At 36.2% G+C, this 57,671-nt stretch carries 52 protein-coding genes and 1 tRNA gene (1 of these 53 running past the window's edge); 19 read left to right on the top strand and 34 right to left on the bottom strand.

Going from position 1 to position 57,671, the window contains the following annotated elements; all coding sequences use genetic code 11:
- Positions 1-23: 23 nt before the first annotated feature.
- Positions 24-1,040, bottom strand: coding sequence for a zinc-binding alcohol dehydrogenase family protein (locus H1R81_RS04060; RefSeq protein ID WP_181839387.1), 1,017 nt, complete (start codon positions 1,038-1,040; stop codon positions 24-26).
- A gap of 41 nt (positions 1,041-1,081) precedes the next feature.
- Positions 1,082-2,449 carry an FGGY-family carbohydrate kinase gene (locus H1R81_RS04055; RefSeq protein WP_181839386.1) on the bottom strand — a complete coding sequence of 456 codons (1,368 nt, stop codon included), beginning with the start codon at positions 2,447-2,449 and terminating at the stop codon, positions 1,082-1,084.
- A gap of 332 nt (positions 2,450-2,781) precedes the next feature.
- On the opposite strand from H1R81_RS04055, the gene H1R81_RS04050 reads away from it, so the two are divergent.
- The gene (locus tag H1R81_RS04050; RefSeq protein ID WP_181839385.1) at positions 2,782-3,147 is read left to right on the top strand and encodes a hypothetical protein; all 366 of its coding nucleotides are present in this window, start codon (positions 2,782-2,784) and stop codon (positions 3,145-3,147) included.
- Positions 3,148-3,234: 87 nt separating this feature from the next.
- On the opposite strand, the gene H1R81_RS04045 is transcribed toward H1R81_RS04050, so the two are convergent.
- The gene (locus tag H1R81_RS04045; RefSeq protein WP_181839384.1) at positions 3,235-4,404 is read right to left on the bottom strand and encodes a hypothetical protein; all 1,170 of its coding nucleotides are present in this window, start codon (positions 4,402-4,404) and stop codon (positions 3,235-3,237) included.
- A gap of 528 nt (positions 4,405-4,932) precedes the next feature.
- Positions 4,933-7,758 carry an outer membrane beta-barrel protein gene (locus tag H1R81_RS04040; RefSeq protein ID WP_181839383.1) on the bottom strand — a complete coding sequence of 942 codons (2,826 nt, stop codon included), beginning with the start codon at positions 7,756-7,758 and terminating at the stop codon, positions 4,933-4,935.
- 466 nt (positions 7,759-8,224) lie between these two features.
- Between H1R81_RS04040 and H1R81_RS04035 the strand changes: the two genes are divergently transcribed.
- Positions 8,225-8,788, top strand: coding sequence for a dienelactone hydrolase family protein (locus H1R81_RS04035; RefSeq protein WP_229251044.1), 564 nt, complete (start codon positions 8,225-8,227; stop codon positions 8,786-8,788).
- A 16-nt stretch (positions 8,789-8,804) separates the two neighbouring features.
- On the opposite strand, the gene H1R81_RS04030 is transcribed toward H1R81_RS04035, so the two are convergent.
- The 6 genes from H1R81_RS04030 to H1R81_RS04005 form a co-directional block, all read right to left on the bottom strand.
- Positions 8,805-9,677: an XAC2610-related protein gene (locus H1R81_RS04030; protein WP_181839381.1), complete on the bottom strand. Its 873-nt coding sequence runs from the start codon at positions 9,675-9,677 to the stop codon at positions 8,805-8,807.
- 137 nt (positions 9,678-9,814) lie between these two features.
- On the bottom strand, positions 9,815-10,774 hold the full coding sequence (locus tag H1R81_RS04025; RefSeq protein ID WP_181839380.1) for a rhomboid family intramembrane serine protease: 960 nt from the start codon (positions 10,772-10,774) through the stop codon (positions 9,815-9,817).
- A gap of 130 nt (positions 10,775-10,904) precedes the next feature.
- Positions 10,905-11,510 carry a CbrC family protein gene (locus tag H1R81_RS04020; protein ID WP_181839379.1) on the bottom strand — a complete coding sequence of 202 codons (606 nt, stop codon included), beginning with the start codon at positions 11,508-11,510 and terminating at the stop codon, positions 10,905-10,907.
- Positions 11,511-11,532: 22 nt separating this feature from the next.
- Positions 11,533-11,859: a multidrug efflux SMR transporter gene (locus H1R81_RS04015; RefSeq protein WP_181839990.1), complete on the bottom strand. Its 327-nt coding sequence runs from the start codon at positions 11,857-11,859 to the stop codon at positions 11,533-11,535.
- Positions 11,860-11,959: 100 nt separating this feature from the next.
- Complete coding sequence (locus H1R81_RS04010) at positions 11,960-12,523, bottom strand: Crp/Fnr family transcriptional regulator (RefSeq protein ID WP_181839378.1); 564 nt, start codon at positions 12,521-12,523, stop codon at positions 11,960-11,962.
- A 78-nt stretch (positions 12,524-12,601) separates the two neighbouring features.
- Complete coding sequence (locus H1R81_RS04005) at positions 12,602-14,311, bottom strand: DNA polymerase/3'-5' exonuclease PolX (RefSeq protein WP_181839377.1); 1,710 nt, start codon at positions 14,309-14,311, stop codon at positions 12,602-12,604.
- Between the two features lie 61 nt (positions 14,312-14,372).
- Here H1R81_RS04005 and H1R81_RS04000 point away from each other — a divergent pair, with 61 nt between their 5' ends.
- Positions 14,373-14,765: a DUF2141 domain-containing protein gene (locus H1R81_RS04000; RefSeq protein ID WP_181839376.1), complete on the top strand. Its 393-nt coding sequence runs from the start codon at positions 14,373-14,375 to the stop codon at positions 14,763-14,765.
- Between the two features lie 41 nt (positions 14,766-14,806).
- Here H1R81_RS04000 and H1R81_RS03995 read toward each other — a convergent pair whose 3' ends face one another.
- From H1R81_RS03995 to H1R81_RS03970, 6 genes are all read right to left on the bottom strand, one after another.
- A complete protein-coding gene (locus H1R81_RS03995) occupies positions 14,807-15,601 on the bottom strand; it encodes a thymidylate synthase (protein ID WP_181839375.1) in 795 nt (264 codons plus the stop codon).
- A 150-nt stretch (positions 15,602-15,751) separates the two neighbouring features.
- Positions 15,752-18,013 (bottom strand): acyl-CoA dehydrogenase, encoded by a 2,262-nt coding sequence (locus tag H1R81_RS03990; protein WP_181839374.1) that lies wholly within the window; start codon positions 18,011-18,013, stop codon positions 15,752-15,754.
- Positions 18,014-18,140: 127 nt separating this feature from the next.
- Positions 18,141-18,620, bottom strand: coding sequence for a YdeI/OmpD-associated family protein (locus H1R81_RS03985; protein ID WP_229251043.1), 480 nt, complete (start codon positions 18,618-18,620; stop codon positions 18,141-18,143).
- A complete protein-coding gene (locus H1R81_RS03980; RefSeq protein ID WP_181839373.1) occupies positions 18,617-18,973 on the bottom strand; it encodes a TfoX/Sxy family protein in 357 nt (118 codons plus the stop codon). The genes H1R81_RS03985 and H1R81_RS03980 overlap by 4 nt, the downstream gene beginning before the upstream one ends.
- 274 nt (positions 18,974-19,247) lie before the next feature.
- The gene (locus H1R81_RS03975; RefSeq protein WP_181839372.1) at positions 19,248-19,466 is read right to left on the bottom strand and encodes a hypothetical protein; all 219 of its coding nucleotides are present in this window, start codon (positions 19,464-19,466) and stop codon (positions 19,248-19,250) included.
- Between the two features lie 133 nt (positions 19,467-19,599).
- On the bottom strand, positions 19,600-20,022 hold the full coding sequence (locus H1R81_RS03970; protein WP_181839371.1) for an OsmC family protein: 423 nt from the start codon (positions 20,020-20,022) through the stop codon (positions 19,600-19,602).
- Positions 20,023-20,293: 271 nt separating this feature from the next.
- Between H1R81_RS03970 and H1R81_RS03965 the strand changes: the two genes are divergently transcribed.
- The 5 genes from H1R81_RS03965 (at position 20,294) to H1R81_RS03945 (ending at position 27,660) form a co-directional block, all read left to right on the top strand.
- Complete coding sequence (locus H1R81_RS03965; RefSeq protein ID WP_181839370.1) at positions 20,294-21,196, top strand: NmrA family NAD(P)-binding protein; 903 nt, start codon at positions 20,294-20,296, stop codon at positions 21,194-21,196.
- Positions 21,197-21,209: 13 nt separating this feature from the next.
- Positions 21,210-22,130, top strand: a complete 921-nt coding sequence (locus tag H1R81_RS03960) for an AraC family transcriptional regulator (RefSeq protein WP_181839988.1) — start codon at positions 21,210-21,212, stop codon at positions 22,128-22,130.
- 263 nt (positions 22,131-22,393) lie between these two features.
- Positions 22,394-23,815: an Asp-tRNA(Asn)/Glu-tRNA(Gln) amidotransferase subunit GatA gene (gene gatA / locus H1R81_RS03955; protein ID WP_181839369.1), complete on the top strand. Its 1,422-nt coding sequence runs from the start codon at positions 22,394-22,396 to the stop codon at positions 23,813-23,815.
- A gap of 164 nt (positions 23,816-23,979) precedes the next feature.
- The gene (locus tag H1R81_RS03950; RefSeq protein ID WP_181839368.1) at positions 23,980-25,527 is read left to right on the top strand and encodes a lytic transglycosylase domain-containing protein; all 1,548 of its coding nucleotides are present in this window, start codon (positions 23,980-23,982) and stop codon (positions 25,525-25,527) included.
- 552 nt (positions 25,528-26,079) lie between these two features.
- Positions 26,080-27,660: a hypothetical protein gene (locus tag H1R81_RS03945; RefSeq protein WP_181839367.1), complete on the top strand. Its 1,581-nt coding sequence runs from the start codon at positions 26,080-26,082 to the stop codon at positions 27,658-27,660.
- Positions 27,661-27,799: 139 nt separating this feature from the next.
- Here H1R81_RS03945 and H1R81_RS03940 read toward each other — a convergent pair whose 3' ends face one another.
- The 3 genes from H1R81_RS03940 to H1R81_RS03930 all read right to left on the bottom strand — a co-directional run bounded on the left by H1R81_RS03940 (position 27,800) and on the right by H1R81_RS03930 (position 32,714).
- Complete coding sequence (locus tag H1R81_RS03940; protein WP_181839366.1) at positions 27,800-28,078, bottom strand: hypothetical protein; 279 nt, start codon at positions 28,076-28,078, stop codon at positions 27,800-27,802.
- A gap of 281 nt (positions 28,079-28,359) precedes the next feature.
- Positions 28,360-30,987, bottom strand: coding sequence for a DNA mismatch repair protein MutS (gene mutS / locus H1R81_RS03935; RefSeq protein WP_181839365.1), 2,628 nt, complete (start codon positions 30,985-30,987; stop codon positions 28,360-28,362).
- Positions 30,988-31,184: 197 nt separating this feature from the next.
- Positions 31,185-32,714: a response regulator gene (locus H1R81_RS03930; RefSeq protein ID WP_229251042.1), complete on the bottom strand. Its 1,530-nt coding sequence runs from the start codon at positions 32,712-32,714 to the stop codon at positions 31,185-31,187.
- A gap of 706 nt (positions 32,715-33,420) precedes the next feature.
- Between H1R81_RS03930 and H1R81_RS03925 the strand changes: the two genes are divergently transcribed.
- Together H1R81_RS03925 and H1R81_RS03920 are read left to right on the top strand one after the other, a co-directional pair.
- The gene (locus H1R81_RS03925) at positions 33,421-34,059 is read left to right on the top strand and encodes a tetratricopeptide repeat protein (RefSeq protein ID WP_181839364.1); all 639 of its coding nucleotides are present in this window, start codon (positions 33,421-33,423) and stop codon (positions 34,057-34,059) included.
- 30 nt (positions 34,060-34,089) lie between these two features.
- Positions 34,090-34,485, top strand: a complete 396-nt coding sequence (locus H1R81_RS03920) for a hypothetical protein (RefSeq protein ID WP_181839363.1) — start codon at positions 34,090-34,092, stop codon at positions 34,483-34,485.
- Positions 34,486-34,512: 27 nt separating this feature from the next.
- Here H1R81_RS03920 and H1R81_RS03915 read toward each other — a convergent pair whose 3' ends face one another.
- Both H1R81_RS03915 and H1R81_RS03910 read right to left on the bottom strand, forming a co-directional pair.
- Entirely contained in the window at positions 34,513-35,631 is a 1,119-nt protein-coding gene (locus H1R81_RS03915) for a serine hydrolase (protein WP_181839362.1), read from the bottom strand.
- Positions 35,632-35,823: 192 nt separating this feature from the next.
- On the bottom strand, positions 35,824-36,633 hold the full coding sequence (locus H1R81_RS03910; protein ID WP_181839361.1) for a LytTR family DNA-binding domain-containing protein: 810 nt from the start codon (positions 36,631-36,633) through the stop codon (positions 35,824-35,826).
- A gap of 87 nt (positions 36,634-36,720) precedes the next feature.
- Between H1R81_RS03910 and mce the strand changes: the two genes are divergently transcribed.
- The gene (mce, locus tag H1R81_RS03905) at positions 36,721-37,128 is read left to right on the top strand and encodes a methylmalonyl-CoA epimerase (RefSeq protein ID WP_181839360.1); all 408 of its coding nucleotides are present in this window, start codon (positions 36,721-36,723) and stop codon (positions 37,126-37,128) included.
- 55 nt (positions 37,129-37,183) lie between these two features.
- Here mce and pheT read toward each other — a convergent pair whose 3' ends face one another.
- Positions 37,184-39,616, bottom strand: coding sequence for a phenylalanine--tRNA ligase subunit beta (gene pheT, locus H1R81_RS03900; RefSeq protein WP_181839359.1), 2,433 nt, complete (start codon positions 39,614-39,616; stop codon positions 37,184-37,186).
- A gap of 587 nt (positions 39,617-40,203) precedes the next feature.
- Between pheT and H1R81_RS03895 the strand changes: the two genes are divergently transcribed.
- On the top strand, positions 40,204-41,376 hold the full coding sequence (locus H1R81_RS03895; RefSeq protein WP_181839358.1) for a WG repeat-containing protein: 1,173 nt from the start codon (positions 40,204-40,206) through the stop codon (positions 41,374-41,376).
- 190 nt (positions 41,377-41,566) lie between these two features.
- Here the strand turns inward: H1R81_RS03895 and H1R81_RS03890 are convergent, their stop codons facing one another.
- Entirely contained in the window at positions 41,567-41,761 is a 195-nt protein-coding gene (locus H1R81_RS03890) for a hypothetical protein (RefSeq protein ID WP_181839357.1), read from the bottom strand.
- 507 nt (positions 41,762-42,268) lie between these two features.
- Between H1R81_RS03890 and H1R81_RS03885 the strand changes: the two genes are divergently transcribed.
- The 3 genes from H1R81_RS03885 (at position 42,269) to H1R81_RS03875 (ending at position 44,157) form a co-directional block, all read left to right on the top strand.
- A complete protein-coding gene (locus H1R81_RS03885; RefSeq protein WP_181839356.1) occupies positions 42,269-43,192 on the top strand; it encodes a sugar phosphate isomerase/epimerase in 924 nt (307 codons plus the stop codon).
- A gap of 95 nt (positions 43,193-43,287) precedes the next feature.
- Positions 43,288-43,914, top strand: coding sequence for a hypothetical protein (locus H1R81_RS03880; protein ID WP_181839355.1), 627 nt, complete (start codon positions 43,288-43,290; stop codon positions 43,912-43,914).
- A 66-nt stretch (positions 43,915-43,980) separates the two neighbouring features.
- Positions 43,981-44,157 carry a hypothetical protein gene (locus tag H1R81_RS03875; protein WP_181839354.1) on the top strand — a complete coding sequence of 59 codons (177 nt, stop codon included), beginning with the start codon at positions 43,981-43,983 and terminating at the stop codon, positions 44,155-44,157.
- Between the two features lie 225 nt (positions 44,158-44,382).
- On the opposite strand, the gene H1R81_RS03870 is transcribed toward H1R81_RS03875, so the two are convergent.
- The 5 genes from H1R81_RS03870 to pdxH form a co-directional block, all read right to left on the bottom strand.
- On the bottom strand, positions 44,383-44,901 hold the full coding sequence (locus H1R81_RS03870) for a hypothetical protein (protein ID WP_181839353.1): 519 nt from the start codon (positions 44,899-44,901) through the stop codon (positions 44,383-44,385).
- A gap of 36 nt (positions 44,902-44,937) precedes the next feature.
- The gene (locus H1R81_RS03865; RefSeq protein WP_181839352.1) at positions 44,938-45,441 is read right to left on the bottom strand and encodes a hypothetical protein; all 504 of its coding nucleotides are present in this window, start codon (positions 45,439-45,441) and stop codon (positions 44,938-44,940) included.
- Between the two features lie 184 nt (positions 45,442-45,625).
- The gene (locus H1R81_RS03860) at positions 45,626-46,246 is read right to left on the bottom strand and encodes a trans-aconitate 2-methyltransferase (protein WP_181839351.1); all 621 of its coding nucleotides are present in this window, start codon (positions 46,244-46,246) and stop codon (positions 45,626-45,628) included.
- 23 nt (positions 46,247-46,269) lie between these two features.
- Positions 46,270-47,871 (bottom strand): GMC family oxidoreductase, encoded by a 1,602-nt coding sequence (locus tag H1R81_RS03855; RefSeq protein WP_181839350.1) that lies wholly within the window; start codon positions 47,869-47,871, stop codon positions 46,270-46,272.
- A 116-nt stretch (positions 47,872-47,987) separates the two neighbouring features.
- Positions 47,988-48,629 carry a pyridoxamine 5'-phosphate oxidase gene (gene pdxH / locus H1R81_RS03850; RefSeq protein ID WP_181839349.1) on the bottom strand — a complete coding sequence of 214 codons (642 nt, stop codon included), beginning with the start codon at positions 48,627-48,629 and terminating at the stop codon, positions 47,988-47,990.
- Positions 48,630-48,862: 233 nt separating this feature from the next.
- Between pdxH and H1R81_RS03845 the strand changes: the two genes are divergently transcribed.
- The 4 genes from H1R81_RS03845 (at position 48,863) to H1R81_RS03830 (ending at position 53,473) form a co-directional block, all read left to right on the top strand.
- On the top strand, positions 48,863-51,181 hold the full coding sequence (locus H1R81_RS03845) for a DUF349 domain-containing protein (protein ID WP_181839348.1): 2,319 nt from the start codon (positions 48,863-48,865) through the stop codon (positions 51,179-51,181).
- 156 nt (positions 51,182-51,337) lie between these two features.
- Positions 51,338-51,413: transfer RNA gene (locus tag H1R81_RS03840), tRNA-Thr, on the top strand.
- A gap of 212 nt (positions 51,414-51,625) precedes the next feature.
- Positions 51,626-52,885: a phage integrase SAM-like domain-containing protein gene (locus tag H1R81_RS03835; RefSeq protein WP_181839347.1), complete on the top strand. Its 1,260-nt coding sequence runs from the start codon at positions 51,626-51,628 to the stop codon at positions 52,883-52,885.
- A 63-nt stretch (positions 52,886-52,948) separates the two neighbouring features.
- Entirely contained in the window at positions 52,949-53,473 is a 525-nt protein-coding gene (locus H1R81_RS03830; protein WP_181839346.1) for a hypothetical protein, read from the top strand.
- Between the two features lie 229 nt (positions 53,474-53,702).
- Here H1R81_RS03830 and H1R81_RS03825 read toward each other — a convergent pair whose 3' ends face one another.
- From H1R81_RS03825 to H1R81_RS03800, 6 genes are all read right to left on the bottom strand, one after another.
- Positions 53,703-54,710 carry a hypothetical protein gene (locus H1R81_RS03825; RefSeq protein ID WP_181839345.1) on the bottom strand — a complete coding sequence of 336 codons (1,008 nt, stop codon included), beginning with the start codon at positions 54,708-54,710 and terminating at the stop codon, positions 53,703-53,705.
- Between the two features lie 826 nt (positions 54,711-55,536).
- Positions 55,537-55,896 (bottom strand): hypothetical protein, encoded by a 360-nt coding sequence (locus H1R81_RS03820; RefSeq protein WP_181839344.1) that lies wholly within the window; start codon positions 55,894-55,896, stop codon positions 55,537-55,539.
- 232 nt (positions 55,897-56,128) lie between these two features.
- Complete coding sequence (locus H1R81_RS03815; protein WP_181839343.1) at positions 56,129-56,443, bottom strand: hypothetical protein; 315 nt, start codon at positions 56,441-56,443, stop codon at positions 56,129-56,131.
- A gap of 109 nt (positions 56,444-56,552) precedes the next feature.
- The gene (locus H1R81_RS03810; RefSeq protein WP_181839342.1) at positions 56,553-56,888 is read right to left on the bottom strand and encodes a hypothetical protein; all 336 of its coding nucleotides are present in this window, start codon (positions 56,886-56,888) and stop codon (positions 56,553-56,555) included.
- Between the two features lie 4 nt (positions 56,889-56,892).
- Positions 56,893-57,408, bottom strand: coding sequence for a hypothetical protein (locus tag H1R81_RS03805; RefSeq protein WP_181839341.1), 516 nt, complete (start codon positions 57,406-57,408; stop codon positions 56,893-56,895).
- Positions 57,401-57,671: the final stretch of a hypothetical protein gene (locus H1R81_RS03800; RefSeq protein WP_181839340.1), read on the bottom strand. 533 nt of this gene lie beyond the right edge of the window; 271 of the gene's 804 nt are visible here — the last part of the coding sequence; its start codon lies beyond the right edge, outside the window; the stop codon is at positions 57,401-57,403. The genes H1R81_RS03805 and H1R81_RS03800 overlap by 8 nt, the downstream gene beginning before the upstream one ends.

The following is a 57,671-nucleotide window of genomic DNA, read 5'->3' as shown; positions in this document are numbered from 1 at the left end:
ACTTTTTATTTTAAAAAATTGTTCTAAACAACTATTATAGCCTTAACCAACTCGTTTCCTGATTTAAGAAGGGTCTCAAAATTATCTGCAGCATCGCTAAATGCTATACGGTGGGTTATCCAAGAATTAGTGTTTATTTCCCCTGCTTCCATTAAGCCAATTATATAATTAAAATCTTCAGGCAAAGCATTACGGCTGGCAAGTATTGTGAGTTCCCGACGATGAAAAAGAGGGTCAAAAAATGTCATATCTCCCTGAAAAAGCCCTACAAAAATAATTTTACCACCAAAGGCTACCAATTCAAACGCTGACATCATTGAGCTTGGGTTACCAGTAGCATCAAAAATAGCTGTTGGCATATCCCCATCGAAATGTGCTTTAATAGCTTCTGAACTTTTAACCGAAACTACCACTGTAGCATCCGCCTGCATCACATTCTTCGCAAAAGCTAACCGTGATTCGTTCACATCGAGCATTACTACTTTTGCCCCTTTATTTTTAGCAAACTGCAAACACGCCAGTCCAATCGGACCTGCCCCTACTACTAATACCTTGTCAGCGTCTGTTATACCCGACCTGTTTACCGCATGGCAACCAATCCCAAGTGTCTCAACTAATGCCAGTTGCTCAAAGCTCAATTGGGCCGAAGGATATAGTTTATTGGCTGGAAGTTTCATAAATTCAGTCATTCCTCCGTCGGTATGAACACCCAGCACTTTTAAATTTTCGCAACAATTGGTTCTACCATTCCTACAAGGCTGGCATTTATCACAATTAAGGTAGGGTTCAACAGCACATTTGTCTCCTGGCAGTATATTAGTTACTTTATTTCCTATAGCTAATACTTCTACTCCCAATTCATGCCCCAAAATACGAGGATAAGAAAAAAATGGTTGCCGCCCACGATAAGCATGGTAATCTGTACCGCAAATCCCAATACGATGAACCTTCACAAGAGCTTCATGTGGCTCTAACAAAGCTGGTTCGTCTATTATTTGATAAATCAGTTTTCCTGTTTCTTGCAGAGATAAAGCTTTCATTAATATGGCTAAAATTAGTAAAAGAAAATAGAAGCAACCTGCTAATAATACCTTTTTAAGCTGATAATCTGATCAGGAACAGGTTGTGTATTCCAATGCTCATGAATCACCAATGCTGCTCCTAATGCAGATGCCTGCGCAATCTCAGAAGCAAAAACCTGCTTGTTAAAAAAAGCATCTGCCATCAGGTTCATATAAATCTCGTTCTTTGAGAATCCGCCGTCTACGAATATTTTTTTTACGTCAGTGCGACCAATGGCCAATTTTAAAGAAGCTATCTGCTGCGCAACCAGATCAAGCATAAACTGGTGGTAGGCTTCTTCATAAGATTTAAACAAATTAATATTACGCTCTACAAACGGACAATCCAACAATACATCAGCGGTATCTGGGGTAGCCTGTTTGAATTTATTACGTAAAAACACAATTAGGTCTCTATCAAACTTTACCTGCTTGAAATAGTCAACTTTAACATTGAAATAGTCTGCTAAATGTTTGGTTTGTCTCTCATGTTCATTTCCGGCAAATATCCTTGAAGCCTTTACTGGCTTACCCTCATAATTCAGAAAACACAAACAATCTTTTGCTAACTGGTCGGCAGTAAGTGGTTCTTCATTAAAAGGATTCAGACTGATCGCCCAGGTACCAGTAGAAAGCAAGATAAAATTCTCATCGAATGTTTTCAGATAAGGAACCAATGCTGATGAGCTGTCGTGGATGCCAATACCTACAGCTATATTTTTTGAGGCGTCAGTAAATACATTATTACTGAGCAATGGTTCTTGATGAATTGAATGCAGGTGCTCAGCCTCTACCCACGAGTGATAATCATTCTTTTCAAAATCCCATAATAAAGTATGGCATCCTACGCCTGTGATTTCCGATACAGCCTCATTAGTAAATAAAAAACTACAATATTGAGGCAAGTGTAACGAATAACGTATCTGATGAAAAAGCGAGGGTTTTTCATACTTGAGCCAATAGAGTTGTAAGCTTGAATTAAGCATTCCGAGATCAGGAGATGCCGTTTCTCTGAAAATACTACTGCCGTATTTCTCCAAAAACCCTTTATGTAATGATTTCGGAAAGTTCTTCAGATAATTATACAAAGCACCAACTGGCTTTTTATTACCATCCAAATGCACCAGACTTGCTCCGTATGCAGAGCAATTCAATCCTTTTATCGTAAAATCATTGTTCTGAGAAAGTGTCTGAAAACTATTTTTAATCCAGTTTGTGAGTTGAAGCAGGTCGTCAGAAGGATAGCCATCATCATCTAAACTCTCTTCCAGTTGCACTTGTTCTTCTTTTAATACCTTGTAATTCTCATCAAATACCAATAATTTTTTATTTGTTTTACCAATATCAAAAACGGCACAAACAGGGGTAGAAGTTTTCTTTTCAGTCATTGAATAATCTTGTGTTTTCGGCTCAAAATTAGCAAACAGTTTCTATTAATGTTATTTCATCAGGCATAATTCTTTTCAAAAACTGCGGCTTTCTAAGAATTCATTTCTATATTTACTTTTAGTAGTTAAAAATACTCATAATTTATTGATAGAAAATTAAGTATTCTTTGTGCAGAGGCAATATCATTTTCCGCTATAACAGGCATAAAATATCTCATTATCATATCTTTTGCACCTGAAACTTAAAAAAAAATTAATAATTATTAATCCCGCAACTTTTAAAACAGGCCGTACGTTTTATAAGCAGTACAACAAAAATTATTCGAAAAAAAATGAAACTTATACACACTTTAGTGGTGTTATCTGCATTTGCAGTAACAACTACTGCTTTTGCGCAAAGCAAAACTTCTCCTCCGGCAAATTATAAGCAGCAAAATCTGCTTTTAGCTAAAAAAAATCAGGGGGTTCAACAGTCACAAATCGCGATTTCGAATGATTACTCAACAAACCCGTTGGAAAATCACCGCAATTATAAAGCACATGTTAATGCCCCTCAACCTGCAACAATAGTTTTTGATGTGGCTTTAGGAAACAGACACAGAAATTATAAACAAAAGAATCTGCTAACGTCGAACGGCCACAAAGAAGCCACCAAACGAGCACAGGAAATTGAACGAGAAGATTTGGTTTTGAAATAGTAGTGAATCAAGTTCAATAGATAAAAAGGTAGTCCGCTTGGGCTACCTTTTTTGTTACAATTTTCAATCAGACATTTTAATTGCATATTAAAAATTTATCTGCCCTATCTTCTTTGTCAATAATTCTGTCACAAATTCATTACCTTTTTCTGACCAATGGCCATCACAAGGTAAAAAATAATCAGCTACTGAGTCTAATTTGGCAAACTCCTCTAATAAATCAATCATATGAATATTCTTATTCTGGCAATATTGATTCAAAGTATCACGCAATATACTTTTACCCGTTTTTTTATACTCTATTAAATCAAGCGGATGAGGAATTAAAAGCAGAATAAGTGGCTTTTCACCAGCCAGATTTTTGATTTTTTCAATGTTATGACAGAATAAATCCATACCTTCTCTATTACTCTGACTAAATACCTCACTTTTATATGAACTTTCAGTACCTGATTGCCTGAATCTGACTCTATTAGCTATAAAATCAGCCATAGCTCCTGTATAGGTAAAATCAGTTATCAATGACCTAATTTTGTTCACAAACCTTTGTTTGCCATAATAAATATCCTTGAACAAATCGGCAGTTGTTCTTTTCGGAATACTGTCAGGATAAGCTTGTGATTTCTCCAGAGCATCAACATGATAAATCAGTTGATAATTCTGGCTTGAATCTTTGACAAGATAAGGACGGTACCGACGTTGTGTATAAAAAAACGACTTACCGAATTCATAATTATCATCTAATAAATCATTAAAAGGAAAGAATGAAAGCACCACTGCATTGTGTGAAAAATCTTTCGCCTTAGTTTCATAAAGAAGGCGCATTTGAGTTGTGCCGAATGAACCCGAAGTGCCAAAATTCAGGCATTCAATAGTAGTACGTTTTTCTAATAGATTCGATAATCTTTTTTCTTTTTCAATACCATAGCCTTCAATAAAAGAGTCACCTAAAAAAACAATACGTTTTCTCTCTGATACTTTCTTTTTCTCATCATCTCTTGCTCCATAGCTGTTAAACTGATACTCAACATTCCAGCAGGGGCCAATGTGTCGTGTTGAGGCATTAGCATAATGCCATGCACCAAATGCTTTATTGTTATCAACAAAAAAAGGCAAAAACTGATTGGAATAAACTTTTGGAGGTAATCCAAAATGCAGCCATCTGATAGCAATAAAAGAGAATAATTCGACTACACAGATAAGCAATAAAAGTTGAATTAAGAAGAATCTTAATCTTTTTATTAAAAGTGAGGACATAAATTGTAGATTTTGTTGTATGATTCAAACAGCAATTGCCAAGTGTGATTCTAAATTCAAACAGAGTGAAAACAAGTCAGGCAAACAAAATGCAATATGCTCGAAAAAAAAATAGTTGTAAAAATGTAGAAGAAGAAATTAGCGAGATATTTATTATGCGGTAATTTAAATCTGGTAATATTGTTCCAATTAGTGCTATATAAAGTTTGTCTGGGTTTTGAAACCTTCTGGACAAATGAAAACAACTAAAGTTTTTCAACTAAATAATCGATTCTATTCGTCTAACCGAGCATTAGATATAAAAAATTGCAAGACATTGAAAGCAGTTACCAGTATTTAACCCAAAGCAATCTATTTAATCTTATATGGGGTACAGAATGCACAGTTTGAAAAATTGGGAATAGGATATAATATTTATCCTCTATTCGAGATGTTAAGTTAGAATCCGAACAACTGATTGTATAACAGAAAAACGCCCTGCTATCATACATAACAAGGCGTTGGCAAATATATTAAACTTTAAAAAGCTTATAATCTGAAATTACGTAAGCTGTAGGTAAATGTCAGCATATAATAGCGGCCCAATACCATATTTCTCACGTCTTCAACATAAGCTGTTGACACATTGCGGCTGATGCTATTATTCTGTTTCAGAATATCAAAAACATTGAATCGTAACTCACCTGCTTGTTTTTTCAGGAATTTGTAACCTAAACCACCATTCCAGAGAGTAAAGCTTCTGTTATAACCTGCCCCCAGTCCAGAATATGACTGGTTAACCACTTCTGTCTGAAATACGAATCCTTTACCAAACAACCAGTTCAATTTGAAGTTACTACTTTGAGAAAAGTAATTACTATTAAGATTAGTTTGTAAACTATTACGAACGATATTATAACTTGGCGAAAACGAAAGTGTAAAATCAAGTTTTTCACTCGCACTACTGCTAACTACTACTCCACCGTTAATCCCATAGTTATTGGTAAAACTTGTAGCATTATTAATCAGGTTAGGATTTTTAGCATAAGAGAACCCTGCATTAAAGTTAAGGTTCGATTTGATTTTTGATACCGGCAAACCATAACTTACAAAGGAACGTACACTCAACATACCATCCATATTTACAGGCTTGGTCAACTGTGACCCTTTGAAAAGGACAATACCATTTGCCAACTCATAATCCTGGTCTGCAATGAAAGTTGATTGCACAATTGCATTATTGGTATAACTAAAATTCCCGAATACATTGAGGCTTTGGGCCGTTTTAGACTGAGTTGAACCAAAACGTATCGAAATATTATGAGAATAATCCTGTTTCAAATCAGGGTTACCTGTTGATAACTGCGTCGGATTGCTATTATCAATTACATCTTGCAATTGATTAACTGAAGGTGCATTAGTTCTGGAACGATAAAATATACGCAAATTAGATTTGTTCTCAAACCGAAAATTGAGCATTGCATTGGGCAGGAAACTATTAAAAGAGTATTTTACATTCTGAGCAAACGGATAGGTCTGCTCACTTGCCAATTGTGCGTTCTGATAAGAAGCTCCTACTACAAAAAATGATTGCTGCTTGCGTACACGGTAACTAACACCAGTACGATTAGTCATATAATCATTATCAAATACACTACTCAATGATTGGTTTAATAATGAATATGAATCAGTTTTTTCATCAAATGCATTCACTCTTCTGTCTGACGAACTCAATGTATATGAAATATTGTGTTCGAATTGCAATTGTGAAGTTTTACTTAAAGGCTCTGTATAATTTACATTGGCCGACATACGGTTACTATTGGTCAGCGACTTGGTTTGCTGATTAATAATCTGTGTAGTATCATTTGGTGAAAAATAACGGTTCGTTGAATATTGATTGGTTAAACCAGTTCGGTCATTTACATTATCCTGTATGCTAATCGAGAATGTACGTCCCTCTTTTGTAAATCTATGTCTGTAAAGCAATTCACCAGATAAGTTAAATCCTTTATTATTCGAATTTCTTGAGGTTTGTGTTGTATTCTGTAAAGCGCCGTTTAATATAGTACTTGCATCTAAAGTTGAAAGTGCATTATTATCCTGCCAACTGATACGTGGCGTAAATATGATCGAATTATCTTTATTTATATTATACTCGAGCCGGATGTTCATACGATGGTTCATATTATCATTATCAGTCGTATTCAGGGCATCGTAAGTTTGCGGAAGTGTTCCAAGATATTCGCGGTGCGAACTGCTAACATTTCCATTATTGGCCGAATTAAAGAAATAACTCGTATTTAGTTTTACTTTTTTACCTAAATTATCGCTATAATTAAGCCCGATTGAAGTTGTATGAGCAATACCTGGTTGTTGACCAACCATAAAATCTCCTGCATTTGCACCACCGCCACCAAATCCACCAGGACGGCCACCCCCACCGCCGCCACGGCCTCCACCTCCACCGCCGAATCCGCCACCACCAAAGCCGCCGCCACCGGATGAACCAAGAACCCCTAATATATCATCGTTAGAAAAGTTCTGCTGATTAATATTATTTGATAAACCAATGATAGTCAGACGCTGGTCTTTCTTAAAAAAGTTCATACTTACTCCAGATTGATAACGGTCATTTTCGCCATATCCAGCATACACTTTACCAAATTGTCCGTTATTTTTACCTTGTATAGTAGTAATATTGATAGTCTTGACAGAGTTTCCATCATCAAAGCCTGTAAACTGGGCTTGCTCGCTCAATCGGTCAAAAACCTGTACCTTATCAATGATTTCGGCAGGTAAGTTTTTCAAGGCCAAAGTAGCATCATCACCAAAAAACTCCTGCCCGTCAACAGTTACTTTTTTTACATCTTCACCCTGAGCTTTCACTACGCCGTTTTCAATGGTTACACCTGGCATTTTCTTCACAAGGTCTTCTGCCGAAGCATCAGGATTGGTTTTATAAGCACTGGCATTATACTGCACAGTATCTCCTTTTTGTTCTACACGAATCTGTTTTTCACGCACTACAACCTCACTCAATTGTCTGGCATTTTCGCCCATAACAATTACACCTAAGTTTTTGGTAGTAGTTCCAATAGTAACTTTGGTCTCATGATTATCATAACCGATAGAAGTAATAAGTAGCCGATAATTTCCCGGCTGAACACCCGAAAATCTAAAAAAACCTATGGTGTCAGCTTGTACGCCTTTTCGTTGTGTGCTATCTTGTTGGTTAATTAATAATACACTGGCTCCAACCACTGCTATTTTGGTTTTTGCCTCTTGTACCGTTCCTGTTACTTCTACTCCTTGAGCAAAAACTTTAGCAGAAACTAAAAGTGTGAGCGATAATATAAATAGATGCTTCTTCATTGTTAGTAATTAGTTAACACCTCTTAGAATAATAAAACTATCTAAAGTTTAGTCGCGTATATACATTAGGCGACCAATATACGCCTTGTGTAGATAAAACACATCAAAACGGTCGATTATCTACACTTTTTTATTGTATTAATCTAATACTTTTCCATAGATAGCCTAAAATTAAATTTTGCTTTTTTTTAAAACCCCATTTAATATTTGTAAAATTGCACAGTAATTATTCTGATTACATTTTCTGCTAATCGCCAAGATCACCTAACACATAAATACCTGAAAATCAACCACTTCCACTAAAACCCTTATGTACCTTTTTAACCTCTGTTTTTATCGCCTCCTTGCAATTTCTTTCCTTTTTTCAATCGCTTGTCTTAGTTGCACCTACGCTCAAATTACCAGTAAATCAAAGGCCAGGTATAATTATTTGTTGTACTTACCTAAGGATTATGGCAAAAAAACTATGCCATACCCCTTGATTATTTATTTACATGGAAGCTCACATCGAGGGAATGATTTGAATAAATTGAAAGGCTATGGCCTACCTTATGTAATTGACAAAGGCAAAGAATTCAACTTTATTATCGCATCACCCCAATGCCCTGATGGTAAATTCTGGAGTACAGAAAACTGGTTTGACTCGTTGTACACAGAGCTAACAACCAAATATAGAATTGACAAGGATAGAGTGTATCTTACAGGCATAAGTCTGGGTGGTCAGGGTACATTTGTAGTAGGAATGGATCATTCTGATAAACTCGCAGCATTAGTACCTCTATGTGGTTGGATTAGCAATGGTGATATACCAAGACTTTGCCCAAGCCTGAAAAATATACCGATATGGACATTTCATGGCACTGAGGATAATGTTATCTCTATCAGCGAAACCGAAAGGGTTGTAAAGACATTAGAAGAATGTAAGGCCAGTATCAAGTTCACCCGTTTAGAAAACGAGGGCCATAGCATACAGCATTTGTATGAAAACGATGAGATTTATGAGTGGTTGTTGCAGTGGAAGAGGAGGTAGCTTGATTTGTTGATTATCAATCTTTGGGATACATAAACCAATCATAACCATAAATACGGATGTATTCTTTTGGCACCTTTTTAAGCCTGATTATTTTCGTGCGCTTTTTATCTTCAGGTAAAGTATTAGATTTTATATAATAGCCTTTATGCTTTTCATCCGGATAAATGAATTCAATAGTATCTATTTTTAAGCCATTCCATTTATATTTATACATTTCGGTTTCACCCGGTTGACCGTAGCCTACACCTCTGATAACTTTCTCTTTTGGAGAATAAGTTGGATTAATAAATTCGAATCTACCTGAAAACCTGCCGGTTTCAGGTAGATAGAGATAAACTTCATTAAAAGTTTTCAGACAGCATCCTGTCTTGCCATACAAGTCTACCACAAAATCTTTATAGCCATCTCCATTCACGTCTTGAAGTATGTCTTTCACATAACTCCTTTCCGACTGTATGTAAAACAAAACAGTTTGGACTTTTTTACTATTGAGATGATATATATTTATTCGGTCTCCTCCAGGATTTTCTCTATTAACAATTAAATGCTTATATCTTTTTGAGAAAAAATACCCAATAGATAAACGGGTTCTGACTAAACCGAAAGTATCTGATTTTGTCTCGAATTCTCCGGTAAAGTTTATTTGACTACTATTTTTTTGTGCAATGCTCAATGCTTTTTGTAATATATTGTTCAAGTGTAAGCTATCACTTATTTCTTCGTCTTCTTGCTTTAAGTTTACATCATTTAGTGGCTTGGCATATCCCCTACCAGGTAAAACGCTATCTATTTTTACTGTCATGGCATTATCATTACTTTTTTCCTGAGCACATGACCCTATAAAAAGTATTAAGCCCAATAATAGTATTGAAAATATTGGTTTCATCTATACCTTAAAATTCTCTTTGATATCTTTAAAAGTTCGGCATCTATATTTCTGCTTCATAAAATTAAGCAAGTCTAAAATATGCTGTTGAATATGAAAATAGAAAATAATTTTAAATTAGTAGAGTCATAAACAATTCACCAGACACTCCTTTTTTTAGTCTCTTTCGCCCATTCATTATTTGGATCTAACTCATTGATTCTATTAAGTAGCGGTAAGATTTCCTTATATTGATGGTTTTCAATGAGTGCATTGATTTTTTGTTGAAGCTTATGTACTTCAAGCCGCGTCCGATTTTCTCTTGCCCATTCATTTGTCGCCTCTCTGTCTAAAATTTTCTTATATGCCGCTATAGCTTCGTCGTAGTGTTTGGTTAAGTGTAATTGATAGGCCTGATACGACAGCCACGAATTTGAAAAAGGCGTCCAGAAAATCGAAGAGGCTAATACTACAAGAAATGCTGACCCGATACTCAATTGTTTTGGAAGATTAAACCCTGATATATAAGCTAATAAGACGCCCCAAACAAATCCGGCAATGTGAGCCGCATTGCCGACATTCCAAATCTTAAAATAAGTAAGAATAACACACAGGGCAGTCCAACCTATTATTTGCCTGATAGTTTTTTTATCTAATACTTCTTTATACGCTTTTTCTGTTTTGCTTTTCAACAATATAAAGCCAAAAAAAGCATATATAACTCCAGAAATACCTATTCCTGTAGATTCGCTAAAGGCGAGTTGTGATAAAGAACTAATCAAAGAAGCGGTTAAAATGAAAAGTAAATAATAGGGTATATTTGTTTCAAACTCTATCTTTTTCCCTAAAATCCAGAAACCATATAAGTTAAATGCAATATGCCATAAGTCTACATGTAAAAAATTACTTGTAATCAACCCCCAATAGCTACCACTAAAAATATCTGTCATAGGTGGAGAGCCCCATCTTTTGTAAACAGACCAATCATCTGCTTTTTCTTCAAGATTAATTCCTATAAACAGAATTACACTTATAGCACAGCAAATGGTTGTGACAATCGGAATATACTTTTTATAGGTATGGTCTAAAAGCAGTTTGTTATCAGGTATTTCAGTCATTGCAAGGTTGGTTTAACTTGGATAATCAGTATTGTCAATTATTTTTAGATTAAAAATATTATCCTTATTTTCTAAATCTTCAAAGTAACTATTATTCTTTAAACCTCTCAAAACCTGGAATAACCCACTTTTAACTACAATCCCATATGGTAATGATTCTATCCGAATGAAGACTTCTGAAAACATAAAATACAGAAACAAACTTATTGCTATCTTCAAAATTGGAAATTCTTTTATCAGACAAAACCCCATCCCATAAATGGTCGAAATATTCTTCAATACTATAAAATGAGTTTCTAAAAAAATCTTTAGCTGAAGCTCCCTGAGCTAATTCCTCATATAATGGTTTAGAACCATACCCGATAAACTTACAATAATCTCCATCCGCACAGGGCCAGTTCCAGTCCTGCCACTTTATTAAATGAGGAGTAGTTTTTTCTAATTCAAATGTTTTTTGTATGGCAACTCTATGAATTTCCTCATTATCTAGTGATGGATTCATCCATTTCAATTGGCCTTTCAGTTCTTCAATATCTCCCTGACAGGTAAAAACATTCTTATCATAAAGCTTTCCACTCGCCAGACAATCCGGACAAATCGAAGATAATTCTTCCCAACCATAAAATAATTCAGCATCAAAGCACATTTTCACTTCACCACAAGTATCACAAGGGCTTGCTGTATCTTTTAATCCCGTAAAAACTTCAGGCTTATCAAAATACTTAAATATCACCATAGCATTAAAACACTAGTAGTTATTAATGTGAAATCAACTTCAAACCAATCACAGACCCAACCAGAGTCAATAAAAAGAAAATTCTCCAGAAATTGGTGGGCTCTTTGAATACAAATATACCGATTAATACTGTCCCGATGGCCCCTATGGCTGTCCAGATGGTATAGGCTGTGCCAATAGGTAGGTTTTGCAGGGCTTTCATAAGCAATAACATACTGCTTACCAAAGAAACCAAAAAGCCCGAATACCACCAATAAGCCTCACTACCAGTGCTTGTTCTTGCTTTACCTAAACAGGCAGCGAAAGCAACCTCAAATAATCCTGCGATGATTAACACTATCCAATTCATATCCTTTTTGTATCTCATGTTTTGTTGTACTCAAAACCTGCTACAAAATTCCGGCTATTGGCGAGTGAATCCTTTTACAAATGTTAAAAAATGAAAAGTATTATTTTATTTCTGCCCTTATTCTACTTAAACTTACCTGAGTAACACCTAAATAGGAAGCTATATAACCAAGTGATATTCTTTGCAATAAATCAGGGTGATTTTTTAGTAAAGCTGAATACCTCTCTGCCGTAGTGCTGAATTGTCTGGCAATCAATCGTTCTTCGGTCTTTATTAATTCCTGTTCGGCAAATTTCCTACCCCAATTTGCTATATGAATATCCTGTTTGAAGAGTTCTTGTAGTTTATCAGTTTTTAGTTCATATAATTCACAGGTTTCCAGGAGTTCGATATTTTCATAACCGGGTTGGTTCATTATGTAGCTTTTCATCGAAATAATCGTTTCACCTTCCTTACCAAACCAGAATGTGATTTCATTCTCGTTCTGATAAGCATAAGCCCTTACAATCCCTGTTTTGATAAAGTATATCTTTCGTTCGATGGTATCAGCTCTTAAAAGCAAATACTTTTTAGGGAAACTTACTTCTTTAATACAGCTTTTCAGTTGTGCAAATGATGCTTCTGGAAGAGTGTAGATTTGGTTGATAATTTGTTGGACTTGCATGAATTAGTCACTACAAAAGGTTTATAGCAGAGATATACAACAACAAATATATCTCTACCAATACTATAAAAAACTTTTTCACCTTCCCCTCTTCTTCGCCAGATAATCCTCCATCTCTATAAGACTTAAAGCATTGAATGTCATATCTGTAGTTAACCCACCTTTGCGGGCTACTGCTACACCATAGTGCATATCATGGTAACCTTCCATTTCGTGCGCATCAGGGTTAATGCTTAGCATCACTCCTTTTTCCAGGGCATACTGAATCCATCTCCAATCCAGATCAAGACGATACGGACTTGCATTAATTTCTATTACCACACCATTGGCAGCACAGGCATCAATTATCAATTGATAATCAATCGGATACCCCTGTCTTGACAAGAGCAATCGACCCGTCGGATGCCCTAAAATGGTGGTGTAAGGATTTTCAATGGCTCTGACAAGACGCTCGTTAGCCCTCGCCTCAGTCATATTCAGATTTGAGTGAACCGAAGCCACGATATAGTCAAAACTGGCTAATATTTCATCTGGATAATCTAATGAACCATCCCCTAAAATATCCGATTCTATTCCCTTCAATACTTTGAATGGCTTACCACCGGACATATTCAGTTTTTTATTCAATTGTTCTATTTCAGCATGTTGCTGTTGTACTTTGGTAATCAGTAAGCCGGAGGCATATTGGGCAGATTGAGAGTGGTCAGCGATACCTAAATACTCAAAACCTAATTCCTGGCAGTAGCTTGCCATTTGCTCCAAAGAATGACGCCCGTCGGAATAGGTTGAGTGGTTGTGCATAATTCCTTTCAGGCTTTCCCAGGTTACCAAATCCTCGTTTTTGCGATTTTGTATCCAGTCAAATTCAAAATCTCCGCCACGCATTTCGGGAATAATATAGGGAATCCCATATTTTTCATAAATTTCTTCTTCTTTCGTGAGTCCGTCAGCTTTGCTAAGCTTTAACAGGGTTAATCCTTTTTCATTCTTACGTTTCAGATGATTAGCATCAGCCGAATACACAAATTGTTTGTGTAAAAACTGATTGGTAGCCACCCATTTGATTTCCAGATTGATTTTATTATCAAGGTAGCGACCTCTCCAGGTAAATGGCGAGGAGGCTTTCGGGTCTTCAACAAAACTTTCAGGTAAATTGGTAAAAAACCCTCCCGCGTGTGCATCAGTATTACTCACTAAAAATAACAATGATTCAACTATTTCATTTTTACGTCTTACATCTCCTGAGATGTCAACCTTTGCAAAGTATTTTTTGAGTTCGTCCTGAATTACCTCTGCTAATGCCTGTGCTTTATCCATACGTAACTTGCCCGTCTGGCTATTTAAAAAAGCAATTGACTCCAGGATTGATTCCTGAGTTTTACCTCCGAAACCTTTTACCTTGGCAAGGCTGCCGTTCTCGCAGGCAATTTGCAAGTCGTTTATATTGTCTATTCCAACTTCCTTCCAGAGAACCTTTATCTTTTTTACACCAATTCCCTTTATTTTAAACATATCAATTACTCCCTCCGGTGTATTGGCAAGTAATTCCTGTAATTCCTTTAACGTACCTGAGCTGACAATTTCTACAATTTTACCCGCCATCATCTTCCCTACTCCCTGAATCTGTGTCAGTTGCGAGAAATCCAGAGTAGCTAAATCTCCGGTATATTTATCTATATAAAAAACTGCATTAGTGTAGGCTCTGACTCTAAATTCGTCGGCATCATGCAATTCCATTAATTTTGCAGTAATTTCGAGCGTTTCTACGATATAGGAATTAGTAACCATGTATGTATGTTTATTTGAAAAGTAAGCACTTAAAATCAAAACTCAAATTAACTAATAATTTATGAAAAAGATACTGTTTTTTATGCTAATTTCCGCCGTAACTCTGGCGCAAAACCCAAAATTAAAGGTGCACATCAAAGGCTTTGAAAACAATAAGGGCAAGCTAATGCTTGAGGTACTTGACGCAAAAAAAAAATCGCTAAAACGCTTAATCCAGACTATTGAAAACAGGCAGGTAATGGTAGAAATACAAGATTTATCCTCAGGACAATATTCAGTAAGAGTATTTCATGATGAAAATGACAATAGAAAATTAGATACAGGTATGTTTGGGATTCCGAAAGAAGCCTGGGGAATGTCTAATAATGTAAAGGCAATTATGGGGCCTCCTGATTTTAAAGAGAGCTTGTTCTGGTTGAAAGAAGACAAAGCCTTGGAGATTGTTTTGAAATAAGGGTAAATTTATGTGATTTACCCTTATACTAATTTATACGATTAAACCGCAACCGGAGCTTTAATGGCCGGGTATGGGTCGTACTCTTCTAATTTAAAATCTTCGTATTTAAAATCAAAAATACTTTTTACTTCAGGGTTCATCCACATCTTTGGTAGTTTTCTTGGCTCTCTTGATAACTGTAATTCTACCTGCTCTAAGTGATTTGAATAAATATGAGTATCTCCACCTGTCCAGATAAACTCATAAGGCTCCAAACCACATTCCTGTGCTACCATCATAGTTAGCAATGCATAAGAGGCTATATTAAAAGGTACGCCTAAAAATACATCGGCACTACGTTGATACAACTGGCAGGAAAGTTTGTTATCGGCCACATAAAACTGAAATAGCGCATGGCAAGGCATTAAGGCCATTTGTGAAAGTTCACCAACATTCCAGGCTGATACAATAATCCGACGGGAATCAGGAGAGTTTTTCAGTTGCTTTAATACTTCTGTCAGTTGGTCTATACTACGGCCATCAGACGTTTCCCAACTCCGCCATTGTTTACCGTAAACCGGCCCAAGATTGCCCTCAGCATCTGCCCATTCGTCCCAGATAGACACATTATTGTCTTTCAGATAAGCGGTATTGGTTTCCCCTTTGATAAACCATAATAATTCATGTATGATAGATTTGGTATGTACTTTTTTGGTAGTAACCAGCGGAAAACCCTCTTGTAGATTGAACCGCATCTGATACCCAAAAACACTGATTGTACCTGTGCCAGTGCGGTCTGTTTTTTTTGTTCCGTTTTCTAAAATATGACGTAATAAGTCCTGGTATTGTTTCATGGGAGATTCTGACTGTAATATTTATTTTGCAAAGGTAGCGAAAATATAGATGGCAGAGACAGGACAATGCCCTGTCTCCAACATTTTTATTGAAAATTTTTCGCTTTTTACCTGGTTGAAGCGATTTATGAAATCTTGACTTAAAGGCTGCTACAAAAACGCAATAGGCGCAGCCAGACAAGAATCAGGAATATCGAATGCCTCAACCAAAGGGACAGCATCGGTTCTTATTTCCCAACATAATTGATTAACGAGTTTTCTTATTGCCTTGGTTTTTGGGGCTTCCATATAACCTTCTTCCAGATACCACCCTTTATTTTTCTCTATCTGTGATAAAGCAAACAATTGTTTCAATTTGGTGAGTATGATTTTCGTCCCTTCATCGTTAACGTTACTTATTGCTAATTGAACCTGCTCAAGAATCAGGCGGTCAAGATAGGCATTTGCGACATCTATCATCTGGTGTTGTGCTACATTAAAGGCATCATAAGATTCTAATCCACTATCAATCAGTTTTTTCAAGCGTTTAGCTGCAGATGCCAAAATTACCTTTTCACGGTATTCAAAAGCATTTTTATGAAAAGTATCATCTAATAAATGAGCTTCGTCTGTTTTGCGGGTAGCCATCGGGTTTTTCTGCATAATTGCAGTCCGGGTCTGTTCATATATATAATTCAGCATTCCCATTTTATCCATATTTTCAAACGACTTCCTGAATTCAGCTAATCGACTTTTAGCAACCAATTGCATCAAAACCGTATTATCGCCCTCAAAAGTAGTATAAATTTCAGTATCATTTTTCAATGCATCAATCCGGTTTTCAGACATATACCCTTTCCCACCGCAAGCCTCACGGCACTCCTGCAAAATATCTCTTGTACCCCAGGTTACATAAGACTTCATTCCAGCAGCAATGGCTTCAATTTCCTGCATTTCAGTTTCTGATTTTTGCAAAAACCGATTGGTCAGATATTGTAAGCCAAAGTGCATGGCATAGGTTTTAGCTAACAGAGGTATCAATCGGCGTTGGTGCATCCGATAATTTAAAATCGGCACTTCTGAGCCACCTTCCGGGCCGAATTGTCGGCGTTGGTCGCCATATTTAATGGCAATAGTTAAACCTGATTTTGCTGCCGAAAGTGCCGACCGAGGGATTCCTATCCTACCGCCTACTAAAGTCCCCAGCATTGTAAAGAAGCGTCGGTTATCGCTCGGTATCGGGCTTTCAAACTCACCGTAGTCATTTACGGAAGCAAAACGATCAAGCATATCTTCTTTAGGAATCACTACATTCTCGAAACTGATAGTTCCATTATCCACTCCGTTCAAACCCATTTTGTGTCCACAGTCTCCAATAGTGATACCTTTTGATAAATTCCCCTTTTTATCTCGTAATGGTACTACGAAGGCATTCACCCCATAGTCTTTGCCCTCAATAATTAATTTGGCAAAAACCGTAGCCATTTGTCCGTGCTTGGCGGCATTACCAATATATTCTTTCTGAGCTTTATCATGGGGGGTGTTTATAATAAATGTCTGACTATCATGGTCATAGGTAGCAGTAGTTTCTATCCCTTTAACATTTGACCCATGATTGGTTTCTGTCATAGCAAAACAGCCGGGTAATTCTAATGTTCCAATAGATTTCAGGTATTTTTTGTAGTGTTTTTCCGTTCCTAAAAATAATACACTCATACCCCATAACCCGAATTGAACTCCAAATTTAATCACTAAGCTAAGGTCATGATAGCTCAATGTCTCCATGATGGCAAAGTAATCAGCAATATTATCTCCTCCTCCATATTCTTTTGGGTATGCTACATTGCCCAATTTCTCATCGGCCAGTATTTTACACCATTGCAACACTTTTTCACGATAAACATTTATGTCAGTCGAAGTTTCATAAATAAATTCCGGTCTGCTTATAATTCCTTTTACTTTTTTAATTACGTGGGCATAATCTCCGTCAAGCAGATCGGTCAGTTTTTGAGTATCAAAACTACTGACAGTCTGGTGGATGGAAGTATAAGTATTCTCAAAGGTTTTGAAAATACTTATAGCCTCTTCTCCTGCAATTCCCAGGTTAGATTCAAGGTTATTAAAAACAGGTTCAAGATCTAAAATAGTCTTGTCGTTTTTTGACAACCAGACCGATAAATCAAATATATCTTTGGCTTCTGGCAAAGCCTTCAATCCTTCTTCAATTTCTGTTTTCCATTGAAATAATTGTTTTCTTGAAGGAGGAGCAGAAATGTCAACCATTCTCATCAATTCCCCCTGTTCATTCTGACTCAGCCAGCTTTGATTATCAATAAAATCCTTTAGTGTCTTTAACTCTTTCTGGGTTAAGAGGTCGTCAGACCAGACTATATAAAAAAGCGGAAGAAAGGCCTTAAGTTTTGTGTTCTCCATTTGGTTCTGTTGTGTTTTAAGATAAAAGTAAAGATAGAGAATTAATTGTGAATCCTGAAAAGTGAATTGTGAAGATTGACCACAAGAAGATAATATAAAAACAATGACAGCGTCGAAATCGGGTATTTTATTTATAAAATTTCTGTCCTTTTTCTATTCTTTCTAAAGTTTTAACGATTCTCTCTGTTTTGGTTTCATCGGTTTTGGCAGAATAAATCCAATTAATAAAAGCCTTTTTCTCTCCATCTGAATAATTAAGGAATTTTTCATAAAGTCCTGATTCGTTTTGAAGGCATTCTATTAATTCCTCAGGAATTTCAATAGGTAAATTGTCGGCAAATAGTTTTATCCTTACTTTATCACCTGCCTGTTTTTTTATTTTTTTCCTGATTTCCAGTTTTACAGGCATAAAAAGCATTCCATTTTTCATTGACCACAGATTAAAATTCTTAATCTCAAAGTCATCAATGGTGCCTCTGACACTGAGTAAGCCAAAAGGCCCATGCTTATCTTGTATTATCTTCGGAATTTCAGCAAAGGTCCACCCTCCTTTGCCTTCAATTTTTTGGAGCAGGAATTCATCATCCACTAAAGGTTTGTCCATCATTTCTTCGATTTTTTAGCAAAAGGATTAAAATCAAGACATAATTGTATCCAATAGGTTAAGTCCTTTTGGGTTCTGAAACCATTTCCGGTTACATAAACATAGCCTTTCATGGCTTTACCTGTAAACTCCATCGGAATACAGTTGCTGCTTTCAAGGGCCATTTCGTAGGCATCATCTCCAATTCTGCAAAGCATTAGGTCTTCGCCAGTTTTTTTATCAATATGTGTTCCGCAACACATTTTATCATCAACCATGATACACACACCACTAAACATTTTCTTCTCTGAAAATTCTACCTGCTTCTCTATTAATATTTCTCTTATGCGGTTTAGAAAATTTTCGCTGTAGGGCATTGGAGTATTGTTATAATTTAGATAGATAAAGATAACGAATGAATAGCAAATTACGAATTGAGAATATGTGAATATTATGATTTATTATTAGAGAGAACCTCAATGCTGAAACATATGGCTCTTTTCTTAAGGTTAACTTATCATTTTAATCGTTTAAACAATGGTTAAAAATATATACAAAAAAAAGTCCCCGAACGCTTCGGGGACCATTTCTTAATAATCAAAAACAGAAAAATTTTATATAACAGGTAATGTAAGTTAAAAACGCTTTAGATTATCGTGCCTTTTTTTCGCAACTGGTTTTACATTCTTTTTTGCTGGCTTCTTTCATTTCTTTGGCACATTCTTTTTCCATAGCCTTATTACAACATTTCATTTCTTGTTTTTCTCTCTTTTTTTTGCTTTTCCCCAAATCAAAAGCATAAGCAGAAACACCAACAAAAAAACTAAAAAATACCATACTCAGGACACGGCAAGATAATGAGGTTTTCATAATAATGATAACGTTTATAGTTGAAAAACACGTATGGTCATGTCTTCACAAACACTATGCCAAATACAAATAGTGGGTTAATCCTCTCTTTAGCCAACCTTTTGATACTGGTCCCAAAATCCTTTTATATGCTTTACTCATTTAAAGAATATGAATGAGTAATTTCTGCCGATGCTGATAACTGAGCAGTAGCCGAACAATACTTCTCCATAGAAAGTTTAATAGCTCTTTCAATCTTTTCAGAGTCTATAGTTCCTTTAAAAGCAAAATGGACATTAATTTTTCTGAAAGGTTTCATTTCTGTACCTTCAATCTGTACACGTTCACCTTCAACCGAAATTTTTAGATCTTCAATTACCTGTCGTTGTTTTTTCAGTACCAATATCACATCAATCGCAGTGCAACCTCCCAAACCCATTAATAATAGTTCCATAGGTCTTGCACCAAGATTGTGTCCACCTATATCTACATTGGCATCTAAATGTACTCCAACACCTGATGTTCCTTTCGCTTCAAAATGAAAAGCATCATCTATTCTGACTAATTCAACTTTCATATATTTATTTTGTTCTAATGCGTTGGTTAAAACTATCTACTAAATCATTAATACTTACCTCGACCGACATTTATATCTGGTGGCAAGTTAGTTTAATTTATGAGATAACACCGAATTCGTTTACTAAAGTTTCCTGATTATATTATCCGAAATCAGCAGAAATAGTATCCTAAAACTCTCCCTTTCATTTTTGACTACAACAAAAGGCGATTCGGCTACATCCGTCTTCGGGCTATTATTGAATTTTGCATCAACAAAATAACAGAAAAAAATGAAAATAGTAGTAACAGGTTCGTTAGGACATATCGGTAAACCATTGACACAAGCATTGGTGCAAAAAGGACATTCCGTTACAGTTATCAGCAGCAAGGCTGAACGACAAGCTGAAATAGAAGCTTTGGGGGCAATAGCCGCCATCGGCACAATGGAAGATGCTCATTTCTTAACCGAAACTTTTAAAGGAAACGACATAGTGTACACCATGGTAACACTCAATTCGGATAGTGATTTTGATAAGGATATTGACGTTGTAGCCGTTTTATCTCAAATAGGCAACAATTATAAACAAGCCATTCAGGAATCAGGTATTAAGCGAGTAATTCATCTGAGTAGTATCGGCGCTCATATGAAGAAAGGAAACGGAATGCTTGCCTTTCATTATAGAATTGAGCAAACATTGAATCAATTGCCGGAAGATGTTTCTATCAAGTTTATGCGGCCGGTTGGTTTTTATTATAATATGTTTGCATTCATCCCGACCATAAAATCGCAAAATGCCATTATCTCTAATTATGGTGGCGATGAGAAAGAACCCTGGGTTTCGCCACTCGATATTGCTGAAGTTATTGCCGAAGAAATAGAAAAGCCATTCAATGGTAGAGAAATCCGCTATATTGCAAGTGATGAGGTATCTCCAAACGAAGTAGCCCAAACTTTGGGTGAAGCAATCGGACAAGCTGATTTGAAATGGTTGGCGATTCCTGACGAACAATTCAAGAACAATTTAATAGCGATTGGCATGAATCCTCAAACCGCCAGGGGGTTTATGGAAATGAACGGCAGCAGACGTGGTGGTGTTTTATATGAAGATTATGCGCGTAATAAACCAACACTCAGCAAAACCAGATTAGTTGATTTTGCGAAACAGTTTGCAGCAGTTTACCGTCAACAATAAATTATTTCAGGCATTGGCTACTACCAAAACTTACCGGATAAAAACCATCAGCGAATTTCACCAGATACGTGGTTTGCAGAAACCTGATCATCCACTGATTAGTGTGGTGGATTATAGCCGTATAAAGCATACGGCTGAGCATAATGAACACCATTGTGTGCTGGATTTTTATTCAATTTCTTTAAAACGTAATTCGGTTGCTAAAATAAGATATGGGCAACAGGAATACGATTTTGATGAGGGCGTGATGTTCTTTATAGCACCCGGACAAGTATTTGGTGTTATTGTCGATATGTCTGTTCCATCGACACATTCGGGGTGGATGCTCTTGATTCATCCCGATTTCTTATGGAATACTTCGTTAGCCAAAACCATTAAAAATTATGAATATTTTGGCTATGGTGTCAATGAAGCGCTATTTCTTTCTGAGAAAGAGGAGGGAATTATGCTTAATATTATCCAGAATATTCAGCATGAATATCATTCTAATATTGATAAGTTTAGCCAACAGATTATCATTTCACAGATTGAAACCTTGCTCAATTATTCTGAAAGATTTTACCATCGTCAGTTCATTACCCGTCAAAAAGCCAATCATCAGGTGCTCGATCGTTTAGAAAAACTATTGACTGATTATTTCAATAGTGAAGATTTATTAAAAAACGGTCTGCCTACTGTTCAGTTTATTTCCAAAACACTCAATATATCGCCAAATTACCTGCGGGGTTTACTGAAAGTACTAACCGGGCAAAGCACCCAACAGCATATTCACGATAAACTGATTGATAAAGCCAAGGAGAAACTATCTACTACCAATTTATCAGTCAGCGAAATAGCCTATGATCTGGGCTTTGAACACCCGCAATCTTTCAGTAAATTATTCAAGACTAAAACTAATTTTTCTCCTTTAGAATTCAGGCAGTCTTTTAATTGAAAGAATAGTACCTTAGTAGGTTATTTATTCTTTTTTTAGTGCCTACTGCGAACGGGACATTCGCACCACAATTGGGTGTTTTCAGCCTCCTTTTTCCTTGCTCCATTCTTCTTTCTTCTTTTCTTATTGAAAGTTTTTTAAGAAATTGCATTTCCAAATGACTTTCTGAACCAGAAATACTCCACTTAAACGTGCTTTCAGTAAGCCGATTTTGTGGCAAATAGACTATTTTTTCTATAGAAAAAGCGAAAAAAACCGACAAAATGGCGAAATACAATTCATTCAAAGAAATTCAGGTGGCTATCAGTCAACAAGAGACTTCCTGTGTCGAATTGGTAAAATATTATCTGCAACGGATTGAAGAAAATAAAAATCTTAATGTTTTTTTAGAAGTATATGCCGACGAGGCTTTAAAGCACGCCGAGGAGGTTGATCATAAAATTAAAAACGGTACAGCCGGACGTCTCGCCGGAATGGTGATTGGTGTAAAAGATGTATTGGCGCACGAAAACCATGGTTTGCAGGCAGCCAGTAAAATACTGGATAAATTCGAATCGCAGTTTACAGCAACAGCAGTACAGCGGGTAATTGACGAAGACGTGATTATCATCGGTCGCCAGAATTGTGATGAATTTGCAATGGGTTCATCAAATGAGAATTCTGCTTTTGGAGTGGTGCGCAACTATGCCGACACATCCCGTGTTCCTGGCGGTTCTTCGGGCGCATCTGCAGTAGCGGTTCAAGCAGATATGTGCCTTGCTTCTTTGGGTTCAGACACCGGCGGGTCGGTACGTCAGCCTGCGGCTTTTTGTGGAGTAATTGGTGTAAAACCTACTTATTCGAGAGTATCGAGATGGGGACTAATCGCCTATGCATCTTCTTTTGATTGTATAGGCCCTATTACAAGAGATATTGACGATGCAGCACTTCTATTAGAGATTATGGCAGGTGCCGATGAATATGATACCACTGTTTCAACAAAAGAAGTTCCCGCCTATTCAATGAATCTTGCTCCAAAAAAACAATATCGCATTGCCTATATGCGTGAAGCCCTTGAAAGTGAAGGACTTGATGAAGATGTGAAGCAACGAACTTTTGAGAAAATAAATTGGTTAAGAGACCAAGGGCATGTGGTGGAGGCTGTCGACTACCCATTGCTGAAATATCTACTTCCTACTTATTATATACTCACAACCGCTGAGGCCAGTTCAAATCTGTCTCGTTTCGATGGCGTAAAATATGGCTATCGGGCAAATGCAGATAAGATAAAAAACCTGGAGAATCTGTATAAAAAAACCCGGACTGAAGGATTCGGAGCCGAGGTGCGCAGGCGCATTATTTTAGGCACTTTTGTATTAAGTGCAGATTATTATGATGCCTATTATACCAAAGCACAGCGGGTTCGTCGTTTAATAAAAGAATCAACAGATAAAATCTTGTTGTCATACGATTTTTTGATTTCGCCTACTACTCCCACACCCCCTTTTAAAATTGGAGAAAAATCGGAGGATCAGTTGCAAATGTTCTTAGCTGATATTTTTACAGTACAAGCGAACGTGATTGGAAATCCGTGTATTTCGATACCAAACGGCCAGAATGCCGAGGGATTGCCCATCGGAATACAGGTGCTTGGCAGAAATTTTGAAGAAAGTGAAATGCTCGCATTTGCTAAATTTTTGCAGTAATAATAAGCCATAATAGCTTATTATTTTTTCAGAAAAAATTGAAAATATCAAAAAAAACTTATCAATTACTTGACAAACAAGAGGTTATGGTTTACTTTTGGAAAAGTTTGCTTTCCTATATCCATAACAAATACTAAGGTTCCTTAGTAAAAGAGATTGAAATTATGACATTAATCAAGAAGTTTCTCGTTTTAACGAGCCTTGTTGGCTGTGCCAGCTTTGCGTCGCAAGCCCAGTCTGTAATCCCTCAGGAAGCTATCACAGTTTCTTCAGAAGACACTCTCACTGAACAAGTTTCTGCTTCTACCGTTGAAGCCTTCATTCCATCTGCTGATGTAAGAACCGTTCGTGAAGGCTTTCAGAAAATGCAAAAGACCATTCCTTTAGAGTACAACTCTACTGTTCACAGCTTTGTAGATTATTTTATTTACAAAAAACCGAGCTTTACGAAACGCATGCTTGAAAGGAAAGACTTTTATTTCCCCATTTTCGAGAAATATCTTGCCAAGTATGAGATGCCCGACGAACTCAAGTATTTGTCATTGATTGAGTCAGGGCTTAATCCGAAGGCAATTTCAAGAGCTAAGGCCGTAGGATTATGGCAGTTCATGAAACCCACAGGCCGTGAACATGGATTAAGAATTGATGAATACGTAGATGAAAGAATGGATATCGAAAAAGCAACAGACGCTGCTTGCAGATATTTCAGACAATTATATCGAATATTTGGTGACTGGGAGTTAGTATTAGCCTCTTATAATACCGGTCCTGGCAATTTAAGAAGAGCCATCCGTCGGGCTGGAAATATCACTAACTACTGGCAGCTCCATCCTTATCTTCACAGAGATACGCGTACTTATGTTCCACAATTTACCGCTATTATGTATATGATGCACCACGCGGATGAATATGGAATTGTTGCTGAAGACTCTCTGAAAATGAGTCCAAGGGAATATCAGACTGTAACTATTGACGGGTACGTAGATGTAGAAACTTTTTGCAATGCCAGCGGTATCAGTTTAGATGATATTCAGTTGTTAAATCCGCAATTACTTAAAGGCTTCGTACCCACATGGAACCGTGGACTTGAACTAAGGCTACCAGTTGAGAGCTATGCTTATTTTGAGGAGAACCGACAGATGATTCTTGATTCGGCTTCAAAAGACCACGGCACAACTATGCTTGCAACAAATAAGAATCAGGGCGAAGACGGAGTCATTATCATTGGTGGGAATAATAAATATCCTGTAGCAAGTGCAGATGACGGAGAAGGAGATGAAGTGGAGGCAAATGTAAAACCCTTAAAAACCGAGGATGAAGTTAAGAAAATACGTAAAGTAAAACGGAGAGTTTATGTAGTTAAAAGAGGAGATGTACTCAATAAAATTGCTGATAAATTTGATGTTGATGTGTACGATATTAAAGTATGGAATAAATTAAAATCATCAAAAATCATGAGTGGTCAGAAACTGGTGATACTTGATGACGACAATGAAGAAGTAGCTGAAGTAGAACGCACAATAAAAGCCGAAAGAAAAACGAAAAAAGAAATAGAGAAAACTAAACCTAAATACCACGTAGTACAAAGAGGTGATACCTTATGGAAGATTTCTCAACGCTATGGAGGTATATCAATAGAAAAAATCAAAAAAATGAATGGTCTGCGTTCAAACAGTGTGAAAGCTGGTCAAAAATTAAAAATAAGCTCTTAAGATTACAAAAATATAGAAAAAAGCACCTGAGTAATCGGGTGCTTTTTTTGTTCATTCGCTAACTTCTTCTATCGGAACACAAAAAAATCATTTTATTACCCTCTATCAGAATTAAAAAAACTTGCAACAAGCTCGAGTGCTTATAAAACTGGAGCTTCAAAGCATATCATTGGCCAATCAAAAACTTTATCTTAACCATCAAAATGTCATATAGTCTTCCCCTTACCTCCGAAATGATTTTCTGAATAGTCGAACGATATTTTTTGTCAATTAGCCCTTCCGTAATATCTATCTCCCAGCAATTATTTATCCTAAAAGTTCTTCTTGAAACTTTTTACAAATCCATCCAAATACCAAGATCACTCGATAAAAAAAAACAATGGAAGTATAAAAAAACATTGTTCATTATTCCATTTTTTTTTAAATTTCAGCAATCCCTTTCATCATTCTTACTGAAACTGCACCATGATAAACTTTGACTCTGAGCCCAGATTGTATTTGGCAATTTGCAACTTATTACTCGTTGTAGCAGCATTTTTAAGTTTATATCCATTGTTAAAAACTCCTGCCGAAAAGCTAAAAATATTTACTTACTTATTACTCGCTACCTTTACAATAACATTTACTGCCTTTCGCTTGCCGGTTATTGTTTATAACGTTGCTCTTAACCCTGATGAAAGTATGTTCATTGTTGGAGCAATGACACTCGCTGAAAACCCTATCTATTGGGAGTCAGTTGATGGTTGTACAAGTGGACCATTTAGTTTTTATGCTATTACCGCTTTTTGCGAGTTTCTCAGACAACCCTATGATTATATTTCTGCCCGGATTATGGGCTTGTTTCTGATGGTTAGTAATCTGCTCCTGAATTTTTTTACGCTCCGCAAGTTTTTCTCCATAGCAGTCGCTACCACAAGCATTTTTTGCGTGGTAGCATTTCTTGGTACAACCAGACATCCTGATTTTGTACATTTTGGAAGTGAGCACCTTCCGGTTTTCCTTTTAAGCATTATGAGTTTTTTATATGCCCAAATAATACAAAGCTCTAAACTTCAGAAAAGCCATCTTTTCTGGCTTGGGTTTGTTGCAGGAATGGTGTTGTTCACAAAACTTCAAGCTGCACCCATAGCAGCTTCTATTGTGGGTCTTACCTATTGGTTTATTTACCGGAAAAAGAGAAAACAATTACTATCTTATTTCAATATGCTAACATTAGGAGGTTTATGCGTGCCTTGTTTATTATTTGCCTCAGGTATCTATTTTGGTTTTTCGAAGGAGATATGGGTCTATTATATACAGCATAATTTAGGATATGGAAGTGATGCTTCAATCATAAGTGGTTTACTTGAATCTTTTAATGACCCTTCAAATATTTTCACAAAAATTATTGTTGTACTAACAATCCTGATAATAACCTTCCAGATTATCTATAAAAAATTATTTAAACCTACAGCAATTACACTATTTATTGTAGTATTTATTAGTAGCAGTATTTTTGCCGTCTTTAAACCAGGTTTTATGTTTCATCATTATCTTTTATTATTAGTATTTCCTACAACTTTTCTTTTAGGCTATTTCATTTATATCTTCTTAGGCCTCTCAAATACCTATATAAAAAATACAGGTATAGCAACGGTAATTTTAATAACGGTATCCTCTACACTTATAATTCCTTTAAAAAACGAATATATTACAACTACAAAAAGAACTATGAGTGTTTCTCCGATAGGAAAAGAAATACTGAAGTACACACTACCAGACGAGCCACTTATAGTCTGGGGCGAATCAGGGAAACACTATTTAGAAACTAAAAGAATGCAGGGCGTCAGATGGAGTCATACCTATTGGGGAATGTACAGCGATTCACTACAAAAGCTTTTCAGGAAAGAGTATATAAAAGAATTTCAAAGCAAGCTTGCACCTGTCTTTATAGATACACACGCAAATGAAGGGTCGTTTATATTACGCAAAGACTGTGGATACGAAACCGTGCCTGAGCTTAAAAAATTAGTTAATGAAAAATACCAGTTTCTTACAGAAATTGACCAGCAACGAATTTTTGTTAGGAATGACAGACTTGCAGAAATCAAAAAGAATGAAAGTGAGATAAAACAAAGTGATGGTACTGAATAGTAAGCTATAAAATTCGACTTCTGCCAAAAAGAAAAAATGCTTATTATCTTAAAAACAAAGCCTCAATTTGCATATTACAGCTTTCTGAGGCTTTTAAAACGAGTTAGTATTCTAATAATCTACATATTTCAAAACTTATTTATTTCATAAGAAAGCCTGCAATTGTACTTTCTATTTTTCGCATAGGTACCAGAAAAGGTTTATCAGTAATTGTTACTTCTATACGTGTTTCAGAACTATTGGGCTCTGAAAGCACCAGATAGCTGCCTTTTATATCACCAATAGGTGTATCAAGGCTAAAAATACCTTTATTGCTGTCTCCATTAAAAATACCACCTTTTTCAGTAATGGCACTATTGGCGGTTAAAATAAACTGATTGGATGTACCTGGGAAATCAATGTTAAATGATGATGCCATAGTTGTTAGAGTTTAAAATTGAAAATAGTCCGCTACTGCGGATGCTAAAAGTTTGTGGATTTATTAATTGCTATATATATAAAACCCCAAAATGCCGAGTAGTGTTCCGCATCAGGATTTTTATAATTTTCATTAAATATAAGGAAAAGTAGTCTGACAACCTTACATCAGAATCAAATTTCTTGCTGATAAGGCTCAGTTATATAATTCTACCCTGCCTATACGCTTTTCTGCCAGCACCTGAAAAGCAGATAGTCAACTATAAAAGTTTTACTATTTTTCTACACTAATTTTACTAATTCATTCAATTTCAGTAAAGCTTCAATTGGCGATAAAGTATTGACATCAATTGCCTTGAGCTTATTTTTAAGCTCATCTATCTTTGGATCTTGCGGCTCAAAAAAACTTAGTTGAATATTATTTTTGGGTGCCTGCTGTATTTTTTCTTTATTATCTTCCTTAATATGATCTTGCTCCAGATGATGTAATATTTCGTTAGCTCTCAATACGACTGATTGTGGCATTCCGGCCATTTGTGCCACGTGAATCCCAAAACTATGCTCACTTCCCCCCTCTTTCAGTTTCCGTAAAAATACCATCTTGTTATCCACTTCTCTGACCGACACATTAAAATTCTTTATTCTTGCAAAATCCTCGGTCAATTGATTCAATTCATGATAATGTGTGGCAAAGAGTGTCCAAGGCTTACTTTTAGGATGATTGTGTAGATACTCTGCAATACTCCAGGCAATACTTACACCATCGTATGTGCTTGTACCACGGCCAATCTCATCCATAATTATCAAACTCCGGTCACTCAGATTATTCAGAATGCTTGCTGTCTCGGTCATTTCAACCATAAATGTTGACTCTCCCCTTGATAGATTATCACTTGCTCCTACCCTTGTAAATATTTTATCAACCAAACCTAATTCAGCGTTTAAGGCAGGCACAAAGCTACCCACCTGCGCCATAAGTACAATTATAGCAGTTTGCCTTAGCAGAGCTGATTTCCCGGCCATATTCGGGCCGGTAATAATAATAATTTGCTGTGTTTCGTCATCCAGAAACAAATCATTTGGCACATAGCTTTCACCCAAAGGCAATTGTTGCTCAATAACAGCATGGCGCCCTTCCTTAATATTGATAACCTTACCATCTGAAATCTGAGGCTTGCAGTAATTGTTTTTACGTGCCACTTTGGCAAAAGAAGACAATGCATCAAGTACCGAAACAATGCGTGCATTCTGTTGAATCTGCCCAACAAACTCACCGGCTGCCAGAATCAAGTCATTAAATAATCTGTTTTCAATGTCAAAAATCTTCGATTCGGCAGTCAGAATTTTTTCTTCATAAATTTTCAGTTCTTCCGTAATATACCTTTCTGCATTTACCAATGTCTGCTTGCGTATCCAATCAGTCGGAACTTTGCTTTTATGTGCGTTAGACACTTCAAGATAGTATCCGAAAACCTTATTATAGGATATTTTCAAAGAGGGGATACCTGTGCGTTGCGCTTCACGATTCTGAATCTCAATCAGAAAATCCTTACCCGAAAAAGCTATTGTATGGAGTTCGTCTAAATCGCTGTCAACTCCGGTTTTAATCATATTGCCCTGATTAGTAACCACAGGTGGCTCGTCACGCAACTCCCTTTCGATTTTATCAACCAGATATTGGCAATCAGTTAGTTGATTCACATATTTCTGTAAAACAGAAAATTCTTTACCACCAACTTCAAGCAGTTTTTTGATAGGTAATACCTGCGACAAGGCTCGTTTCAATTGCACCATTTCACGTGGATTGATACGACGAACCGCCACCTTAGAAATTAATCTCTCCAAATCACCAATAGGCTTTAGCAAAAGAGACAGATTTTCTGCCATTTCATCATTATTCACAAAAAAATCAACAGTATCTAATCGCTCCTGAATCAGACTTTTATCTTTCAAAGGTAATACCAACCATTTGCGCAGTAACCTTGCACCCATCGGTGTGATTGTCTGGTCTAAAACCTGAATTAATGGTACCCCTCCCTCATTCTGGGCAAAAACCAGTTCAAGGTTACGGATAGTGAACCTGTCAAGCCACACATACTTGTCTTCATCCAGACGCGTCAGGCGGGAAATATGCCCCATCTCTTTATGTTCAGTATCAGACAAGTAGCGGAGAATAACCCCGGCTGCTACAATCCCCTCAGTCAGGTTTTCAACACCAAAACCTTTCAGCGATGAAGTTTTGAAATGATTAATGAGCAAATTATAGGCAAAATCATATTTATAAGCCCAATCTTCAAAACAGAATTCATTGAATTTATCTCCAAAAGTACCCTGAAAATCGTGGCGGTGTTTTTTACAATACAACACTTCTGACGGCGCAAAACTCTGTAATAATTTATCTATATAAGCCGTATTACCCTCGGTAGTGAGAAACTCACCGGTTGATACATCCAAAAAAGCCACGCCAAAATAATCGGATCTTGCAAAATGGATTGATGCCAGATAATTGTTCTGCTTCGTATTGAGTACGTTATCGTTGAAAGAAACGCCCGGAGTAACCAATTCAGTGACCCCTCTCCTTACTATGCCTTTGGCTGTACTTGGGTCTTCCAATTGATCACAAATAGCTACACGTTGCCCTGCCTTTACTAATTTAGGCAAATAGGTGTCTAAAGAATGGTGCGGAAACCCTGCTAATTCTTCCTGTGCTCCTCCATTATTACGGCGGGTGAGTACTATACCTAATATTTTAGATGCCCTGATGGCATCCTCTCCGAATGTTTCATAAAAATCACCCACACGAAACAAAAGCATTGCTCCAGGGTACTTTGACTTAATTTGATTGTATTGTCGGTTGAGAGGGGTCTCTTTAGCTTGCTTTATTAATTCTTCTTTAGACGGACGTGCCACTTTATACTTATTTTATTTCCTAAATTACAAATTTACACATTTTTAATCTGTGAAGCTACATTGAATCCGTAAATTGGCATCAGGTATGACCCTTTGTTATAAAACTCAAAAGCCTCAACTCTCTAAGAGAATGAGGCTTTAAAAGGGTAAATTTCTTTTACTACTAAGGGGGTTAAATAACTTTACTAAAACTTTTGTTAAGCTCGTAAAGCATACTTGTTGATTTTTTGAAATAACTCTTTTGGGTTGAAAGGCTTCGTAACAAAACCATTCATACCTACTTCATAAACTCTGTCTTGTGTATTAAGAACCGAAGCAGTAAGAGCGATAATCGGAGTTCTTTTGTCGAATTTTCTTATATTTTCTGTAGCGGTATAACCATCCATTTCAGGCATTAAAAGGTCCATTAAAACAATCTGATAATCATTTTTAGACAGTTTCTCAACGGCAATTCGTCCGTTAGCGGCTGTATCGTAGTTCATCCCCCATTTTTCTAAAAATCTTGTAGCAATTTTTACATTAATCGGATAGTCTTCTACTAATAGTACTTTAGTACCTTTCAGAATTTGCTGGTCTAAGATTTCCTCCTTTCTTATAATCTTATTCGGTTGAACGGCCGTTTTCAGATTAATGGCAAAAAAGAAGTCTGAGCCTTTACCGACTTCGCTTTCTACATGAATTTTGCTACCGTGCAGTTCCAATAACTTTTTAGTAATTCCCAAGCCTAATCCAGTTCCTCCGAAACGCCGGGTAATCTGCTTATCAGCCTGGGCAAACTTTTCAAAAATTCTCGACAAATTTTCCTGAGCAATTCCTATCCCTGTATCCTTAACCGAAACATCAATACATACCGAATCATCTGTAAAATGATTCAATCGGACTTTCATCGTAATTTGTCCGTGATCTGTGAATTTCACTGCATTATTTACCAGATTATTCATTATCTGACTCAGGCGAAGCGGATCTCCGATAAGGTGTTCAGGAATATTATCATCATAATCTAATTCAATTTCTACCTCTTTTGAAGCCGCATGCACCTCAATTGATTTCTTGATATTACTGATCAGGTCTTTAATATTGAAGTCGATACTTTCGAGTTCAACCTTTCCTGCCTCAATTTTACTGAAATCAAGAATATCGTTGATAAGCACATTCAGGTTTTCGGCAGAAAACTGTAAAATTTTAAGATTCTCAAGCATTTCGTTACTATGATTTTCCTGTTGCATCAGGTAGGTCATAGCAACAATTCCATTGAGAGGTGTTCTGAGCTCATGGCTCATCATTGATAAAAACTCAGTCTTAGCATCAGAGGCCTTGTCGGCATCTTCTTTAGCCTTTCTTAACTGAATTTCAATGCCTTGTTGATAAATCAACAGTTTTTTGATAAATACAGCCAGTTCAAACAGGTTTTCGCCATCAAAATCAGGCAATTTGTAATGTTTGGGTAAATCCAGTTTACTGATACCTTCCGAAAGTTTCTGAACAGATTCTCGTCTCTGTTCAATTTCTTCCTGCAACTTACGATTGATCTCAGCATACTTTCTTTCACTCGGGCGTACTAATGCTTTAAGCTGCTCTTTTTCATGTTCAAACCTGAAACACAGGTCGTTTACCGACTTTAAGAAACCGTCCATGAATTTATATCTTGAATGGTTTTTGGGTAAATGTTCATTAATCAATTCAGCCAGCAATAGATGGTAATTTTCGGCATCCATAACGTTTTTCATACTCTTTAGCAATAAAGATTTTGATTATAATTATGACAAAACAAGAATAGTAGCGCACAAGCACTATTATTACTTCTATAATGAAAGCACTTTTTACTCAATGGGTTGGTGTTTTTTTTTACCTTAGTTCTATCTGGATGGCCGTTTTCAAAAAATTCAGTACGGAGTGAGGGTGATAAGCAGATTACTGCGCTTAATACCAAATCTATCAGAATAAAAAATAATAACCTGTGTTTAAGTTGCCTCAAACACAAGACTTTTTAGTTTTAGTAAGAATAAACAGGTACAATAATTTCTTATAGATAATCACTCTTTATGAATAGCTGTGGGTGCTTTTATGATTGGCATGGTCTTTGTCATTAATATTCCTGACTTAAGGCCTGAATGTCAATCGGGTAAATTCATCGTGTATTAATTCTACTTTCCTTAAAAACCCGGAAAAAGCTCCGTTTTTCCGTCTTTCTTCGTACTTGTATGCTACTAATAGGACAAATACTATACCGTTTTTTCTGATTAAACGGTAGAAATTTTTTCTTTGATACAATTTCTTATGTATATAGTTTTTTTAATAAAATTACACACGTATTTTTATTTATTACTTCCAGGTATAAATACTTAGTTTATCCATAAAGAATAATTATACTACCGATAATTAAAAAAAAATTAATTTTTTTAATTAGACTCCTGAAATTTAAAAAACACTTTAATGAAACGCCGTGTCATTCTTCTGATATTTTTTCTCTTTATTTTTATTGGTTTACAAGCCCAAAATGCTGAAGACTATCTAAAAGCCGGAGAACAAAAATATGCTAAAGGTGCTTATGAAGAAGCTATCACTTACTTTAATAAAGCGATTCAAATGAATCCGAATAATACAAGAGCTTATAATAGCAAAGGCTTAAGTCTGGATGCCTTAGGTCATTATGATGAAGCTATTGGTACCTACACAAAAATTATTGAAATTGAAGGAGACAAAGCCGTCGATGCATATCATAACAGAGGAACAAGCTATAAAAACTTCACCAAATACACCGAAGCCATCATAGATTTCGACAAGGCCATTACTCTCAATAGTACTAATTCGCGGACCTACAATTATAGAGGTATCTGTTTAGATAATATTGGTCGTTATGATGAAGCCTTGCAAGACTTTAGTAGAGCAATTGAGATGACTCCAAGAAAGGCCGAATACTATTCGAATCGTGGGAACACTTTAAATCATTTAAAGAAGTATAATGAAGCAAATGCCGATTTTAAAACCGCCCTTATTATTGACCCCAATTTTAATGAGGCTAAGAATGGATTGAAAGAAGCTCATCGGAAATTGAATAAGAAAACAAATTAAGTATTGTTTATTGAAATACGTGCAAACAAAATGAAACCAGTTTTAGGCATTATCTTATTTACTTGTTTCGGCTATTGTCAAATCGCAGTCTGGGGCTTTATTGTTTTATTATTAAACACTGCCTTTATATCTGCTGAAGTCCTTATCTCGCCGGATGCGCTATTTGAATTATATACCGGCTCCCCAGAAAACTATATTCTGAGCAGAATCAGCATAAACATTGGCATTAGCCTGGCCTTTGGGTTGTTCCTTACTTTTTTGTATTGGCTGATCAGAAGATATTATATGTTACCCGAAACTATTATAGAGAAGGTAGACGCCCGGAGCTTCTTTAAATGGCAAACGACTGCCCTGTTTTGCTTTGGGATTCTCGCCATTCTCTGGAGAATCTATAAGATTTTTCATCCTTATCCAGAGGTTTGGTAGTTTGAGTTTGATGAACTTCCAAATTACTCACCAATTCAAATACATTTCAGCAATCTCACCAGCCATTGGGTACAATGGACTTGAAGAAAGGTTTGATAAAATAATAATTGAAAGACTCTTATCTTCAAAATGGAAATAAGTGCAGGTAAAGCCGGGTTTATTTCCACCTGCTAATGTCAATTTATGTCCTTTATAATCACTCAAAAACCAACCAAGTCCATAATGATTGGGATTACCTGCTCCGTTATCACCTATCACTCCTTCCTTTCCGTTTTTAAGTTTTGAGGGAGACCACATTTCTTTAATTGTTTCTTTTCTTAGCAATGCTTCACTATATAAGGCTTTATCAAACTTCGCCAAATCCTCAACAGTAGATATGAGTCCGCCTTCTGAATAGGCCCATGTATTGCTTGTATATTCCGCATTAAGCAGTTTTTTATCAGACAATGTATATCCATTTACCCTATCAGAAATCAACATTTCCGACTTATCTATTTGGGTATGGCTCATACCCAAAGGCTCAAATATTTCTTCTTTCAGATATTGGTTATAACTTTTACCGGTAATCACCTCTATAATCATTCCCAATAAATAATAGTTGGTATTACAGTATTGCATTCTTTCACCAGGGCTGAATATTATTGGCGATTTCTCGTTCATGGCAATAAATTCTTTATGGCTCAAATCTAATCGCCATGAATTTTGCCATGACCAGTCAGGCGATTGAAAATAATCAGCCAGACCGGAAGTATGACTCAGCAATTGTCGTACGGTAATTGTCTCCCATTTGATAGGTAAGTTTTTCAGATAAAAGCTTGCCTTTTCGTCTAATTTGATTTTCCCTTTTTCGAATAATTGCAGAATTGCAAAAGCCGTAAATGGTTTGGTAAGTGAGGCGAGTTTGAAAGGGCTCTCGGGCTTTAAAGCAATATTATGTTCCAGATTTGCTTTCCCATAAGCGTTTGCATAAATCAAATCGCCTTTATATACAATACCTATTGATATGGCAGGAATCTTTGATTGTGCCATGCGAGCCAGAATATATTTATCAACCCTGCCAGAATCAATGTTCAAAGATAAACCAACCGAAGAAGCATCTTTATTGATACTTTTAGAATTATCATATTTCTGACAATTCGCTGACAAAAAAACAACAATTAAATATAAGACTAAGCTTCTCTTTAAAATAGCGGAATAAATAACAGACATATACTACTGATTTAATTGAAAATAGGCAAGCAAGCTAAGAAGTCTGTTAATAGCAAAATAATAGCTTATGCAAATTGCTATTTACAAAGGATAAACTCTTTGATAGGTTATGTAGACATATTTACAGAATTATTGTAATGTATTTTGTTCAATATAATAAAGCACTGTTTTCTTATATTTAGCTCCTATAGGTAAGTTTTTATTAATTGTATTCATCATATTTCCTTCTATACCCGTAATAATGCTCTTGGCGATTATAAAGGAACTATGAATGCGAATAAATTGATCAGATGGCATTTCTGCCTCAATATTTTTTAAACTTGCCAAGGTTTTTATCTTATCAGAATCGAGATGGAAAATAACATAATTACTCTGGCTTTCAATGTATTGTATTTGAGAAAAATCAATTTTAACCAGTTTATTTCTGACTCCTGTCTTTACAAAAAAATGATTTCTTTCACTTATTTTACCAGGCAATTCAGTAAATGGGGGCGGATTGTCCTGTGGATTAAGTAATTGCCATTCTGACTCAATCATACTGCTCTGCAATTGCATTTTTTTATAGTCATTGTTTTTGACAATAAACCAATAGGCAAGGCTAATGACAGTAAATAAGAGATTTAACCTGAATTGTACCCAGAATACCTCCTGTGAGAATGAGTCAGGAAGAAAAATACCGCCAACACCTTGTCTGAACATAATTCCCAGAAAAATGACGGACACACTGCCTGATAATACCTTAGGCAAACTATTTTTTAATCCAATCATAGGAAATACTATAAATAGATGCATATAAAACACAAAAAGAAGCGTAATAAAAGAAATGAGGTTTCTAATAATGAAATTTGTATCAATGGCTTTGGCTTTAATAAAAACCAAAAGCAGGAACATACCCCATGCCAGAAGGTGATACCTGAGTTGTTTTTTTGAAAGTAACATAAGTAATAGCTTTAAAACTCTAATTTATGTAATAAGTGAGTTTATTAGACAAAAAATCTATAATTTGCCTCAAATAAATTACATCTTATGCTTACAAACGTTGAACATATCGGAATAGCCGTGAAAGATATTGCTACTTCAAATACCTTATTTACAAAACTTTTGAATATTGCACCCTATAAATCAGAATCTGTAGAAAGTGAAGGAGTGATGACTTCATTTTTCAAGGTCAATGAAACAAAAATTGAATTATTAGAAGCAAGCAATCCCGAAAGTGCTATTGCCAAATTTATAGAGAAAAAAGGTGAAGGTATTCATCATATCGCTTTTGAGGTAGATGATATTCAGACCGAAATGAAGAGATTGGAAAGTGAAGGTTTTATTTTGTTGAATACTGAACCCAAATTAGGGGCGGATAATAAACTAGTGTGTTTTTTACATCCTAAGAGCAGTAATGGTGTCCTGGTAGAGTTGTGCCAGGAACGAAAGGAATAAATAAAAAACCACAGAGTTCTTTGTGCCTCTGTGGTTCATATTAAAGTTTAAAGCTTTACTTCCTGATAATAGCCCCCAACTCTTTCTCATAAGCAGCTATCAGACGTTGCATCGTCTTATCAATGCTATCGTCGGTCAATGTCTTCTCTTTATCTAAAAGCGTAAAGCTCACTGAATATGATTTTTTGCCTTCTCCTAATTTCTCTCCTTCATAAATATCAAATACATTCACGGCTTTCAACAGGTTTCTTTCAACTTTGTAGGCAATAGCTGATACCTGCTCAAAAGTAGTTATGGTATCAATTACCAAAGATAAGTCACGGCGTACTTCCGGAAATTTTGGTATTTCCACATACGCTACTTTTTCAGAATATTGCTTCAATAAGAAATCCCAGTCGAAATCTGCATAGAAAACAGCTTGTTTTACCTCAGCCAATTTAGCAATAGAAGACTTTACCAGACCTAAACTCACCACAGGTTTTTTGTTGATTAAATAAGTAAGCCCGTACTGAAAAATACCTGCATTAGCTTCCTGTGTGTCAAACTTGTTTACTTTCATGCTCTTCAATACCTTTTGCACTGCCAGAGCCAAATCGTGGAAGGCAACAGGTGTATTGGCTGATAACCACGTTTCATTTTGTTGGTTACCTGTAAGCCACAAACCTAAATGCTTACTCTCTTTATATTTTTTCTCTTGCCCTTCATCCTGTTTTGTAAAATATGAGCGACCAAACTCAAACAGTTTCAGGTCTTTCTGGCGGCGGTTAATATTATAAGCCACCGACTCCATACCAGTCAATAACAGGCTTTGGCGCATTACCGATAATTCCTCACTTAATGGATTCAGCAAGGTTACCTGTCCACCCTTTGCAATGCTTTGAACAGCTTCATTGTAAGCAGGCTTTGTAATAGATAATGTTTGAATCTCATTAAAACCATTAGCCGCTAATAATTCTATCAAGCGCATCTGTAATTTATCCGCATCCTTATCGGGGAAACTTGATAGATAATCAGCTTGCAGATTTTCCGAAAGCTCAATATTATCAAAACCATAAATGCGCAATATTTCTTCAATTACATCGGCCTCTCTCGTTACATCTACTCTATAGGGCGGTACACTCACGGTCATTTCATACGCATCATCGCTTAAAACTTTAATATCAAGACTTTCAAGAATCCGATGAATCAATTCGTCTTCCAGATTTTTTCCAATCAGGCGGTTGATATTTTTGTGTTTGACCGTGATAGTCAGGTTTTCGATGGGAGTAGGATAATTATCTATCACACTATCCAGAATCTTTCCTCCTGCTAATTCCTGTACCAACAAAGCCGCCAATCTGATTGCAAAAGGTGGCATATTCGGGTCTGTACCACGCTCATATCTGAATGAAGCATCCGTTTTTAGTCCATGAAAAGTAGCAGTACGACGTACCCATACAGGACTAAAATAAGCGACCTCTAAAAATATATTTTTGGTAGTTGATTTAATACCAGATTTTTGGCCGCCAAATACCCCTGCAATAGCCATTGGCTCTTCTGCATTACAAACCATCAGGTCATACCCCGAAAGCGTTCTTTCTACACCATCAAGCGTAACAAATTTTGTTCCTTTTTCTGGCACACGTACCACAATGTTTTTACCTTTTACTTCATCAGCATCAAAAGCATGCATCGGCTGCCCTAAAGTATGGCATATATAGTTGGTAATATCAACTATATTACTGATGGGGTTCAACCCGATGGCTTGTAAGGATTTCTTCAACCATTCTGGTGATTCTTTGACTGTAATCCCCTGAATTTCCAGACCACAGAACCGAGGACAAGCCTCCGTATTTTCAAGAATTACTTGAAAGTCTGTTTTCTGTTCGGCAGTAGCAAATTTTTCAATTGATGGTAATTTGATTTCTCTGCCCAATACTGCTTTCAAATCACGGGCAACACCAAAGTGTGAAGCCGCATCAGCACGGTTAGGGGTTAAACCAATTTCAATCTGAAAATCAGGCTCTAACAAAAAATATCTGGCAGCAGGAGTGCCGTTAGGCAAATCAGTATCTAAAACTAAAATACCTTCATGAGATGTACCAATACCGATTTCATCTTCCGCACAAATCATCCCTTCCGAAGGGTATCCGTAAACTTTGCGTTTTTCTATCGTAAACGATTTACCATCTGCAAAATAAATAGTCGTACCCAAAGTCGCTACAATTACTTTTTGCCCTGCACGTACATTAGAAGCACCACACACGATAGTTGAAGGTGTTTCAGCACCAATATCAACAGTTGTCAGGCTTAATTGTTTCTCTTTTACCATAAAAGGCTCACAGGTAAGCACCTCTCCTACCACAAAGCCCTTTAACCCACCTTTTACTGATTCTATCTCTTCTATTCCTTCTACTTCTAAGCCTGTGCCTGTCAATAATTTCCCGATTTCCTCCGGTAATTCTTTAATCTCTATCAGACTTTTTAACCAATTATACGAAATTTTCATGCAAACAATAATTGTAGTGAAATGGGATGTAATTGAGCGAATGTGTGATTGCGCGATTTAATGATTGATTCAGTATTCACCATCTGCGATTATACACTATTACTTTTCAATTAGTTTTATCTAATTACTCTCAGCCCGGAATTTTCGCAAAGATAGTTATTTAGGTTTATATAGTGTGTAAGCAAGTATAAAAAAGCCTTACGTATATAATTATTGTATGTCTTTCTGAATCCCCCTCCATTGAGCTATAAAAGTTTTCAATTTTTCTCCTTCGCACCAAATTATAATCAAATTGAATCTGAATCTTAATTGTAATATAGCAAATTGAAAATCAGCGAAAAACTATTTTGTACCCACTCAATAATATTATAGTTAAGATCAAAATCTTGGCATTGCGTTTGCAAGCAATCATAATGTGTATTGTGTTTGCACATTTTCCAAATTCTTTTCTATTGTTTTATCAGCTAAACAAAAAAAATGTATCCGCTTGCTAAGATTAAAGCCGATTTATATGCATTGGCATAAGTTTGGCAATAGTATTTTCATTATATATTAAGTGAATAAAGAGCTTAACTCTATAAAAAACAATGGCTTTGAGAACGAACATAATAAAAGGTAAAGGTCTAATCTTAGGCTTATCACTATTAGCTGCGCAAACTGCATTCGCACAATCAACTGAAAAAACTCAGCTTCCTGCAAACGTAAATTTTACCGATTTTCAATCTGGTGTTGTACGTATCGAGAAAAACGACAAAGTTGGTTTTCTTGATAAACAAGGAAAAGAAGTTGCTCCTGTAAAATACGAAAGTGCTTACGACATGACCGAAGACATGGCCGCAATTCGTAAAGACAGCAAATGGGGATTCATGAATAAAACAGGGAAAGAAGTAATACCTTTTGAATACGAAGAAGTACAGAATTTCTCCAATTCATTAGCCGCAGTTAAATTAGGCGACAAATGGGGGTTTGTAGATAAAAAGGGGAAAGTAAAAGTTGCTTTCGACTACGATAAAGTATTGAGCTTTAAAGAAAACCTTGCTTTTGTTAAACAAGCAGGAAAATGGGGAGTGATTGATACAAAAAATCATTTTGTAGTTAAACCTCAGTTCGATAAAGTTGAAAGTTTCTCTGAAGGCTTGGCTATGGTAGCAGTAGCCGGAAAATACGGTTTTATTGATGCCAAAGGAAATCAGGTGATTCCGATGGTACATAAAGGAGCCAAAAGTTTTATCGAAGGCAGAGCAGCTGTAAAAAATGAAGCTAAAAAATGGGGTTTTATCGATGCCAACAATAACCTTGTGATACCGGCTAAATATGATGAAGTAGATAATTATGCCGAAGGCCTGGCGGTTGTTCGTAACAACGATAAATGGAAAGTAATTGACAAAACCGGTAGTGACTTGGTGGCAAGCACTTACGATTTTATTCAAGGAGTTTCAGAAGGGATGATTATCGTATATGCCAACAAAAAATTCGGGGTAATTGATAAAACCGGAAAAGAAATTGTGCCTTTAAAGTATGATAACCTTTGGGGCTATTCAGATGGATATGCAAGAGCTATTAATAATGGAAAATATGGATACATTGATAAAACCGGACAAGAAATTATTCCGTTGATTTATGACGACGCTTATAACTTTTCAGAAGGTATGGCAAGAATTAGTCTTTTCGGTAGAAGTGGATTCATTAATAAAAACGGACGTGAAGTCTTTCCTGATAATCAATTGTCAAAAGGTGTGATTTCCAGTGTAACTGATTAAATTGAGTTTAGGTTTTTGTTTAAATCAGCGAGGCGTCTTTGAAGATGCTTCGCTTTTTTTATTGTATGAGTAACTATTTCTAATTGTTTTTTCCCTTCCTCCTCGTCCTGACTATTTTCTGTTCTATTTCCTTCTTTATGTTTCAGCTTTAGTTGTTTTGCTTCCCGTGTTCAGTTCTATACTTTATCTATTAGCAAACAAGATTTTTTTCTCTGAAAACCTTGCTTGTTTTTTTTCTCTCTTTCTTTATTAACTTCATTGTTTCCTTAGTAATAACCACTTTAGAAGTTTCTTCCTTAGAAGTTTGTTTGTTAGTATCGTCGTTAGCAAAAGCCGCAGTTGAAGTTAAAATTGTAACAATAGCAATTGTAAAAATCTTTTTCATGTTACTCAATAGTTTTATATTATTTTCCCTTTTTGTTTGATGATTCAAATTTACACCATTCAAAGCGGTTTTTGGGACTGTTTTCGATGAAGTGACAAATTTAAACTTTTTTTGGAGACATTTCCAAGATAATCGGTATTAAACGGCGACGTTTGGTAACATAAAGGCGATAACTGGTAGATTACATCGACAAGTGGCAGGAAACAGCGGAAAATTGGCAGGAACTTTCGTTGAATGGCAGAAAATAGAGGTTAATTGGAAGATACTTCCGGTAAATGGTAGTTTATTTCCGGTAATTGGTTCTGTTCACTGATAAGTGGTATTTTATTACAAGAAACTGGAAGAAAAATAAAGACAGAACTTTTTTTAAGCCACTCCTGCATTTTTAGAAAACTTAAAATATAGGCATATATTAATCAATAGATTGATAATTTTACAAATGAAAGTATAATTCTGTTTTACCTGTCTTTTCACGAACCAAACCCATTTAAAACTTCCTGTATTATTATGAACCGTAGAGATTTTTTAGGCACAAGCACCGGAGGAGGAATGATACTTCACTCTATTCAGACGGTTGCTGAACAAACTCAATACCAACGCCTTTACAATGCAGCTTTAAAATTAAAGATCCTGGCCACTAACTGGGGCTTCCCCGGGAATACAGAGGCCTTTTGCGCAGCGGTAAAAAAAGAAAACTATGATGGCATTGAAGTCTGGTGGCCTACTGAAAAAAAAGACCAACAGGAATTGTTTACGGCCTTAGATAAATATCAGTTAGAAGTTGGGTTTCTATGTGGAGGTTATCAGAAAGACGCTAAAGAACATTTGGAGACTTTCAAAAAAGCTATCAATGCGGCAACACTGTCACCAAAGAGACCCTTATATATTAACTGCCATAGCGGACGGGATTATTTTACTTACGAACAGAACAAACTTTTTATAGACCATACAGCAGAAGCCAATCAGAAAAGCGGCATAAAGATATTACACGAAACACATCGCGGACGTATGCTTTTTGCTGCACATATAGCTCATAATTTCATTGAGAAAAACCCCGCTTTACGTCTTACCTTAGATATATCTCACTGGTGCAATGTGCATGAATCTTTGCTGGAAGACCAGACAGAAGCAGTTCAGGCTGCTTTGGCAAGAGTTGACCATATTCATTCAAGAATCGGGCATCAGGAAGGTCCTCAGGTAAACGATCCAAGGGCCCCTGAATGGGAAAGCGTTGTAAAGGCTCATCTGGCATGGTGGGATAAAGTAGTAGAATATAAAGCCAAATCAGGCGATACCTTAACAATACTCACAGAGTTCGGCCCACCTAATTACTTACCTACCCTCCCCTACACCAACCAACCCTTAGCTGACCAATGGGGAATTAACGTCTATATGAAAGACCTATTGCGAAATCGGTATATGAAAGCATAATGGGCAGGTTTATTTTCAAAAAAAAGTCCCGAACTGGTACGATTTTGGTTCTGATTTCAATTTTAATTAAAACAAATCTCGTTCAAACATTTTTTATGAAACCAACCATTATCACTACTATTCTTTGCTGCGTACTAACAATTAACCTTTATGCACAAGACATTATTTTTCTCAAAAACGGTGACGAAATCAAAGCCAAAGTAAAAGAAGTAAAAGACCAGGAAATCACCTATCTGAAATTTGAAAATCTGGACGGCCCTACCTACAGTATTCTGAAGTCGACAATTCTGATGGTTAAATATGAGAATGGCCAGAAGGACATTTTTTCTACCGATAAACCTGTAACCAATGAGGCTTTTATAGAAACCAGCTCTTTTGAAGTAAATCCATTAAGCAAAAAAACTGTTGAATACACTTATGAAAAAGGAATGGCTGATGCCCAAATCTATTATACAGGCCAGAATAGCGGCAAAGGCGGTGTATTAGTTACTTCTTTGTTATTAAATGGCTTATTTGGTTTAATACCTGCAGTAGCTTGTAGTGTTACAACACCTAAACTACATAATATGGGTATTCCAAATGTTGAGGCTTACCAGAAAAACCCTGAGTATGCCAGAGGTTATATAGCACAGGCAAAGAAAACCAAAGCGAAGAAAGTATGGAAAAACTGGGCTATCGGAACAGCAATTTCTACTATCTTTATTATCATAGTATCTAATTGATTCTGAAAATCTGAAATAAGAGTAAACTATATAATAGAGACCGTGGTAATGCTGGCATGCTAATCATTGCCTCTATTTTTTATTGCTACATTCTCAATATTTATTTATCCTTTTGGAGAGGTCGTAGAATTTTCTTTATTGATTGGTATTGGTTTCCTGATTGCCAATACCTCAAACATTGCTATCAATCCGAATATTCCACCACGCATCTTGTATAGTATTATAGTAGAACTTATCATTTAGTAGGAATTCTGATTGTTGGTTTTATTATAGTAGCTATGAAATAGCGTAGAGGTATGGTAATAGAATGAAAATTATTATTTAGAGACAACGGCACCACCTTGTCTCTTTTCTATTTTTTAACCAAAATAGCTTAGCCGTTGGCCTTCACCGAAAACATTTATTCCGGAGTATAGATGAATCAACTATGAAACAATAACTTATCTCTTGGTTTAGACTAACCCTTGGTTACTTTATACCCGCAATAATCTGTTTCTCTAAAAAACCTGTAGACCTGACCTCTTTTAAACACATTCCCCTCATATGAGTATAAGCCGCCTTTTGATAAATATAGCCCACCATATTAGCTAACATTACGGTCATCGAGGTTCTATTTTCTTCTTCCTTTACCTGAAAAACAATATCAGTCAGGACAAGTTCAGCTCCATAGGAATAATTCTTTAATTTTTCGCGGCCAACAATTACACGAGCACTACTATCCTCAGGGATTCCAACAGGGCTTTCAAATGTGAAGGAATTGATTTTATAAGGTTCGGACATGATTAGTCCGTTTTTTCTGTCTATTACCTTTAAGGAAATGTTATTTTTTAAACAATACTCAATAATATTAGTCATTACCTCATCAGCAGGTTTATTGAAGACTATTGTATAATCACTTGGGTAATTACCTTTTAAGGGAGTATATACTATTGAATGACAGGCAGACATTAAAAATGCTACCGTCAGAAAGCTTAGTGCTTTTTTCATTACAGCCTATGATTTGGTTAAAATCGGGAATTAAATTTACTTTATTCTCTCAATAATCTGCTTTTCTAACACACCGGTAGATTTAACTTCTTTTAAATACTCCCATCGTGAATACCAGGCTATTAAATCTGATAGCCTGACTGTGAGAGCGGTCTTACTGCTTCTTTCATTTAATTTAAAAATGATATTAGTCCAGATAATGTTAGGTGCTTGGCAATCTCCTATAAATTTTCCGGGCGTTTCACAGCCTATAACCACATCGGCACCGTTTTCCTGAAGTGTTCCGTCCTGGTTCTCAAATGTATAAGTTCTCAATCTATACCATTTAGAAATTATTAATCCGCTCTTTCTATCTGTTATTTTTAATTCTATTCCACTTTGCGAGCAATACGCTAGTATATCGTTCCATACTTCGTCTGGAGATCTATCAGTAACTAAAGCATAATTGCCAGGGTAATTACCTTTTAGAGGATAGAGAAGCTTTTGTTGACAACTTGAAAAAATACAAAGGGCAAGCAGTAGTGTGAATACTTTCTTCATCTCAGCAATTTAGTCGGGTTAACATACGTGATTCTATAGATTTGTGCAAAGAAAATCTTTTTTCTCTTATTCCTAAAGGTTTGTGTACAATCTTATTAGGAAAGACAATGCAGTGCGTTTTCTCCAGGTCTAATCATCACTTATTCTGGCGTAGGAATATAGCCTATGGCTAAAAAACATACTACTATCTATCATATTTAAACAGGCAGAAAGTAAATTTCTGTACAGTACCTGAAGGAGTTTTATGTTCTGTTTTCAAAGATTTTTTCTGTGTTAAACAGCGGGCAAATACCTCACTTAAATCATCAGGCGAATACTGATAAACTTCTAAATCGCTACACTTTTTAGGACCACCTTCGCCAAAAGTACCAATCAGGAAATAAGCTCCGGTATTGAGTGACCGACAGATATTCTGAGTATAGTGTTCAATTTCAGTAATACCAGTCAGGAAATGGAAAGTAGCTCTATCATGCCAGAAGTCATATTTTTCCTTCGCTTTAAATGTTCCGGCATCCGCTACAATATATTTTACAGACTTACCTCTATCACCAAGTCTATTCTGAGTCTTTTTAAGAGCTTCTTCCGAAATATCTACCAGAGTAATATTCTCATAGCCCTTCTCAAGTAAGTAATCAACAAAATGGCTCTCTCCTGCACCCATATCAATAATACTGGCATTTTTAGGCAGATTCAGTTTTTCAAAAAATTGTATAGAAGTTTCAGGATTTTCCTGAAACCAACTTACTTCTTCAAAACTTTTATTCTGATACACTTCTTCCCAGTGTGCTTTCAGGTCTTTATTCATTTTCGTCAGTTATAATTAGACATCTATTTCAACACCAGATCCGCACCCTTCTCGGCTATCATATACACAGGTGCATTAGTATTACCAGATACAATAGTAGGCATAATAGACGCATCAATTACCCGCAATCCCTCAATATCTTTCACTCGGAGTTCATTATCCACTACTGCCATTTCATCATTTCCCATTTTGCAAGTGCCAACAGGATGATACACAGTTTCTAATTGCTTCTGAATATGAAGTAGAATAGCATCATCTGAACTACAATCAGGTGGGGTAATTAACCTGTCTCTATAAGGCTCAAATGCTTTGGAGTTTATTACATCAATAGCTTTCTTAGTGGCTTTTATTAATGTAGTTCTGTCTTGCTCTTCTGATAAGAAATTTGGTTGAATGATTGGCGCATCTAATGGGTTATTACTCCTTAAACTCAGGTATCCTCTACTTTTAGGTCTCAATAAAGTAGGCAGGATTGTAAAACCATCATTTTGTGGAAAGGTTGAAATATCATACATATCTACTGTATAATCCTGACCTATCTGCAACGAAGCATAATGAAACTGATAATTCACTCTATCCGGACTATCATCAGTCATTCCAAATGCTGCGGCTTCTAAAGGGCCAATGGTCAGAATACCTTTCTTCGTAAATAGATATTGTGCCAGTGCCTTTGCCTGATTCCATTTTGATAAATAATGATTTTGACCTAACTGCTGACGGGATAAAGCCGAAACTCCCATAAATATATGATCTTGCAGGTTTTTCCCTACCCCTTGAATTTCTTTTTTACACGTAATTCCTGCTTTTTTGAGTTCTTCTTTATCACCGATACCCGAAAGCATTAATAGATGCGGAGAATTAAATGACCCCGCTGAAAGAATTACTTCCTTTTTTGCTTCAATTTTTTCGGTACTGTTTTTCCCTCTTATTACCTCCACTCCTACTGCTTTGTCATTTTCAATCAGAATTTGTTTCACTATGGTATTGGTAAATACAGTAAGATTTGATCTGCTCATGGCAGGCTTAAGAAATGCTGTAGCAGCACTATGCCTTCTGGCATCTTTAATTGTAAATTGTAGTAACCCTGCTCCCTCTTGCTTATAACCATTATAATCTCCGTTTTCTTTAAAACCATTTTCAACACAACCTTGTACAAAAGCATCAGTAAAAGGTGTTTTGAAATGCTTGGCGAAAGTTACATTCAGCAATCCATTCTTCCCATGAAAAACATTTTTGATTTGCTCATTATGCTCCGATTTCCTGAAATAAGGCAAAATTTCTTCATAACTCCATCCTTCATTACCCATATCAGCCCAATCATTATAATCTTCTTTATTACCCCTTACGTAGGCCATTGCATTGGTAGAGCTGCAACCACCTAAAGTTTTACCTCTGGGCAAATACAATCTGCGGTTTAGTACATGCGCTTGTGGCTCCGTCCAGTATCCCCAGTCTACCTCACTCCGATGAAGCTTGGCATATCCTGCCGGAATATGAATTTCCATCTTTTTATCCGGCCCTCCTGCTTCAATCAATAACACTTTATGAGCCGGGTTTTCTGAAAGACGATTCGCCAGTACGCACCCAGCCGAGCCAGCACCAATAATAATATAATCGTAGATCATAGGGTTGAATATATGCAGGTTAGTTTTATAAAAAACATAGTCTATTTTCAAAAAGGTCATAGAACGGTCTTTCGCACCTCTCCCTATTCAATAAGAGGCATTAGGGTGAGGCAAAATCACGGACTCAAACGTTCAATCTTCCAACTGCCACCTATATCCGTAAACAATATCCTGTCATGCAAGCGGCTTGGCCGGCCTTGCCAGAATTCAATTCTTTCCGGTATCAAACGATAGCCTCCCCAATAAGGTGGACGTGGAATAAAATCATCGCCATACTTTGCTTCCAGTTCTTTTTGTCTATTTTCTAATTCTTCTCTGCTTACAACTGTTGATTGTTGCGAAACCCAAGCGCCAATCTGGCTACCACGTGGCCTTAGCTGAAAATATTCATCTGATTCCGTTGCGGAAGTTTTCACAATTTGCCCTTCAACTCGTACTTGCCGTTCCATACTTCCCCAGAAGAAAGTCAAAGAGGCAAATGGCACTTCTGCTATTTCCTTACCTTTATTACTTTCATAATTCGTAAAAAAAACAAATCCACTCTCATCAAATCCTTTCAGCAAAACAATCCTGCCGTGAGGTTTACCGTTAGAAATGGTAGCCAGGTGCATAGCATTGGGCTCAAGAACCTTAGCATCAATGGCCTCCTTGAACCATTTTTCAAATTGTTTAATTGGGTTTTCTAAAACATTTTCTTCAACTAATTCGTTGAGTAAGTAATTAAGTCGAAGCGCGGCCACATCTGTTTTTTTATTCATTTTTTGCAACGTTTTAGGCTTTTTTTACGTATATAAATATAGTCGGAATAATTTCAAAAGTCACAGAGTTAGTATAAATGTTGTTTATTCAGAAAAAAAAAGAGACTTTTTTCCCGATTAATAATTTTTACACATACTCTGCATGGATTGTTGGGCAAAAGTATTTTTATATTTATTACATTTGCAAATCTAATGAAAACATTCCACGATACTACGAATCGTAACAATTACAAATGACGCATAAAGAATTGGATTTAGCAGAACCCGTTACTGATGCTGCCGAAGTGAAAGATTCGTCTTTGACAGATGCAGAGGCTTCGGCCAATACTCAAGACTCTAAAGAAATTATGAACGAACTGAAAGATTCCATCGACACTTCGACTGACGAACCTGTTGAAGACAGCACAAAAGAGGTGAAAGATGAAGCACCCGTTGCTGAAAGCCCACAAGAGACTCCAGCATCCACCGCAACTGAGCCAACCATAGTAGACACTTCCGCAATAGATACTTCTATTGAGGAGCCTGCTACACCAGCTTTGGATATTGTGGATACTCCTATTGAAAATGTTGCTATTACTACTAACCCAGAAGCGGCAACCGACGAAACCTCAAAACCAGTTTTAGGTGAAGACGAGAGTCCAATGGAAGAAATTGTAGTCAGCAACGATCCAACAGTTATGGTAGAGGTATCGCCAAAACCCGTTAAACCGGAAGAAGCTGTTGCTGAAGAGTTGCCTCAAACAGTAGACTTAATAGAAGATGAAACTCCGGTACTGACTGGCGACGAGGTTGATTATAGCAATTTCTCAAAAAAAGATTTCGTAGATCTGGGTGAAAAGCTATTAGCTTCTATCAAATCAGAAGGTGTAAGTATTTCAGACGTAAAAAATGCCGACAATGTGATGAAGGAAATCAAACCGATATTTGATGACCTGAAAGCACGTGAGAAATCGGAAGCATTAAAAAAATATATAGCAGACAACGGTGGCAACGAAGGCTTTGAATTTAAAAACGACAACTATGTTGTTCGTTTTGAATCTCTTAGCGCACAAATCCGTGATGCAAAAAACAGTTTCTTCCAGAAAATAGAACGCCAGAAAGAAGATTACTTCGAACGCAAAACCAATCTATTACAACGCCTGCGCGAAATAGTAGAACAGGAAGAACAAGGTGGTTCGAAAAACAACTGGCAGGAATTTAAAAAATTACAGGAAGACTGGAAAAGCGCAGGAAATGTAAACTCTCCACATAATACCTCCCTATGGTCAGCCTTTAATGCTCTGGTAGACAGATATTTCAGTATTCGTCATATACAGAACGAGTTGAAAGACCTTGACCGTAAGAAAAACCTGACAGCTAAAACCGAGATAGTAGAGCGTATTGAAGCCATTGCCGGAACCCTTGAAGATAGCGGTCTCAGCAATACTACGCTACGCCAGGCAAACGATCTATTGGAAGAATACAAGCATATTGGCCCTGCACAGCGTGAGGCACAAGACGAACTATGGAAGAGGTTGAAAGCGGCTTTTGATATTATCCATAACAAACGCCGGGAGCAATCATCACAAGCTGGGGTTTTGCAGGAAGAAATCTATCAGGCAAAATCCAGGTTGGTTGAGAACCTGAAACCTTATATACAGTTCAACACCGATAGTATCAACGAGTGGAACGCAAAAACCAAAGAGATTCTGGCAATTCAGGACCAATGGAATGGTATTAAAGGTGCCATGCCAAAAGAAAAAGGCAAAGACATCAGCCGTGAGTTCTGGTCGTCGTTGAAAACTTTCTTCCGTAATAAAGGAGATTTCTTCAATAAACTGGAAGCTGAAAGAGAAAGCAACCTGAAAGCCAAAACTTCTTTGTGCGAGCAGGTAGAAGTATTGCTGGAATCAGGCGACTTCTCTCCTGCCAATACAGACAGAGTGGTAGAATTACAAAAAACATGGAAGACGATTGGCCATGTACCTGAGAAATTTAAGGATAAAATCTACGACCGTTTCAAAAAAGCCTGTGATGCCTTCTTTAATGGCAAACGTGCCAAAGGCAATGAGGTAGAGAAAGAATACGAAGCCAATTTACAACAAAAAATAGCTCTTTGTGAAGAGATAGAAGCAGCCGCCAAAGCTGGTGAAGCAGATTTGAGCAAACTGGCTGGATTTAAGTCTCGTTACAACGAGATAGGTTTTGTACCACGCAAAGAAATGCAGAACATCCAGCGCCGCTTTGTTGATGCCATTAATGCTTATGTGAAAGCAAGTTCAGGTGTGAGTGGTTCAGAGAAAGAGAAAATGTTGTTGCAAAATGAGGTAGATGTAACCTTGAAAGGCGACAAAGGCAACTCAAAAGAACTGGATAAGAAAGAAAACGATATTCGCCGCAAGATGAAGAAGTTGGAAGACGACATCAATTTGTGGGAAAACAATATCGAGTTCTTTGCCCGTTCTAAAAATGCCGCTGCGGTGCGTGCTGAGTATGAAGAGAAGATTAAAGGCGCAGAAAAAGAATTGGCAGAGATGAAACAGAAGCTGAAAATCATCGTAGCAGCTAACTAAAAATATTTCATTTCTTAACTCGTTGCTTGTCAGCGAGTTAAGAAATTGTTAAAAAATATTTCAAAAAAACGCTTGCGTGGTATAGCTGAAAGCATTAATTTTGCACCACGATTTCAGAACAAGGTAACACACGGCGTTAAGAAATCAGACATAAATGCCTCCATAGCTCAGCTGATAGAGCAACTGACTTGTAATCAGTAGGTCGCTGGTTTGATCCCGGCTGGGGGCTCCAAATAAACAGAAAATATACTGTACAACACGAAAGCAAGACACTCAATCTTGCTTTTTCTGTTTTTAGGCCACACTCATCCCACTTTCTGCCTCTAAACTCAAAAAGCAACCGTAAAAAAAGTATTTCAAAAAAGAACCCATTTTTTAACAAAGTAGCCCACTTTTTGAATGGCGTTGGTCTCACCAAAATGCTGTTCATAACATGAAAAAAAGATGAGTATCCCCTCTATTAAGTTCCGTCCGAGAACTGTATCTAACCAAAAACCTATTCTTCAATGTTACATTAGCCTTTACGGCGTAAAAGCACCAAAATTTTCAACTCAAATTAAAATTACTGATGGTCTAAGATGGCTACAGAAAGCACAGTATATTGAACCTACCAAAGAGGAATTCAAAGACCTTGCACAATCTAAAAATGCTATTCTCCTGCAAATTACAACAACTGTTAACAATTGCTTTACACATTTAACCAGTCTTGGGAGACCAATTAGCGCTAAAAGCTTAAAAATTGAATTTGAAAGAACCTGGAATAAAGGCATTCAAAAACAACCTATTCCAAGTTTATTCAAAGTTTATGATTTATATGTACAAAGTGCAGAGGAGTCAGGATTAGAACCAAAGACTATTAGCAAGTATAAGAAAACCAAAGACCATTTAAAATCTTTTCTAAAAACCAAATCAAGAAATGATTTAGAATTAAATGAAATTCAGCCATTATTAGGGTTTCAGTTTTTCGAGTATGTAAAATCTCTGGATAACCCGCAAAGAAAGGGCAAAAAGATTTCAGCAGGTTCAGCTAAAAGGTATTTACTGTATTTCATAGCAAGTATGGAATTTGCCTTTTCAAAGGGTTATTTAGAAACAAACCCACTAAAGGAAGTTGACCCCAAAGTTAAGAATCCAAAATCTAACAAAACCATTGTTACAGAAAAAGAACAATTAAGTATCTACCGATTAGATAACCTTACACTTACGGAGAGGTTTGTAGCTGATATTTCAACTTTCATGTTTTATACTGCCTTTGATTTCTGCGATTTACGAGATTTTGACCAGCATCAACATATTGTAGAAATTGATGGTATTCAGGTTATAAAGAAACCAAGATTTAAAATGAGAAAATCAGAAGAGCCAGAATTTGCAGTTATACCTATGAACAATATTCTGCAAGAGATATTATTTATCAAATATCCTGATTATTTTCCTAAATATACCTACGAAACTGTTCGCAGGGTTTATAAGAATCTGTGTAGCAGGATTGGAGTAAAGAACTATACGAGAATGAGCCTTAAGCAAATTCGCAAATCAGCGGGTTCTTTCTATGTCAATAGCGGCGTTGACATAAAAGCCACTTCTGCTAAAATCTTGGTACATACGCAATTGAGCCATACATTAAACAGTCTTACTGAAACAAAATACATTGTTATAGAAGATTCAACGATTATCCGAGAAACTGAACATTTACGAGAACGGTAGATTACAATACCAAATTATTATTTTTACATTTGCAAAAATTACAAACAATTTAAAACCTGTGATATGAAAAAAATATTCTGCTACTTATTAGTTACTTTTCTTACTACTTCATGTGTTACAACTACTTATATTCCTTTTACAGAGGACATAAGACAAAATTTAGAACAACAAGGAGTTGACTTAAAAAAAATACAATTCTATTCAGAAAAAAATATCGTTCTAAAAAGGTATGCTGAAAAGAACACGGCTGAACTCCAACAGGGAAGTTTATCAAGGAACAGCACAACCATAAGAGAAAGAATTGCTTTCAGTTCAGGAGCAACAAAACTTGCAGGAGTCTGTAAAGCAACTGAACAGGGCACGATTGCTATTCAATTTGAAGAAGGAGAATTAGATAAGAAGAAAATTATGTTTTACAGGCAACATTCCGGTATTTATATATTTGATGGAGAGAACAAACTTATTTATGACGATGTGCCCTATGAAGTAATAGAAGGGTATAAAACAATGCTTATGTTATCATCAAAAGACACAAAAGACTTCATTAATTCAGATCGTCAGGTCAAAGGATTATACGTCAAACCGTGATTATGTATAAACATTACAGAGGAGGTATTTACCCTTTTCTTTTGTGAATTTAGTTAAGCCTGTACACCTGGTACAATCACATCAACTGTGAATTTTATCAAAGCATTAATCTGAGATCATTCACATTTCTTAGCTATCTTCACGCCATAGATAGCGTTACTCAATGCATGTTGTTTATGGCGTGTTTTTTTTACTAACATTTTGTGCATTCCCAACCCCATTTTACTTTCTACTTATTTTTTAAATATTCATAGTATTTAGCGACCCATAAAGACAGCTGTGCTAAAATTCTAGGGTTATTTATGTTGTATACACCTATTGGCGAATATTCAGTTTTTTGATTCTCTAATAATTTCTTCACAATTGAATACAAATATTCAGCATCAGAATCTTCATAAGGTAGAATACGAAGTTGACCAACCAGTGAACTAATGTCTTTTTTCTTATCTGCGCTAATTCCATTTATTAATGATATACCTATTTGCTTCGTTCTCGAATTTGGAAGTTGTATTAAACACCATGCTTGATAAGCTAAATGATTTTGATCACTTAAATTTGGTGATTTATCCCAATACAAATAGCTGTTTTTATCAATTAAATAACTATCTATTTCTCTATCTATAATATCCTTTATTTTTCCATCTAACTCATTAGATACCAAACCAATATTTTTCATTTCTTGGAAAATATAAGCAACTCCTATATTAACATTATGAACACACCCAATAATATCATTCTTACTATCTGAGTACGCCAAGCACTTACCATTTATTAAATTATCTGCGTAAGGAATTTTATTTATAGATTCAAGAAGATGGGTCAACCTTCTTCTTGGAATTATGCCAGCTTTATAACCTGCAACAAATGTAAAACCTACGTGGTCAGCCATAGTTACGGTATAGTTAGTATACTTGCTATTAACAGTTCCATCTTGAAATGCATCCCACTCATAGCCCAATCCATAGCCTAAACTATCAATTATATCATACGTTTTATTTAAGTATTTTTTACTTTCATTATTATCCCATCCTTTTATAATTGCTATTGCATGGGTTAAAGAAGAATACGTATTAACAATGGTTTCAGGAACTGTATCATTTTTAATTGTAGCTTCTATTAAGTTAATAGACAAATTCTTCCATTTTTCAACATTTGGGTCTGTATTTACCTTTTCATTTTTACAGTTTATCAATAATACAGTTAATAAAAAGATTGAAATTTTGATATTCTTTTTCATGTTGAATATTGTTTTTAATTCTGCTTAATATAAAATTCTACTTCAAAAACCCTAAGTGGTGCCAATTTGTTCACGAATTTCAGTCATCAAGTTCTTGAGGTTCATAGCAGCTTTCTGCAACTGATTATCAGGACAAACTGAGCAATATTTAAAGGTGAATGCAAAAAGTATAATTACCCATATTAACTCAACAAGCCAATTTACACTTTAATTTTGCTAATAATTGCCGATTTTATATACTTTTTAGTCTTAGTAAATTAGTCAAACAAGGCTACTTATTTGAGTAGTTTCAATTTTACCCAGTCAATACTAAGTTGCTTTTTAACCTATCGTGTCTCTGCAATATTCGAAAATTTTACTTTCCCAAATAGCACTAAAAAATAAAGCCCTCTCAAGAGGGCTCGCTTAGAGATTTTGTATCAAGAAATCCATTAAGTTTGGCACAAAGAAAATAAAATATTTTGAACCAATTTATTTTTTCAGTTAAATAAAAAAATAACAATGCAGATTTCAGTCAATGATAATTATTCTTAAATCAATTGCGTATTCAACCAATTCAATTTACACAAGGTATAGATTCACTATCCTTTTATCAATCAAGTTTTATAGTTTTCAGTATATATACAAAAATATTCTTCCGGAAAATAACGCTACATTCAGTGTGCATCGATAAAACAAAAGTGTGAATTTAACTGTATTTACATTCCAGGCCAATTCACACTTTACTTTATTAAAAATAACTGATTTATTGTAAATTGCAACATAATCAATAGCTTCAATGAGGAGAAAACATATTTCAAGAAGAAACATCCAAACACCAGACCCACTACTCGTTGGCGGCGTGTTCTTCCTTGCCGGGCTTGTTTTTGCCGACTATCTGCAACCCAGAAGCGTAAGCAGTAAAAAAACTACCAATGAGCATAGAGAAGATGGAGAGCAACCCGTCATTGAGCTTATCGAAACAAGCGAGAACAGTTACAGCCAAAATAGTAATACCTAAAGCGTAGGCAACAAACATTTTGTTACGTCTATCAAATTCCGATTCTCCAATCAGTCTTTGCTTTTCGTTTTCTGCGTCTAACTTTGTCATAAGCATTTGTTGTTCATGTTCAGGTTTAGCCTGTTCCAATTTGGCTTCGTTCCATTGCGCCAGTAGTGGCTGAACCTCCTTAAGAATAGCTTGCACTTCACCTTCTTTCTTCGGTAAATCTGAGTCCATCGCGATAGTTGTTTAAGTTTTTAGGAGAACAAATATAACAACTATCTTTAAAATCCCTTGTGAATAAATATCTGTGAAAATAACCGGTTAATTCACAACTTGTGAAAAATGTTGTGTGATATTATCCTGGTCTTTCACACCTGATGAGTCACATTTGTGAAAAACTAGGTGTGAAAATATCCGGGATAATCACAGCCGGTTACTCACATTTTGATTCATCAGGCATTAGCTGAATATCCACTTTTAGCTTTCCTGACTGAAATTCAAACCTGTCTTTTATCAAGTTTCCTAATCCAGCTACATAGTTATTACTTTTAGGAATAATAATAAATTCGCATTCAGTTTCTCCCTGCTGATTAACCAAAGAGGTTTTGTATTTCTTGTCAGCGTGTTGTTCTGCCATTTTCTTGACAGCATACTTTACCGTTTGCTTTCCAATATCGGCTACCATCTCTCTGTTCAATCCTTTTACGAATTGACCAAATGCCCTAAATTTATCAAAGATATTATCCATGTTGTTGCTAATTTATAGTGATAACCTAAACCAATAAAATCCCCCTGAAAATCAAGAGGATTTTAAAACTGACGAAACTTTTGAGTGCTGATTTATTAATTGTGAAAACTTATTTACTACTTGATTGTGCAGTCTTTTTCTCTTTCTTGGTTCCGAATAAAAGCCATGCAATGAACCCTAACAATCCTAAAGCCGAAGCAACTATTAACCATTGGACTACTTGCTGGTTAGTTTCCTGTTTAGCCTCTTCCTGTTTGAGTTCCAGAGCCTTACTAGCCAGAGCAATCTTTTGTGTATCCTGTTCAGCTTCGGCTAATTTTATCTGTTCCTCTAATTGCTCTACAGAGATTTTAGAAAGTTTAGTATTTTCCTTAGCAACGAAAATATCGGCTATTGGCTTAGCCAATGAACCAACGGTTGCGAGTATGGTAGCGAGTATTGGCATTGTATTAGTTCTTTGCTTTTGAGTTTCTTTTGACAAATCCGGCAATTATCAACCCTATTGCCGTAATTAGAGCAAAACCAAGAACGATGTTAGTAGTCGATAAGCTAGAAGTTCCAGAACCCTCACCTGAACCGCTACCCGATAAACTCTTTTTTGTATCAGCATCTCCGGTAATGTCAGCTAAATATTTCTCTAAATCCTCATTTTTCTTTTCATCCTGCTGAATCAAAGTTTCTTGTATTTCAGTTGTAACCTGACTACCCAATACCCAAGCCGAAACTGTCTTTGTAGAGGTAATAAATAAAGCCTTTACTTGATAGCTTACAGTAAGTTGCAAGAAACTACCGTTTTTTACGCCATTATAGCTACCTATAAAAGCATTTTTATTGAATACTTTATCACCACCAGTAAACACATTACCTAACTTTTCTGAGTCAAGATTGGCATCTTTGTACACAAATACACCATCTTGGGCGGCGTAAACATCTTCGCCAATTGTTTGAGGCAACTTATTAGCCATTTCTTTTTCTCTTTAAAAGTTTTACAATAATTACAACACCTAGTATAGAGACAACCCCAATTAGTACCTGCTTAAGTAATAGGCCCATTTCATCACTTGACAATGAGTCGCCACCCAACAGTTTTTTAAAGGTGACAATGTTCCTGAATCTATAGCCTTGAATCCATTGCCCTGCACGCTTGAAACTAAAATACCCGCCTTCAGCAATTTCTTTCGGACGGGTGATAATACCCATGTAATCATATTTCCGACCAGGAACAGCC

The sequence above is a fragment of the Emticicia sp. BO119 genome, from assembly GCF_013912375.1.
Taxonomy (GTDB): Bacteria; Bacteroidota; Bacteroidia; order Cytophagales; family Spirosomataceae; genus Emticicia.
The sequence above is the reverse complement of the archived record's forward strand: the minus strand, read 5'-3'. Positions and strand labels throughout refer to the sequence as shown.

Coding starts and splice junctions, on each gene's coding strand:
- H1R81_RS04060 (WP_181839387.1), bottom strand. CDS start 1,040: ATGAAAGCTTTATCTCTGCAAGAAACAGGAAAACTGATTTATCAAATA.
- H1R81_RS04055 (WP_181839386.1), bottom strand. CDS start 2,449: ATGACTGAAAAGAAAACTTCTACCCCTGTTTGTGCCGTTTTTGATATT.
- H1R81_RS04050 (WP_181839385.1), top strand. CDS start 2,782: ATGAAACTTATACACACTTTAGTGGTGTTATCTGCATTTGCAGTAACA.
- H1R81_RS04045 (WP_181839384.1), bottom strand. CDS start 4,404: ATGTCCTCACTTTTAATAAAAAGATTAAGATTCTTCTTAATTCAACTT.
- H1R81_RS04040 (WP_181839383.1), bottom strand. CDS start 7,758: ATGAAGAAGCATCTATTTATATTATCGCTCACACTTTTAGTTTCTGCT.
- H1R81_RS04035 (WP_229251044.1), top strand. CDS start 8,225: ATGCCATACCCCTTGATTATTTATTTACATGGAAGCTCACATCGAGGG.
- H1R81_RS04030 (WP_181839381.1), bottom strand. CDS start 9,677: ATGAAACCAATATTTTCAATACTATTATTGGGCTTAATACTTTTTATA.
- H1R81_RS04025 (WP_181839380.1), bottom strand. CDS start 10,774: ATGACTGAAATACCTGATAACAAACTGCTTTTAGACCATACCTATAAA.
- H1R81_RS04020 (WP_181839379.1), bottom strand. CDS start 11,510: ATGGTGATATTTAAGTATTTTGATAAGCCTGAAGTTTTTACGGGATTA.
- H1R81_RS04015 (WP_181839990.1), bottom strand. CDS start 11,859: ATGAATTGGATAGTGTTAATCATCGCAGGATTATTTGAGGTTGCTTTC.
- H1R81_RS04010 (WP_181839378.1), bottom strand. CDS start 12,523: ATGCAAGTCCAACAAATTATCAACCAAATCTACACTCTTCCAGAAGCA.
- H1R81_RS04005 (WP_181839377.1), bottom strand. CDS start 14,311: ATGGTTACTAATTCCTATATCGTAGAAACGCTCGAAATTACTGCAAAA.
- H1R81_RS04000 (WP_181839376.1), top strand. CDS start 14,373: ATGAAAAAGATACTGTTTTTTATGCTAATTTCCGCCGTAACTCTGGCG.
- H1R81_RS03995 (WP_181839375.1), bottom strand. CDS start 15,601: ATGAAACAATACCAGGACTTATTACGTCATATTTTAGAAAACGGAACA.
- H1R81_RS03990 (WP_181839374.1), bottom strand. CDS start 18,013: ATGGAGAACACAAAACTTAAGGCCTTTCTTCCGCTTTTTTATATAGTC.
- H1R81_RS03985 (WP_229251043.1), bottom strand. CDS start 18,620: ATGATGGACAAACCTTTAGTGGATGATGAATTCCTGCTCCAAAAAATT.
- H1R81_RS03980 (WP_181839373.1), bottom strand. CDS start 18,973: ATGCCCTACAGCGAAAATTTTCTAAACCGCATAAGAGAAATATTAATA.
- H1R81_RS03975 (WP_181839372.1), bottom strand. CDS start 19,466: ATGAAAACCTCATTATCTTGCCGTGTCCTGAGTATGGTATTTTTTAGT.
- H1R81_RS03970 (WP_181839371.1), bottom strand. CDS start 20,022: ATGAAAGTTGAATTAGTCAGAATAGATGATGCTTTTCATTTTGAAGCG.
- H1R81_RS03965 (WP_181839370.1), top strand. CDS start 20,294: ATGAAAATAGTAGTAACAGGTTCGTTAGGACATATCGGTAAACCATTG.
- gatA (WP_181839369.1), top strand. CDS start 22,394: ATGGCGAAATACAATTCATTCAAAGAAATTCAGGTGGCTATCAGTCAA.
- H1R81_RS03950 (WP_181839368.1), top strand. CDS start 23,980: ATGACATTAATCAAGAAGTTTCTCGTTTTAACGAGCCTTGTTGGCTGT.
- H1R81_RS03940 (WP_181839366.1), bottom strand. CDS start 28,078: ATGGCATCATCATTTAACATTGATTTCCCAGGTACATCCAATCAGTTT.
- H1R81_RS03930 (WP_229251042.1), bottom strand. CDS start 32,714: ATGAAAAACGTTATGGATGCCGAAAATTACCATCTATTGCTGGCTGAA.
- H1R81_RS03925 (WP_181839364.1), top strand. CDS start 33,421: ATGAAACGCCGTGTCATTCTTCTGATATTTTTTCTCTTTATTTTTATT.
- H1R81_RS03920 (WP_181839363.1), top strand. CDS start 34,090: ATGAAACCAGTTTTAGGCATTATCTTATTTACTTGTTTCGGCTATTGT.
- H1R81_RS03910 (WP_181839361.1), bottom strand. CDS start 36,633: ATGTTACTTTCAAAAAAACAACTCAGGTATCACCTTCTGGCATGGGGT.
- mce (WP_181839360.1), top strand. CDS start 36,721: ATGCTTACAAACGTTGAACATATCGGAATAGCCGTGAAAGATATTGCT.
- pheT (WP_181839359.1), bottom strand. CDS start 39,616: ATGAAAATTTCGTATAATTGGTTAAAAAGTCTGATAGAGATTAAAGAA.
- H1R81_RS03895 (WP_181839358.1), top strand. CDS start 40,204: ATGGCTTTGAGAACGAACATAATAAAAGGTAAAGGTCTAATCTTAGGC.
- H1R81_RS03890 (WP_181839357.1), bottom strand. CDS start 41,761: ATGAAAAAGATTTTTACAATTGCTATTGTTACAATTTTAACTTCAACT.
- H1R81_RS03885 (WP_181839356.1), top strand. CDS start 42,269: ATGAACCGTAGAGATTTTTTAGGCACAAGCACCGGAGGAGGAATGATA.
- H1R81_RS03880 (WP_181839355.1), top strand. CDS start 43,288: ATGAAACCAACCATTATCACTACTATTCTTTGCTGCGTACTAACAATT.
- H1R81_RS03870 (WP_181839353.1), bottom strand. CDS start 44,901: ATGAAAAAAGCACTAAGCTTTCTGACGGTAGCATTTTTAATGTCTGCC.
- H1R81_RS03865 (WP_181839352.1), bottom strand. CDS start 45,441: ATGAAGAAAGTATTCACACTACTGCTTGCCCTTTGTATTTTTTCAAGT.
- H1R81_RS03860 (WP_181839351.1), bottom strand. CDS start 46,246: ATGAATAAAGACCTGAAAGCACACTGGGAAGAAGTGTATCAGAATAAA.
- H1R81_RS03855 (WP_181839350.1), bottom strand. CDS start 47,871: ATGATCTACGATTATATTATTATTGGTGCTGGCTCGGCTGGGTGCGTA.
- pdxH (WP_181839349.1), bottom strand. CDS start 48,629: ATGAATAAAAAAACAGATGTGGCCGCGCTTCGACTTAATTACTTACTC.
- H1R81_RS03845 (WP_181839348.1), top strand. CDS start 48,863: ATGACGCATAAAGAATTGGATTTAGCAGAACCCGTTACTGATGCTGCC.
- H1R81_RS03835 (WP_181839347.1), top strand. CDS start 51,626: ATGAGTATCCCCTCTATTAAGTTCCGTCCGAGAACTGTATCTAACCAA.
- H1R81_RS03830 (WP_181839346.1), top strand. CDS start 52,949: ATGAAAAAAATATTCTGCTACTTATTAGTTACTTTTCTTACTACTTCA.
- H1R81_RS03825 (WP_181839345.1), bottom strand. CDS start 54,710: ATGAAAAAGAATATCAAAATTTCAATCTTTTTATTAACTGTATTATTG.
- H1R81_RS03815 (WP_181839343.1), bottom strand. CDS start 56,443: ATGGATAATATCTTTGATAAATTTAGGGCATTTGGTCAATTCGTAAAA.
- H1R81_RS03810 (WP_181839342.1), bottom strand. CDS start 56,888: ATGCCAATACTCGCTACCATACTCGCAACCGTTGGTTCATTGGCTAAG.
- H1R81_RS03805 (WP_181839341.1), bottom strand. CDS start 57,408: ATGGCTAATAAGTTGCCTCAAACAATTGGCGAAGATGTTTACGCCGCC.